Raw genomic sequence first — 55,984 nt, forward strand, 5'->3', positions numbered from 1 at the left:
GTGCGGCGACCCCAACCAGCACCGCGCGCCGACCCGCCCGGAGCGAGCGGCCAGGGCATTCCCCGTTTCGCCCGCGACGCAACTACGTCCGTCGCGGGTCGAAGAGTCCCGGAAGCCTCCGGAAGTCCGGGACCGAAACGGGAGAAGCGCTGGCGCGAGGGCACATTCACTTTAGCCCGGCAGCCCGCCCGCTACTGCAGGCAGGCAGCCCGGAATGGTCGGTCGCGAGCGACGCGGAGGGCGGCAGCGGCGAGCGGGGCGGGCCGTGGCGTACACACTGTCCAGCCGGCCGCGACACTCGACGATCCAGCCACCGTCCTGGCGGACTCAGAAAGGGCGAGGCCGCCTCGGCCGTCCCCCGACTCCGCAAGCACCGCAGGGTCGAGGAGCGCAGCGGTGGTCGCGGGATGCCGAGCGGCCGAGGGCTTTCAGGAGTCGTCTCTGTCGACGAATCCGTGCGCGTTACTGGTTCGGTGAGCCGACTGGCTCGTCGAGAGGGATGTCGACGCCGTCCTTCGTGACGACGACCTCGATCCCCTCGACGATGAATCGAATCTCGACATCGCCGGAGGACGATGCGAGGAGTCGTTCGAGTGCCTCGACGTCGACGACATCGTGGAGCTGGTACGAATCGCTCGGCAGGCCGTGGACTTCCAGGGTTTCGACGATCTCGACGAGAAGATTCGAAGACCGGTCCGTATCACTCGGGGGTGAGGAATCCATCCTGATCTCAACCAATCCAAGGACGAACAGCAGTTAAAAGCGGGGGTTCGACGGCTTGGGAGGTCGCTTCAGAAGAACGACGAGGTCCTCTTTAGCACTGCTCCGCCGACTCGACGCAGTGGTCTGCTAAGTCTCGCGTCCAGTACGTCGCCGGCCCATCAGGACAGCAGTGCGCACAGAATTGGAGCGCCCCCTCGAGATGGCCGAGTTCCACGCGGAATCGGGTGAGCGCCGCGAGCGCGTCGACGACGAGCCCGCAGCCATCACAGGCGTAGTGGTCGCGCTGCTCGGGGTCCGGGGTGACTTGCGTTGCACAGTCGACACAGATCGGGTGACTCACCCGTTCGTCCTTCCCCCAGGTGTACGCGGTGCCGGTGTCCGTGCCGGGCGGCGCCGCACAGAAGGCACACCCGACGAGCGTTTGTTGGGTCACGGCTCCGTCTCGCCGGTGTCCCCGGCTGCCGTCCAGCCCTGGTGGAAGACGGCGAGCTGCCACAGCGATTCGAATGCTGCCCCGCTGGGCTCGTGTACGAGGACCCGCTCGTCGACGACCGGCGTGACCGTCCCGGCATCGAGCAGGTCTCGGACGAGGTCCTGTGCCGTCTCGTCGTCGAGATCCGCTGTCGATGGCTGGCGAGCATCCCGATCCTGCGCGAGGAGTTCCCGCTCGAGGCGTTCGTGATCGTCTGCCGTATCGTCGTGGATATCTGGCCCAGACATACGTATCAGGGGGCAGGACACGACCTGCCCGCACCCATCCTGGGGCGCGACAAACAGCTCTCTTGAGCCCCGCTCGTCCGTTCTGCTACGACGACTGCTCGACCCTCCACGCCTCACGCCATCGTCTGGGTGGCAGCTCTCCACCCTGGCCCGCGGCCTGGCACCTCGGCCCTGTTGGCCGCGAACGCAACTTTAGGCGGCCACCCCCACCACATATCGGTTGATTTTCCTGCTGTCTAGTAGCCGAATTCGGCCCCAAATCGCAAGACAGCGATACCTGACACCAGATTTTGGGAGCTGTCCAGGGACTCACTCGTTAGTGAGTCTGGTGTCTAGTGCTGCCGTCCTGCGATTTGCGGACTCAGAACGATCCCTATAATATCTGGTGTCTAGAACAAGTCAGGGCTGGTGTCAGCCGGTCCAGCCGGGCGATTGGAGAGGAAGCGTCTATTGGTCAAACGAAACGAACTGTTTCGCCCTGTCCAGAGGGGACTGGTTCTCGTCCCGATCTTCTTGCTTCGGCTCTTGCTCGAACTCACGTTCTTCGAGAGCAGTTTCCAGCCGATTGCGTTCGGAGCGTACGGTAGCGAGTTCTGATCGGAGCTGGTTGACCTCCGCTTCAAGTTCCTTGATTCGCTCCGATTTCTCCTCCAGTTCGGACTCGAGACGCTCGACCTTCGCTGTCAACAGCCGGTTCTTTTCGCGGAGGTGTGCCCGGTCCAAGTCACCAGGTCGCTCGTCGCTCGGGAGAGCATCAGGGATCGACTCCGACTCGTCGTCAGCTGTGTCCTCCTCGGGCGTGACTTGCTCTCGCCCGTGGTTCAGGCCCGCGTCTTCGATGGCTTCTAGCGTCTCGTTGTAGGTTTCGTAGCCGGGGAACCCCTCGTAGGTTCCATCCTCTCCCTCGCGATCGACGAACGCGTCCTCGGGACAGACTTCAAGCGCGACAGCCGCTTTCCGAACGGCCCAGAAGGGCATCTGGTCATAGGTTCCGCCGTCGACGCGGTCTGACCCGGCCTCTGGAATCCACACTGGAATGTCGTAGCCGGCGTTCCGCAGTTCGTCGACGGCCGCCCAGTAGTCGTCCCCATCGAGGTCCGCATCGGCGTCGGAGATAATCCCCGTCGCGAGCGCCATCAGTTTCGCTGGCCCGCCGCCGGCGTTCACCTTCGAATCGCCGAAGGTGTTGGCCTGTTCGTCGACGAAACAGGACTGCCCGCTCTCGCTGTGGCGCCAGCACGGGTCGAACTGCGGCCGCGGCTGGTTCGGATCCGTATCGTAGGCATCACTCGCGTAGTGGCGGGCGATCTCAGTGATATCGATGTTCTCGACGGCCTCATAGACGTCCTCTTTGAACGGCGTAATGGGGCGACCTTCGAGGGCACCATCTAGTTCCTTCAGTCGCTCTTCACGTCGCTGGAGCGCCGCCTCACGCTGGCGCTGTCGCTCCCGTTCCCGCTCGCGCTCCGCTTCGACCCAGGCCTCCAGCGTTGCCCGCCACTCGTCGTGGTCCTCGTAGAGATCCGGCCAGAGCGTCGCGACCAGCGAGTCGACGCAGTCCGTGTGCTGGACCCGCGTGAGGTCGTCGGCCCAGTTGACCGCCTGCTCGATGAGGGCGTTGTCGACGGTCTCGAACGGACGGAGCTCGTAGCGGACGTCGTCGGTCGCGATGGGCGTGACGACGGCATCGTGGTCGGCGTGAACCGACAGCGGCGGCTTGTACTGCCGGTTCTTGTTGTTCACCCAGTCGGGCTGGATGATGTCGCCGGCGCCGGCGACGCGCTCGTTCACACGGGTTTCTGCCTTCTGGAGCCACGCGTTCGAGCGGTCGAGAAACTCGTCGAAAACCCGTTCGAGCGCATCCGGATCGTCGCTGAAATGATCCGCAATCGGGAGCGTAGCCTCCGGGGCCCCGAAGACGTACGCACCCCCGACGGAGTCCAACGCATACACCGCGTCCCGCGTGCCGTAGAGCGTCGCGTACTCCTCGATGTAGGCGTCGAGCGTTCGCTCGACGAGCGCCTGTATCTCGGCATCGAGGTCACCACGCTGCGGCTTGATATCGTCAGCGAGGTCGATATCGCCCCAGGCGGGAACCGCCCGGAGGTCGGCATATCCGGGGGTCGGGGGCTCATCCTGCCAGACAGTCGTCCCCTCGGACTCGTCGTAGCGACAGGGTTCCCATTGCTGGAAGGCAGACGGTGTCTTGTAGGTGGTGACGGCGTAGAGCGTCCGTTCGAGGCGGTCGTGGATCTCGTCGTAGTCACGATCGAGGCGGGCGACCCGCCCGCGCTGGTAATACCCGGCCTTGATCGCCTCGACGTCGTCGTGGTCGCGTTTGATGTACCACCCGACGAAGTCGTTCAGCCCGATAGTCGGGTAGTCACTGACGGTCGCCAGCGCCTCGTAGACGGGTTTGGCGCGACGGTAGTGCTCACTGATGGCTGCTTCGGAGAGCGTCATCTGGTGTGCTCCTGCACCTCCTGAGCGGGGGCGAAACGACTACGCACTGGCATCGCTCGATTCCTCCTGGTCGCCGACGTCGGCCAGCTCGATTCCGACGTAACAGCGTCGCGTCTGGCCGTCCAACCACTTCTTGTCACGCTCGAACTGAGCGTAGTCGCGAAGCGTCCGTGTGAATCGGTTTTTCGGCTTCACCTCGTACTCCCCGGCCTCAGCATACTGCTCGTACGCATCGTAGACCTCAGCGACCGCGACGACCCCGTCGTCGGATTCGGTGAGACGGTCCCTGACGAATGCCCGAATCCCGTACGGGTCCGCCTCATCGTCTTCTTGCGCGTCGGAATCGGTCGAGTCACTCGGGGGCTCCCCTGCCGGATGGAGCGTCCCGTCTTGGATCGCGTCCACGAGTGGCGGAACGCCGGTAGCCGTCTCCGTGTCTGGCGTGTGGATGTCCAGCGTCTGGTCGTCCCCGACAGTCGCAATAGCATACGAGCGCTCCGTATAGTCCGGAACGGGCAGGTCGGTACTGGGCACGAACGGGCGCTTGACGAGCACCCAGTCCGATTCGAACGCCTCACGTGACTCGTAGGACTCGGGCAGTTCCCCCGGCCTGAAGACGGTGTAGGTCTCGCTCTCGGCGTCGTAGCTGTACGTCGCCGGGAACTGGTCTTTCGACACGGCGTCGAAGGAGTCGATCCGGGCGTGTTGGTCCCCGGCACTATCCTCCAAGACGAACGCACCGTCCCGCTCGAACCAGCGGGTGTGGCGACTACCACCGGTGGCCGGTCGGACGGCCGTCACCCCATCCGCGGCTCGCGCACCGCCGTTGAATGTGACGTTGTGGTTCATCGTATACAGCCGCGTCTCACCGGAGGAGAGCTGATTTCGCGGCTCATCGAGAATTTTCGCAAGCCGGTCGGCGATCTCGGCGGCTGGTTGATCGTCGTGGTCTGCGACGACAAACAGCGGAATTCGCTTCTGTTCTTGGGCCTTCCGAAGATTCGAGAGGACCTTCGACGGACGGACGTGGGTAGTGGTTTCGACTTCGACCTGGAGCTCCCAGTCGAGGTCCGCATGCGTCGCGATAGCGTCGGGACGGGACTCCCCGTTCTGATCGAGGACCTCCACAGAGAATCCCGCCGCTGCGAGCGCACGCTCGACCGTTTCGAGGACTGCATCGTGGTGGTCGCCCCCGCCGGTCGGTGACGTCGACGTATCGGGCGTGGCTGCCTGTTCACCCTCGTCTGTGAGCCGACACTGCACCGACGATGCCCCATCCGGGAGATCGACCTCGATGAGCGAGGACGCCTCCCGCACTTCCGGCAGCGTCTCGTAGCCCTGCGCCTCGATGGTGCCTTCCTCGATGCGCGAGAGCAGTTCCTCGTCGACGTCCTCGACGGACACCCAGCCGTTCGTCTCGCGGACGTCGTTCGACAGCTGGACGGCGCGGATCGCCCGGGCCATCGCGACCTCCAACGGCAGGTCGTCGGCGTTCTCCAGAGCGACGTCAGTCGCCGCGTCACGGCTCTCAACGGTCGTGCCGCCGGCCACTCCGTACTCCTCGCGGGTATGCTCGTGAACAGCCTCCAGGGCGTCTTGGAACCGCTCTTCCTGCGTCCCGGTCAGAGGTTGCTCGCTATCGGGATGACCGGGTGGAATCGGGAGGGGTTCGATACTGAACGGGTCGGGGCCGGTTTCGCCGAACTCAGGACTCGGGAGCTGGGCGATCCACTCGCCACGCGGGAGCGAACTGATCCGATTCTTGAACTCGACGGGATCCATCGCCTCGTGTGAGAGTGCTTCGGCGATGTCGGCGTCGACGGCGATCTTCCCGACGAGCGGACTGCCGATGTTGTTCAGGACGTTCAGGTAGACCTCGCGGTTGCCGGCCTCCTTCATCTGTTCGGGGAACTGCGTCACGAGTTCGATGGACAGCCGGAACTCCCGCCCCTTTTCGAGCAGCGTCGTCAGCGTATCCGAGACGACGACAGACGACGCTTCGTCGATGAGCAGGTTCGCTACGTAGTCGTCCGGCTTGCGGGCCAGCTCGTCGCCGTCGCGACGCTTGACAGCGTCATAGAGCTGCGTCAGGATGACGCCGGTCATCACGCGGGCGGCCTCGTCGCGGAGATCGCCCAGATCGAAGATGACCACCTTGTCCTCGTCGAGGAGGTCGCGGAAGTCGAACTGTGACTCGGTGTTGTTGAAGATTCGCCGGAGGTGAGCGTCCTGCGTGATGTAATCCATCCGGTTGCTGATGCCGCTCACGACGTTCGAGAACGTCGCCGGGTTCGAGCGCAGGTGTCGCTCCAGTTTCTCGGCCACCTGCGGGTCGCTCGCCCGGGGCGCGTCCTCCGGCGTCGGGTCCGGGGGGCCGGCGGCGTGGAACTGCGTGACTGCGTGTTCGAGCTGGTCGTGCGTGAAGTAGTCGACGTCCTGCCGGAAGTGCCCGTTTTCGAGGCCGTACTCCTCGTCGTACATCGCCTTGATGAGGTACTTGATGAGCGTCGGCGAGGCGATGGCGTCCTCGTAGCGCTCCGGCCCCATCACGAGTTTGATGAGCTCCTCGTAGTGGTCGGCCTTGTCCTGGATCGCGTCAACCCGACGGACCCCATCCTCCAGCGCCGGCGTGATGTCGAAGAACGCGAAGCCAGGCAGGATGTCAGGCACCGAGAAGTGGAGGACGTTCTCCTCGAGGTCGTCGGTGCCGAAGCGCTTCGCGTGAGCCCGCATATAGTTCTCGGGGAGGTTCCCGCCCTTGGAGTCGATCAAGAACACGGGGCCCGTGGTCTGGTCGTACAGGGAGAGCGCGTCGTTGATCAGGGCGACCGATTTGCCGGCGCCGCTCTTCGCGAACCGGCCGACGTGGAACGGAAGGAGATGCGGGGGAATCCGCATCGGCTCCGGCGTCGGCGTGCCGTCCTCCCCGAGCCCGCGGCCGATCGCCATCCCGGCGTCTGTGAACGCATCCATGTGGTCCTGCGCGGGGAGCGGCAGGGGTGTCCGGCTCTCGGGTTCGGCGTCGGAGCCTCGCCCGCCCTCGGTCGTGAGCTCGGTCGCCGGCGGGACGACCACGAAGTTCGCCAACTCATCCGGCCCGAGGACGAGATCGGGGCGGGTCTTCCGCCAGTCGCTCTTGGTCGTCAGGCTGGCGTTGAAGACGCGGTCGGCGTGCTTCGTAGCCCGCCGCCCCTTTCGGAGCCCGCGGCGGACGCGCTTCGGTCGGAGCCGATAGTGGGCCCCGTTCAGGTGGTCGAACACGGACCCGATATCGTCGAGACGGTGGTCGACGCGCTCGCGCTGCCGGTCAGAGGCTACGAGCGAGAGCGCTCGCATATTCACCGTGAACGTGTGCTGTGGCTCTTTCTCGTCGATGGCCTCGACGCGCTCCCGACCGCCGATGTCGAGGTATCGGCGCTGGCGGCCGGTATTCGAGGGACTCTGTGGTTCGTTCTCCGTGTTTCCGAGGAGCTCCCCGAGGAACCAGTCGACGATCCGGTCCTCGCCCTCGCGGAGTTTCCGCTGGCGTTCCCGTGCCTCGTGTGTCCAGTCCGGCTTCCGCTGGAAGAGCACCTGAAACGCGATCGGGTGTTCGGCGCGGGTCAGTTGGTCGATGAGTGATGCGAGCGGCGCCCGTGCGTTGTCATCGTCCTCGCCTTCAGTCTCCGTGAACTGCGGCAGCGTCGTCATCCAGTCTTCGCGTCGGGCCGCCTTCCCACACCAGGTGATTCCCAGCGGTGTCGTCTCCTCGACGCTCGGGGGCGTGTGATTCGGTTGCTGCCGGACCTCAGGCTCGGAATCGGACGGTGGGCTCGTCCTCAGATCGTCACTCGACTCGGTCCCGAACAATAACTCAGCGTCGTCGTCTGCCGATGTAGTGCTCTCAGAAACCACGCTCCCACCGTCGCCGACTGGCTCTTGGCTTGTAGCATCGAAGGCCTCCTCAGACGCCTCAGTATTCATCTCGGGACGGTCATCGCCCCCGGCACCGCTATCGTGAGCTGGCTCTGCTGTCGACGGGAGCAGCTTCGCTTCCAGGTCCAGGGTAACCCGCTCGAACGTCACAGTCGGTGGATACAGCGTCCGGAGGCGCTCCTCGAAGGCATCCATCCGCCGGTCGGCGCCGTAGTAGAACTCGACCGGCTCGTCCGCGCCCTCGCTCACTGCGAGGAATTCGAACACCGGCGGCGGATCGCCGAAGGGTCCGATACCGTTGAGAAGCCCATCGTTGCCGGTATCAAGGCCGTGGAGGCCGGCGAGCTGGCGAACCACAGTCTCCGGTGCAAGATCACTCCGGGACGGCGTGATTCGGATGTACTCGTCACCGCTGTTCGCAGCCGTGGGGTCTGACGGACGCTGCTCAGTCATCCTCCTGAGAGGCAGTGCTGGTTGGGTCACCGCCGTCGGCCCGAGCGCCGGCGGGGCGACTGTCCGGGCTCGTTACGCTCGCACTCGACTCGGGCTCGAGTTCGGCGACGTCCGCAGCGCCGCCGTCGATGACGTGCGCCTCGTAGTCGCTGGCTCGAATCCGAAGCGGGAACCAGCCCTCCTGGTCGATGCCGACGAGCGCCTCCGAGTACCCGTCCTCGTCCTCCCCCGCCTTCGCAGAGGTGACCCAATTTACCTGCCGCTCGCTGAGGTCGAACCACTTGGCAATCTTCTCTTTCTCCTCGTTGACACGGTGGAGGACAGTCAGTGAACAGAGGTTCGCGATGGTGCGTGCCTCCGGCGTCAGCGCGAATTCACCCCCCGTTTGCGTGATGAATTCGAGGCTCAGATCGAAGTGACGGCTGTGCCGGACCGCCGTCTCCAGGAAGTCCAGCGAGACGGCGTCGTTCATCAGGTAGTGCGCCTCGTCGATGCAGAAGACGACGCGCTTGTCGGTCTGCTTGACCCGCTCGTACACGCTGTTGAACAGCACCTGCATCATCAGGCTGGTTTCCGCCCGGCCACGGGTACCCTCCTCCTGGTGGAGATCGAGGTAGATGACCTTCGAATCGAGGTCGAACTCGGAGGGGCGAGCAAGGTTCTCGAGTTCACCGCCCTCGCGGAACGACGGCCGGAGGTCCTTGAGCAGCGACTGGGCATCCGACTGGACGGCTTCCTGCTCGCCCTCAGTGACGTATCCGTACTCCTCGGGGTCTTCGACCATCTCCTCGAGGACCGTGATGACGTCGTGAATTGTGGGCGAGTCCCGGGTGTGCGTCTCCGGGTCGCGGGTGATCCCGCGCTTCTCGTAGGCTTCCTGGACGGCCCGCCGAAGCGTCTGGTTGCGCTCGCCGAGTGGGTGGTCCGCGACGTGCTCGAAGAACGTCGCGAAGAAGGTCATCACCCAGTTGATTTGCTCACCCCACGGGTCGATGTCGTCGACCTCCTGTAGGACGTGGTCGGGTGTCGGCTTGATCTCCAGTGGATTCAGCCCCCGCCGGCCACCGACCGTGATGCGCTCGCCATCGAGCGCCTCGTTGACGCCGGCGAACCCCCGCATCGGGTCGAGCATAATGACGACCGTATCCTCGTCGAACATCGCCCGCCGCACCAACCGAAGCTTCGTCGCGAATGATTTGCCCGCGCCGAGCCGGCCGATAACCATCATACAGTAGCCGGTTTGCCGCTTGAAGCGGTCGAGGATGAGCGGGCTCGAATTCAGCGCGTACGTTCCGTACTCGATGCCGGGTTCGGCGAACGCCCCGGCCACGAAGGGGAACATCGCGCCGACCGCCCCACCGAGCATCGGCGTCTTGCTGTCGAGCGTCTCGTTGAACTGATCGAGAGCGATGGGGCTCGCTGAGGTGAAGGTCTTCAGCTGTGACCACCGTGGCGTCACCGGCGTCAGATTCGCGGGGGCCTGCCGGGCCGTCGTCGACACCGACTCGGCGTCGATATTCTCGCGGTCGTCGCCCCGGACCGTGAAATACATCGAGACGTCGAACGCCTGCATCGTCGTGTTCCGGAGGACGTCATACATCTCCTGGTGGTCCTCGAGGTCTTTCTCGACGCCCCGGGCGCTCGCACGGTGTTTCTCGGTCAGGTACTCGTGGTCGGCTTCGAGGTCCTCGATCTTATTCTCCAGCGAATCCAGCGTCTCTCGCGTGTCACGAGGGTCGATGTGGATGCTGACATCCGTCTGCTGGGTCTCGGCGGCTGCGTACAGCTTTTCAAGGAAGCCGTCCATCGGCGCATCGGGGTACTCGCCGACCCACAGGCTCTGCGCCCACTGGGTGTCAGTCCTGAGAGCGCTGGGTGTTCGCTCGATACTCGATGGCGAGACGACTGTCTGGTGGATTTCGGGGATGCCGTCGACGGCCTCACCGTCGGCTTCGTAATCAACAGTGAGCTGGGGCTCGTCATCTTCTGGCTCCTGTTCGTCGGAGACCTCGTCTGCGGTCGCCTCGTCGTCAGTTTCCGAACTGTCCGAGCCGGTGAAGGGCAGTAGGTTTCCAATCATGATTTGGTGATGACGGGGGACGTGCGGAGCGCCTGTTCGGGGTCGCCGTACTCGATTTCCGTACCGCTCCAGTATTCCGCGATTAGGCGGGTGAGTTCGGCCGCATCGACGGGGCGCGTGTCACACCCCTCGATGCCACGCAGGCCGCGCTCGACCCGCCGGCGCCGCTCGTCCAGTTCCTCGAGCATCGCGGCTCGCTCCTCCTCTTCCGGCGGCGCCGTGACAATCTGGACGAGGATGCCCAGTACGGGGATCCCAGCGAGCTTTTCGAGGAGGCTGGCCCGTTCGTACCGGACCTCCTCGGGCCGCACCGGGATCAGGACGTAGTGGTCGCGGATGGTCATCTGGCGCTGCGCCAGCTCTCGGTCGTACCAGTCGACGTAGTGCTCGATGAGCGCCTGGAGTTTCTCGTTAGATTTGACGTCGGGGTCGCTCAACCGGTCTTCGTACCGCCCGACGTACTCGTCGGCGGGGAACGCCTGCGTCGTCGAGTAAATCTGGATCGGGAACTCGACGGTCGTATTGACGAAGTCCTGGAAGGCCTCTGCCTTCTGGGCCCACTCCTCGTCGGTCGCGAGCGCCATGGTCGGTGGCGACACCTGCACCGCGCCGACGAGGGCCCGATCCGTCCGCTCGATGGCGTCGTGTCGCGGGTAGACGCGCTCGACGTGGGTGTACTCCTTCGCCTCCTCGTGGGCGATCTCCGTCTCGCTGCGGTGGAAGTTCACGAACAGACCGAGCCAGTCGAGACTGTTGGTGTAGCCCGGTGTGAGGTAGACGAACAGCCCACCGAAGGCGATCGCAATCGCTGCGAGGGGGATTGTGAGGGCAGACACCGGGATGCCGCGGACCGTGAGCGACGGTGGGATAACGACCTGCGTCACCAGGACTACCAGGACACCGGGAAGGCCCGCAACGGCGAGGTCCGTCAGGGAGTACTTCCCGAGGAACTGGGTGTCGGTACCGAGCGACTTCGGAATTCGTTTTGCGGGGTCAGTTGCGGAGCTCATGGTTTACTGGATGTATCGGGGCGGGTCGTCTCTCGACTCGCGATTCCGGTTCCGCGGCTGCGGGTCGCGGAGAGCCTCGTCCCGCTCGAACTCTCCGCTCCCGTCGTTGTCACCGCCATCCCCGCCAGAGCCGGTACTGGCGGTCGAGCCACCGCCGCCGCCACCGGAGCCGCCTTGCCCGCCGTCTCCGCCGCCGTCCGTAATCGCCTCGCGAAGACGGGAGCCGGTCGTGTTGAGGCGCTGGCCGGTCGCGTGCGCTCTGGAGTCACCGGAGTTCAGCACGTACTGCCCTCCGCTCTTGACCGCCGGCTCGTCGCGCACTCCACGGACGAAGTTCTTCCCGCCCTGCTTCGCCGACTGTAGCCGTTCCCGGCCTCTGGACAGTCGCCCACGAGCCTTCTGCGCCGAGACGTGCCGGGCGGCCCGATCGGCGATGAAGAACAGAGCCCCCGCCTGCCAGAAGAGGATGAACGGCGACGCCACGGCAACCAGCGGGATGATGAGCGCAGTCAGCCACGCTCCGAACTCGCCGGCAGATGGGCCAATGCTGGTCCCGAGGATATCGCCAAGCCGGAACAGAAGGGCGACTGGAACCGTCATAAACAGGAACGGCACGTAGAAGCCCGCGAGCTTCTTCATAAACTTCGAAGCCAAGGCGAAGGGACCGACTCCCGGAATCCAGAAGACGATGAGCAACGGCATCAGGAAGACGAACAGGTAGAGCGCGAGGTGACGAGCCAGGTAAATCAGACCGATGAGAACGAACAGGATGAAGTTCGTCGACAGGGCGACGACTGTGCCGAGGACTCCCATCGTCGAGAACGACAGGGTCTGGAAGAGGGTAATATCGGAGACGGAGGGCACAAGGAACCCCGCCAAAGCGTCCATAAACCGGAGCGAGAGGGCTGCGATCCACCACCACGACAGGATGCCGAGCAGCCCCGAGAAGGCTCGTTTCTTCAGCTTCGAACGATGGTAGCCATTGAACAGGTGGCTCGTCGACTCGAGGAAAATCACAATCCCGAGAGAGAGTCCATACAGCGTGAGGGTCAGCGGGATCATCGTCTCCCAATAGAAGTCGTAGATTCGAGGCCAGGCACCGTTCGAGGGAGCACTGAAGACAGAATCGGGATGTGGGGTTCCCACGACAGTTCGCAGAACAGCATCGCCGTGATTCTCGATAACCGTCCGAATAGGGCTGAACAGAATCCGGAGTAGTTCCTGAATCGCCCCAATGATGATATCACCGAGGGCACCACCGTCGCCGCCCCCGTCGCTTTGTGCAGCCACTGGAGCTGGTCCGAGAAGAAGTAATCCGACGAGACCCGCGACAGCCGAGACCACTCGTCGACGAACCCTACGCATCGTCACCACCACCAGGTAGTAGTTCGATGTCGACGTTCTTGCAGGGATGCTGGACGGCGGCCTGGTCATCGATATGGTAGCCGCCGGTTAGATCAGCGCGAATCGGCTGTTCAACATCACCGTGCGGGGTTTGGACGACTACGGTCAACTCGACAGAACCCCCCTCGCACGAAACCGAATCGTCGTCACTGATGATCAGCACTCCACGTCCCTTCAGGAATCTCTGCTCGGTGTTGGGCTGAAGGAACTCCTCTTGTGGATCCTGTGGACGTTCAAACCTCGTATCGGCGATCCCATCTCCTTCGATAACCTCCGGCGCATTCGAGTACGGGGCGTTTCGGAACCCAATATTGTAGACCCACGTCGGCCCGGAACCGGTGTTTTCCACCGTGATGAAGAGCCGACCAGTACTGTTCTGGTCACTTTCGTCGACCTCCGGCTCAACATCTACGACGCTAAGCTCCGGACGAAGCTCAATCGACATCGTATCCGAAGATTCGCCCCTAACAGCGACCAGTTCGTATTCACCGGTATCGTAGGAGCCGCCGGATTTGTAGAGGATCTGGAGATCTGCAGTCGTCGCCCCTTCCGCGACGGTGGTCTGTTCAAACGTGCTTCCGTCCGGGGCGATCAGATTGAGACGGTCGACATCGTGATCCTCAGCCAGCGTCACGACGAGGTTGGGGCCCGTGAATTCGACCTCCTCGAAGACGGAATCAGCGGGTGGGGACGACGTTCCTGTCGGCGATTCCGTCCCATTACCGGGGTTGTTTGTCCCCGAACACCCGGCGACGCCGGCGAGGAGAGCAGTACCTGACCAGGCTAAGAGACGGCGTCGGCTAATGGACCGCTCAACCTCTCGACCGTTGGATGCAGGATTGTCTCTGGTCATCATAGGGACCTCCATGGGGGCCAAATCCGCCACCCGGTGATTCGGTCGACGAAGAACACCGCAAGGAGGAACAGCGAGACCGGCACGCCAATCCGGAACAGCGTCGACACTATCTGGAGCACTGAGCCTTGCAGCAGCACGGTGTCCGAGTCACCGGTATAGCCGGGGGGATTGAGCCACCAGTGACCCGGTTCGTATCGGGCCGACACACCGCCTAGGGGCCGTTCAATCGTCGTCGTAACGGTTCCGTTGCCGGTTGTGTTCAACCGCTGTCCGTTGACGACGACGTAGCCGTCCCGTTCGTTGGTATTGATTGGTGCGCCGGTATTCGCGTTCTGGAGGATAACCCGGACGGTGACGGTGTCTTCGGTCTGGTTCACCACCTCCAGGGTGAGGTTGCTCTCGTAGATTTGGATTCGAGCGAACTCATCGGCGGGCCGTTCCGCCTCGACACCTCTGACGAGGCCCCACGCACGGACGGTCTCGGGCTGTTCGTCAGCCGTGGCCCGCGTCGCGATGCCGTAGCTGGCCGTGTACGGCTCCGTGAGGACATCCAAGTGAACGTTCGACGGGAGCGTCGGCGGCGACGTCGACGTTCCGTACACGTCCAGTATCGTCACGTTCTGACGGGGCGACGGCGTCGGCCCCGTCTCAATGGGATACGCGTTCACTTGGAGTGGATGGAGCGGCGAGTGAGCAGTCCGCTGTCCATCGTCCGAGCTGTAGACCAGCGTATCCCAGTCCTTGTCTCGGGCCGAGTAGAACCGCCAGACACCCCGGACGTCACCGTTTGGCAACTGGTAGCCGAGCCACGGCTGGTTCTTGTAGACGACGAGGCCGAGGTCGCCGTTCGGATACTCGGCGATGAAGCCGGCGACCGCGAGGTCGTACTTCGTGACCTCGATGGAATCGGTCACCGTGACGTTCTCGGTCGGGTATGATACGGAACTCTCCCAGTTGGTGCAGTCGCCCTCGTCGTTGTGGGCAGTACAGGTCTCAACCTCCTTCCGAAGCCGAACCGAGATGTTCGCCTGGAGCGTGAGTTGGTGCTCCTCACCGGCGTACCCATCCAAGGAGTACGATAGCGCCGGCGTGTGAGACCCACTAGCCGTCGTCTCTTCGTCACCGTCGACGAGGAGTTTCGTCTCCTCGATCTGGTGGCTCTCGAGACTCCAGTAGACGCGCCGGTCGCCGGAAGTGTCGTCTGGCGGCACCGCAACCCGGTAGTCGACGGTCCCGCGGAGCGTTCCATCTGGGGCGACGTAGAGCGGCTGTCGCGACGGCGACAGGCGTGCTCGTGTGGACGGCTGGACGGCGAACACCTCGGTATAGGCTTCCTTGATGAACTGGCCGCTGGAGAGGTCGGCATCGGGCGGATGGATCGACACGGAGCTGTTCGTCGCCGGGAACTCCTGGTGGTCACCCCGGTTCCATTGCTCGACCGCCCGCGGGGGCGAATCAAACGGGACATCGGTCCCCTCGCCGAGCTGCTTGACTGCCGACCCGTTACTCAGGTTCGCGCCGTCGGTTGCGCCGTCCTGATCCCCCGACCACAGTTTGTGAAAGGTCTCCTCCGGGACGCCGTGGTCGGTACTGTTCGGGGGATGGGCGACCGCTGGAACGGCGGCTGTCGATGCGACGAGGACGGCGGACATGACGAGTGCGAATCCTGGTGCGTGGTTAGAATCCACAACTCGTGCCACCGACCACGATGTTGTTCAGGATGAACTGGACAATCTCCGTCCCGAGCGGCGCGACGATCACGCCCCACAGCAGACCCTGATTCCGGACCGACTTCATCTCCTTCTTCCAGTCCGACCGGCGGGTGAACGGGATCGCCACCGTCGCGCCGAGCGCGAGGACACCGCCGATGAGCGGGCCGCCGAACTGGATGATGGTGAAGATGTTCTGGATGGTGTCGGCCATATTGGAATCACAGAAGGCGCTGCCGGGATCCGACTGCGCGGCCGCCGTTCCCACGAACAGGATCAGCGGAAGGAGCGCCAGCAGAATCGGGCCGATGGACCTGTGGATGATCCGAATGACGGACGTCGATTCCTCAGTACTGGCCGGCGTCTCGCCGGAGGGGACCTTGGCACACATCGTTTGTGGGAAAGGATAGCACGACCAAAAGAGGTCAGAAATTTTGGATGAATTTGGAGTGGTTCAAAGTTCTCCAAGTTCTCTAGAGAAGTTCCCATTCTACGGGGATATATGCGACCACATAGCCTGAGTCGAACTAATGTCAGACGCCGATACAGCGCCCAGCACTGGTAGCACCGGCTCAGACGTCGACGACGATGTGACCCGAATCAATATGCGAATCCCTCAGGGGAAATACGAGTGGCTACAGAAGGAACTCGACTCCTTCACGAGCGATACGGCTCGATTTCAGTATCTCATCCAGTTTTACTCCGATCACAAGGAGGATGACGCCGACTGCTGATCTACGACCGACAGAGCGACTTAGACCTGCAGTGGAGCAACGATGAGGAGCGGGCAGTCCTCGCCCTCGAAATAGTACTGCTTTACCGTCGTCGCATCCTCGAACTCGTCCGCATCTTCGGGGAGGGTGATCGTGCGGGCGCTGCTGTGTTCGTGGATCGAGTAGATGCCGAGTTCGGAGAGGCCCTCACACTCGGCGGGATCCAGTTCTCTACTGACCGCCTCTAACCACGCTTCGACTGACACGGAGGGCCGGTCATCCGGGTCAGCTTCAGAGTGGTTACTGCGGGGACTCGCTTGTGCCATGATACATTTGCACATACTTGCGCCATATCTACTAAATATTGACGGCCAACGTATTTCTTCAATTCAGGTTATGTAACTAATGAAGAGTGTGTCTGACGCAATCCCAATACGTGTCAAGAACGGCTAGTGCGCCGCTTCGAGACAGGCCTGGATATCTCCACCTGTCGGGAAAATCAGGATGATGAGAGGAACGGCCACCAACGACCATCCAACGGGATCCAGCTGGGGGAGTGGATACGCTGAGAGATAACCGGCGATACCAACCACGACAAGGGGAGTATAGAGAAGAGTCGGAGCAACTGAACCGATCCGAATCGCGAGCGTGGGGGCGCTCGCTTCGTAGACCGCGTCGACGTATGGGCCTCGTCGATTCAGGCCGAATGAGACAGACTCCGCATAGAGACTGTGGACTGCGTAGTGAGCCGACTCGTGGAGTACCCAGGCGACGCCACAGGCCACCAGATAGACACCGAAGACCCAGACCGTCTCGTGTAGCATCGTAGCTCAGACCCGCACGTTTCGAAATGGACGAACCTCGTAGTTAAGCCTGCAGGCTGGCTCGGGGCGGACACAATCTTAACCAACAGCACAGCAGGCTACCGGTGAAGTGTTGGTTAAGGCTCTGGCGATTTGTCGACGCCACCGGCGGTCACTCGATCTCGATGACCTCGCCGTCCCCGTCTTGGAGCTGTTCCCGGATTTCAGCTAGCAGTTCCTGGCCCTCGTCGTAGAGTTCACGCCCGTCCTCGAGCGACACCTCGTCCGCATCGAGCTGGTCGATGATCTCCTCGACGCGGTCCATCCGGCGTTTGATGTCGGGGTCCTTCGCCATCTCAGATCACTCCTAACCAGAGAGCGGTGATGAGCAACAGCAGCAGGAGGAGGACGGCGATTGCGGCCTTGTAGTAGACCGGCGGAAGGCCCTCGGGGGCCGTCGCCTCCTCGACTGCCTCGGCCAGTTCCTGTTCGTGTTCGTGCTCCTGCTCGAAGGTCTCGTAGGCGGCCTCCAGTTGTTGCTCCAGCGGCTCGATCTCACTGGCGAGGAAGTCATTTCGGGACTTCGCGATGTACTCGCCGGCGGCAGTCGGCGTGATCGCGGCCATATCCGCAACCCGATCCGCGATCAGTCGGTCGTCAGTATGACCGATGGCAGTCACGATCGGCGTGTTCGTCGTGAAGATCGCTTCCGCGACCCGCTCGGTGTTGAACGCCTGGAGGTTCGAATCGCTCCCACCGCCCCGACCGACAATGATGGCGTCGACGTCCTCCGAGCGGTCGAGATGGTGAATGCCGTTCGCGATAGACGTCGGCGCGTTCGACCCCTGGACGGTTGCGTCCTTCACCAGGATGTCGACGGTGGGGTCCTGTCCGTGAATCGCGTTCTGGATGTCGTACCGGGCGTCTCCTCGAAGGGACGTGACGACGCCGACCCGCTCCGGGAACGCCGGCGGTTGCTGTTTCTGCTCGTCGTCGAACCAGCCACGCTCTTCGAGTTCGCTTCGCAGTCGCTCGACGGCAGCCGCCTGGTCGCCGTCGCCGACGACGATCACTTCCCACGGTTTGAGGTCGATTTTCCCACCTTCGACCCAGTAGTCGATATCGCCCTCGAGGATGACTTCGGTCCCGTCCTCGAGGTCAGCGTCCATCTCCCGGTAACGGTTCGCCCAGATCATGCAGGGGAGCTCGGCCTCGCCGTCGGTGAGCGTGAAGTAGAGCGCCGTACTGTTCTTGTGGAGGTCAGTGACCTCGCCGATACAGCGGACACCGTTGAGGGCAGGCGTGTCCTGGACGACCGACGCGATCCGGTCGTTCAGCTGTGACACGCTAAGGACCTCTCTCGCATCGGGTTCGACCGCCTGCCGTTCGGTATCCGGTGCGTCCGCCATCTCCGTTTCCTAACTTCTGAACAGGAACCTCAAAAAGCTACGTTCGAGTGCCGGGGTTGGCTGCGTTACGCAGGCCTACAGGTCGCGGGGCTGAACCGTCTTCCGGTCGTTGGCCTCGGCACGCTCTGCGGCGTCGTCGAGCAGTTCGGCGACCTCTTCGTTGAGGGCGTCGTAGAAATCTGGCGAGACGTTGTGGTCCGAAAGTGCGTCCTTCACGGCTGCTTTGACGATTAGGTCAGACATTCCATCGCGGATTTCTCCTGTCCACCATATAAAGGTTCGAAGTTCTCACGTAGTCTTCCTGACCAGTTACGCCGAATTCGCCTCTGAGTACCAGAGAGAACATATGCCACCCCTCAAAAATAGGGAACAGGCAGATGCACGATCTAACTGGGTTCCAGCGGGATATCTTGTACGTAACCACCGGGCTCGAGGAACCACATGGGCTCGCAATCAAGGACGAACTCGACGACTACTACGAGCAGGAGATCAATCATGGCCGCCTCTATCCGAATCTCGACGATCTCGTCAATAAAGGACTGCTGGAGAAGGGTGAACTCGACAAGCGGACGAACGTGTATACGGTCACGCAACGGGGATTACGGGAAATCGAGGCGCGACGTGAGTGGGAAAGTCAGTATTTAGAAGATGTGAACGCACCCACTCCGTCGTAGAATCATTATAAAAACGGGACTGCTTTACCCACTTCCCACGAATCCACAGTAAGATGGCTCGGCTCGTCTTCTATCACCACCCCCAGGCCGAGAATTTCTCACTCAAATATAGCTCGGCATCGGTGGCAGAAATCCTGTCTCAGCGAGAGCAATCCGACGAGTCGACAAAGCTCATCGGGTACCCCTTTGACACACCGGTCTATGTGCTCTACGAAGGCGAGTCAGAGATCGAATCTGCCCAAGAGGTCGACTTCGATCAGGAATGGCTGAGCGACCGTATTCGTGACCTCCCCCGTGCTGGGCAGGTTGTCGCATTCCGATTAGTAGAGTTGCTCGAAGCCGCGGTCGATGTTCGCGATGAGGATGAGTTCCGGCTCTACAAGGAGTTCGAACCGCAAAAGATCCAGCAGGCACTCGATCACGTCTCTTGGGGAGATCCACTTCCGATTGTCGCTGGAGAGGTGATGTCGAATTTGATCCTCCGACATTCCCTCCCAAATGCGAATCACCGAACTGGCATCGCGATGCTGCAGTTCTGTATTGAGAGTGTGGACCCGGATTTTGAGATGCCACGAACGCACGTCGACGACGATACCTGGCGAGAGTGGGTCAATCCCTATATTGTTGATTCTAAGCGTCTCATCACGGTCCGCCGGAACAACCTCCGTTTCAAGCAACTCGAAGAGCTGGACGTCGACCTCGTCGAACGGAAAGATGGGATCCAAATCCGGTTAGCCGAGTTCGAGCTGGATATGCACTGGCGAGAAGCCCTCACAGAGTATGCTGGGCAGCACGAATCCCACTGTACGGACTTCGCGCAGGCAGTTCTCGAACGAGCAGGACGGGACGATCTACTTGACCGTCAAGGACCAACGAAACAAGAGTTCATCACGTATCTGGAGAACGGACTGGTCGAACGAGACTTCAGAGAAATGTTTTGATCAGTCGCGAAGCTCGGCGACCGACTGACCAACCTCACGGACGTGTTCACTTCGCTCGAGGTCGAGTTCCTCGGCGAGGTAGTCAACCGTCTCTTCGAGGCTCATATCGGAATGAAGTCCGTCTAACGGTATAAACCTAGTGCTGGCGCAACAATGTCGCCCATCAGAGGAAGCGTCTGTGTATACCAAACTTCGCACCCCTCGGGATAACTGTGGAATCGGTGACCGCATAGCGATACCCACCGAAATCACGCAGTGTCGCCATTTGCTGTCCATTAACCGAACTCAATTGAAAGAAGCTCCGAAGCGATCGGGAGCGTTTCAGTCTGCAGGTTGTGCGTCAGTCGCTGGTGTCCCGCTTGGAAGCTCGGGGATGGACAGGTCCACGCGGCGGAGCAGCTGAGCGTTGATCGCGACGATTACTGTACTCAACGACATCAGAAGTGCACCCACAGCGGGGGACAGCAGAATCCCAATCGGTGCCAACACGCCTGCTGCGAGCGGAATCGCGAAGACGTTGTAGCCGGCGGCCCAGACGATGTTCTCCTGCATCTTCCGGTAGCTCGCCTTACTGAGCTTCACCAGCCGAACGACGTCCATCGGGTTGTTCTGCACGAGAATAACGTCGGCCGACTGGACCGCGACGTCGGTGCCACTCCCGATCGCAATGCCGACGTCGGCTCGCGTCAGCGCCGGCGCGTCGTTGACGCCGTCGCCGACCATCCCCACGAGTTTGCCCTGGTCCTGGAGTTCCTGGACTTTCTCGTCCTTGTCTTGGGGTAGGACCTCCGCGAACACCGTGTCGATGCCCAGTTCGTCGGCGACAGCGTTGGCGACGTCCTGGGAGTCCCCAGTCAGCATCGCCACCTCGATGCCCAGATCGTGGAGGGCGTCGACGACGCGGAAACTCTCCTCGCGGATCACGTCGGCCATCGCGAAGGCGGCGATCAGCTCTCCGTCACGAACGAGATACACCACAGTCTGGGCGTTCTGACCGGCCTCGTCAGCGAAGTGCTGGAGATGGTCGGGAATTTCGCTATCGAGTTGGGCCAACAGGTTCGGGCCACCGACGTACACCTCGTTTCCGTCGACATTCGCCCGGACACCCTTGCCTTTAATCGCCTCGAAGGCTGTCGCGTCAGGAGTAGTTACATCTCGCTCGTCGGCGGCCTCACGGATCGCTCGGGCGATCATGTGTTCGGAGTCACTCTCGACGGCTGCCGCCAGCCCGAGCGCGTCGTCCTCGTCAACGCCGTCGACGGTCGCCATATCCACGACGCCGTGTTCACCCTCAGTAAGCGTCCCTGTCTTGTCGAAGATGATGGCATCCAAGTTCCGCGCGTCCTCCATCGCAATTCGGTCGCGGACGAGCATCCCGTTGCGCGCTGCAAGTGAGGTGTTGATCGCGACGACCAGCGGGATGGCGAGCCCGAGGGCGTGTGGGCAGGCGATGACGAGCACCGTCACGACTCGCTCGATGACCGTCGCGTCGAACGAGACTGCGACCGTCCACGCAATCGCGGTCACGACTGCCGCCCCGAGCGCGACGTAGAACAGCCAGCCGGCCGCCCGGTCGGCCAACACTTGCGTCTTGGACTTGCTCTGTTGAGCTTCCTCGACGAGGCGCATGATGCCCGCGAGTGTTGTCTCCTCGCCCGTCGCACCGACGCGAACACGGAGACTCCCGTCGCCGTTGATGGTGCCGCCGATGACCTCGTCGCCAGGCTCTTTCGAGACGGGCTTGGACTCGCCGGTGATCATCGACTCGTTGACGTCGGAGTCACCCTCCTCGACGGTGCCGTCAGCAGGGACACTCGCGCCCGGCCGGACGAGCACGAGATCGCCTTCCGAGAGCTCACTGACGGGAACTTCTTCGGTCTCCCCGTCGTCGGTGATACGCTCGGCGGTGTCTGGCATCAGTTTCGCCAGTTCGTCGAGCGCGCTGGAGGCCCGCCGGACCGACCGCATCTCGATCCAGTGGCCCAGCAGCATGATGTCGATCAGCGTGACGAGCTCCCAGAAGAACGCCGACTGCGTCGGGAACACCACGCTCGCGAGGCTGTAGACGAACGCGACGGTGATCGCCATCGAGATGAGCGTCATCATCCCCGGCGACCGATCTTTCAGCTCCGGTACCGCCATCTGGAGGAACGGCATCCCACCGTACGCGAAGACGATGACCGCGAAGACGGGGTTGATCCACTCGCTGCCCGGGAACGCGGGGACGGAGAACCCGAGCCACTCCTGCAGCATTTCGCTGTATAGCAGGACTGGGATCGACAGGAGCGTCGAGACGAAGAAGCGCCGGCGGAACATCTGCTCGTGGCCCTTGTGCATCCCGCCATGCCCCTCACCGTGGCCCTCATGGGAACCGTGGTCGTGTCCTTCGCCCTCGTGTCCAGCGTGCTCGTGCTGCTCGTCGAGCACTGTCTCACTCTCCGCAGCAGGGTGTGCCTCTTCTTCCAGTAGGTCCTGTTCTACCCGCTGCTCGTCCGACTCGGCGTCCGATTCATCCTGCTCGCCGTGTTCGTGCTGGTGACTGCTGTCGTCCTGCTGGTGTTCCCCTCCAGGGAGATTCTCATTTGTATCTTTGTGGTCGTCCATAGCCCATATTCTCTGTAGAGGTGGATCCGCTGGCCCCCTGAATCTTCCCCACTGAACTGTACAGCAGGACCAGCGTAGCGAAGCTTCAAAGACAACGGTTGGCCGTTGTCTCGGAGTGGTCCGCGCGATTCTCAGGCGTAAGCGGTGTACCCGGCGTCTTCGACGGCCTCCACGAGAGCTGTGACATTTGCCTCACCATCGACGCTCGCCTGTTCGCTCTCCCTGTCGACGGTCACGTCAGTCACGCCGGATACCTCTTCGAGGGCCTCTTCGACCGTCTGCTCACAGTGACCGCACGTCATGCCTTCCACGATGATCGTCGTCGTCATACAGGGATACACACGGCCTCCTCTCTTTAGCGGATTTCCCCTTCGATCATACTGATATCGTGGGGCTCAAACTTTAGATTCAAAGCGATACCTGCGGCCGTAACGAACTAGACATCGGATGCGCCAGGTGTCAATAGCGAGAAGGCTCAAGTATCGTTGTGACGCTCCCTGTACGTCTTCGCCGCTAAAAAGACATAGAGTGCGCCGATAGCCCGAATGCCCAAGCGGAATCGCTCGTTCCATTCTATCGACTCTGGACGCTCGTACAGGAACGCGGTGGCAAATCTCTGATACAGGTCGGGAAATAAGAGGACTATCGCGCCGAACACGCCGGTAAGATTCATCAGCAACGCGTATGCTCGCCCGTTAAAGAGTGAAAGCGCAGCTATCAGAACACCCTCCGACCGGACTGCTGGACGTATCCACCCTCTCACTGTTCCCTCGTCTGGATTCGAAATCGCGAGTTTCTCGAAGAGCTCGACGATTTCGTCCGGGAACAGCGCTGAGATAGCGCCGAGGACACCGACGAGTGTTCGAATCATACGATATGGTACGACCGATATGGATATAACTCCCACTGCGACGCTACACTATCGAGAACGAGGGGAGTCCGAACAGTAGCGGCTTCGAACCGGGCACGACGCGCAGAGGCCGCTTGTCGAATGGGCGTCCTGAATCCTTATGGATTCGGGGCATACAGGGCGTAGAGGATAGACAGCATCCCGGCTGCGGTGACGAGTGCTGCGACGAATCCTGCTTCGAAGATCGACACCTGGAGGAGTTCGAAGAGGACGCCTTCAAGGAGGCCGCCAAGCCCGACCAATGCGAAGCCGGCGGCGACGTACAGGAGTAACTGCGTGTGATGCCGTTGGTATCCGCGATAGGCCTGGTAGGCGATCACCAGCGCCAGGGCGGTCGTGAACAGCTTGCCGATGACGAATAACGTGTGTTCCATGAGTCAGTCTCCCCGCATTTCCTCGAAGATGGACGTAATCCGGTCGGCGGGGTCCGGCCGAACATCGATCTGCACGTCGAAGCCCTCTGCTTGGAGGAGTACTTCGACACGCTCGAGTCGCGCCTCGTACTCGCTGTAGTGCCGTCCGCCGGGGTCGACGTGCGTGTACTCCTCGAGGAGGCCCTGCTCGACGAGGCGGGTGACACGCCGCGAGACGGTCGGGCGTGACATATCGCATTCCTCGCTGAGCTCCTTCGCGGAGAGTCGGTCGGTCTTCGTCGCCACGAGGATGTTGCGGGCGTACTCGTCGTCGAGTGTGGCGAAGATGTCCGACGGGTCGGCCTCCTCAGTCACACGTCCGTACTCGCTACAGGAGGGTAATATAGCCCGCCGGTTTTCTGACTCAGAACGCCGGCTCGCTATTATATCGTCTCTACCCGCCTACTGATAGTTGAAGGTGCAATAATTATGTCCACACTCGACTCCGGCATGAACCAGCTTGAGAGCAGAGTCGGCGGCCTGACCGTCGGCGGGAAAGTCCACAGCCTCAGCGCGTGGTTCGTGCTGGCGCTCCGTCTCATGATGGGCTACGCGTTCGCGTACTCCGGCTTCACGAAGATCACCGGCGAGTTCGCGGCCGGCGGCTACCTCTCGAACGTTGCGGCGACGAACGGCAACCCGCTGGCGGGCCTGTTCGCGTGGATGGGTTCGACGCCGTGGTTTGTCGAGTTCGCGAACGTCGCCGTGCCGTACGGCGAGCTGTTCATCGGCCTCGGCCTCCTCGTCGGCGCGTTCGTCCGCCTCGCGGCGTTCTTCGGCGCGCTGATGATGCTCATGTTCTACTTCGGCAACTGGGACATGGGTCACGGGTTCATCAACGGGGACTTCGCGTACATGCTCGTGTTCCTCGCGGTCGCCGCGTTCGCCGCGGGCCGCATCCTGGGCCTCGACCAGTACATCGAGAACTACGACGTCGGCGGCGAGACGCTCGTCGAGCGCTACCCCGCCCTCGAATACATCCTCGGCTAACCACGCCGAGACCGTTGGGAGTACAACAATGCAAAATCCAATTCAAGCACGCGGGATTCGTTCTCTGGGATTCATCGTCGTTGGGGCACTGACTCTGGCCGTCGTCGCCGGAATGGCGCTAACGCACGCGACCGTCCCAGAATCAATGATGTGGAGCTGGCACGACGGCATGTGGAACAGCGGCCACATGGCCGGCTGGGGTGGCTGGGGCTGGGGGATGATACTGTTCGGGCTCCTGTGGATGGCACTTCTGATCGCCCTCCCAGTCTACGCCGTTTACTGGCTGACAACGCGGTCCCCTACGGACGGCCATACTGATGACAGCGCACTCGCTGTTCTCCAAGAACGGTACGCTCGTGGCGAAATCGACGACGAGGAGTTTGATCGCCGTCGCGCCCGCCTGGTGTCCGACGACGATCGTTTCTGACCGCGTTGGTGTTACTGTCTGAGGAGGCGTCTGAGGACGTAGTGGAGGATTCCGCCGTGTTCGATATAGGTTACGGCGGCCGGCGTGCCGACCTGTGCTGTGACCGGGAACTCGACAGTCGACCCGTCCGCACGCTCGGCGATAACGGTCAGTTCGTCCATCACGTCGAGCCCGTCATCGAGGCCGTGGATCGTGAAGACCTCCGACCCATCCAGACCGAGAGATTCCCACGAGTCGCCATCATCGAACTGCAGGGGAAGCACACCCATGCCGACGAGGTTGTCGCGGTAGATGCGCTCGTAACTCTCGGCGATGGTTGCGCGGACACCGAGCAGGTCCGTTCCTTTCGCCGCCCAGTCCCGGCTAGACCCAGTTCCGAACTCCTCGCCAGCCATCACGACGAGCGGTATCCCCTCGTCCCGATAGCGGCGACTGGCTTCGAACACCGTGGTTTGTTCGTCGGTCGGGTGGTGGATCGTGTAGCCACCCTCGACGTCGTCGAGCATCTCGTTCTCGATTCGGACGTTGGCGAACGTCCCCCGCATCATCACCTCGTGATTGCCCCGACGTGCGCCGTAGGTGTTGAACTCGTGTGGCTCGACACCGTGATCGAGCAGCCACTGACCTGCGGGGAGGTCGGGACCGAACGGGCCGGCTGGACTGATGTGGTCGGTCGTAACGGTATCGCCGAGCGTCAGTAGACAGCGTGCGTCCTCGATATCGGCGACGCCGGGTTTCTCTACCGGGAAGTCCTTGAAGAACGGCGGTTCACGGATGTATGTCGAGTCCTCATCCCACTCGTAGACGTCACCCGTGGGCGCGTCGAGAGCAGCCCATCGCTCATCGCCCTCGAACACGGAGGCGTACTTCTCCTCGAACATCTCCGGAGAGACGTTCTCGTGGATTGCGGCCTGCACGTCCGCTGCGTCCGGCCAGATGTCCGCCAGATAGACTGGGTTACCCTCATCGTCAGTGCCCAGCGGCTCGTGTTCGAGATCGATGTCCATCCGCCCTGCGAGCCCGTAGGCGACGACGAGCGGCGGGCTCGCGAGGTAGTTCGCGCGGATCTTCGGGTGGATACGCGCCTCGAAGTTCCGGTTCCCGGAGAGAACGCTCGTCGTCCAGAGGTCGTGGTCGTCGATTGCCTGCTCGATGGGATCGGGAAGCGGCCCAGCGTTACCGATACAGGTGGTACAGCCGTAGCCGACGACGGCGTACCCGAGCTCTTCGAGATACGGAAGCAGCCCCGATTCTTCGAGATACTGCGTGACGACACGGCTACCCGGTGCGAGACTCGTCTTGACGTACGGCGGGACGTCTAGGCCTTTCTCGACGGCGTTCTGGGCGAGCAGTCCAGCAGCGATCATCACCGACGGGTTCGACGTGTTCGTACAGCTCGTGATGGCGCTGACGAGGACGTCTCCGTGTCCGATTTCGACCGTCTCACCGTCGAGGTCGACCTCGACACGTTTGGTTAACGGGTGCAGTTCCGATTCGGGTTCGACCTGAACGCCACCGTCGGTCTCCGCATCAGCTGCACCACCCTCACCGAGCCACCGCTGCAAGGCGTCCTCGTCGACATCATCGAGGTCGTCCTCGAACTCCCCGTGGAGAAGTCCCCGGAAGCTCTGTTTCACGTCCCCCATCGGAATCCGGTCCTGTGGCCGCTTGTGTCCGGCCAGACTCGGTTCGACTGTCGAGAGGTCGAACTCGACGACCTCAGTATATTCTGGTTCCTGTTCCCCGAACAGCCCTTGGGCTTCGAGGTACTCGCGAACGAGGTCGACGTGGTCGGGATCACGCCCGGTGAGTTCGAGATACTCGAGCGTCTGCTCGTCGACCGGGAACATACTGATCGTCGAGCCCTGTTCGGGCGCCATATTGGCGATCGTGGCCCGGTCGGGGACTGTGAGATTCTCCACACCGGGACCGAAGAACTCCACGAACCGGTCGACGACGCCGACCTCGCGGAGTCGTTCGGTGATGTGGAGCACGAGATCCGTAGCCGTCGCGCCCTCGGGTAATTCGCCTTCGAGACGGACGCCGACGACCTCGGGGAGTTTCATCGTGACCGGTTGACCGAGCATCGCCGCTTCCGCTTCGATGCCGCCGACGCCCCAACCGACCACACCGATGCCACCGATCATCGGGGTGTGGCTGTCCGTGCCGACGAGCGTGTCCGGCAGGAGCCAGTTCTCGCCGTCTTGCTCGCGGGCGTGGACGACCCGACCCAGATGTTCGAGATTCACCTGGTGGACGATACCGGTCCCCGGCGGGACGACGTTGAAGTTCTCGAAGGCGTTCTGCGCCCACTTGATCGCGCGATACCGTTCGGCGTTTCGCTCGTACTCCAGTTCGACGTTCTTCTCGTAGGCGTCCTCGGAGTCGAAGTAGTCGACCTGGACGCTGTGGTCGATCACGAGATCAATAGGAATCTCCGGTTCGACCAGGGTGGGATCTCGGTCTTTGCGGTCGACCTCGGATCGAAGGGCCGCCAGGTCGACGACTGCGGGTACACCGGTGAGATCTTGCAGGACGACTCGTGATGGAGAGAACGGAACCTCTGCGTCCGGTACGTCTGGCTTCCAGCCAGCAGCATTCTTGACATCCGCTGCAGTAACAGTTTCGCCGTCGGCGTTCCGGAGCACCGACTCAAGCAGAATACGGATGCTCACAGGGAGCGTGTCGAGGTCACAGAGCCCCTGCTCTTCGAGTGCTCGAAGATCGGCCATCTTGTACGTCGTCCCGTCGACGTCGAGCTCGCGGACGGCATCGAACGGAAGTGTATCAGTCATAGTATCTACACCTGGGATTGGCAGTCGTATCAATCCCTCTCCGAATCCGATTCGACGAGAATCGGGATTTGTTACGCAGAGGCATCGTATCCAGCGTCTTCGACCACAGTCACAAGCTCATCCCGTTCAGCGGACCCCTCGACCGTCGCGGATTCTGAGTCACGATCCGCAGTAGCGGACGTAACCCCCTCAACTTCTTCGAGTGCCTCTTCGACGGTCTGCTCGCAATGTTCACAGGTCATTCCTTCGACGGTGATTGTCTGAGTCATATCCATTCGTAGATAGGGGCGAGTATTCTATGTGGTTTTCTGCTTAGAATCCAATGTTGTCGCAGCCCTAGATCACCGATTTCGAAGGTGTGTTGTGGGCAACAATAATGTATCCTGCGAGACGAAGCGGTCGTATGCGCGATTTGGATGAAACCGACTTAGAAATCCTCTCGTTACTCGCTGATGACGCCCGCCGCCCGTTCAGCGATATTGGCGAGGAGGTCGACTTGTCGGGGCCAGCCGTTTCTGACCGGGTAAAGCGATTACAGGAAGCTGGCATCATTAACAACTTCACGATTGACGTCAACCGGGCTCATCTCCGAGCTGGTGTACCGGTATTTATTCAGGCCGAAATCGGCTCAGCGTCGTTGGAGGCCGCCCGCGAGCGGGCTCGAGAGTCAGATGGCGTTGAACACGTCTTCACGACCTCCGAAGGAGATCTTTGGTTCTATGCCCGTGTTGAAGCCCAGAACGTACGTCAGTGGGTAGATGGACTCTTTAACGAGATCGATGTAGCAGATTACACCGTCACACTAATTGACGAGCTTGAATGGACGCCGTCCGTTGATGGCGTCGAATTTGCACTCACCTGTGCTGAATGTAACAATACCGTTGATAATCAAGGTGAAACGACGAGAATCGACGGAGAGATCTATCACTTCTGTTGTCCGTCCTGTCTCACACGGTTCGACGATCGGTATCAGCGACTCGAAGAGGGAGCGTAACGCTGTCTTTGGAATCCAAATTTTCCTGCAGTCGAAACCCCGCCTCTCGAAGCAGTAAATCGCCTAAACCTAGACCCCGTATAGTAGAACAAGCATGACAAGCCAAACAATCCATCTTGATATCACGGGAATGTCCTGCGCCAACTGTTCGGCGACGATCCAGGACACTCTCGAATCGCTCGACGGGGTATCGGAGGCGGATGCGAACTTCGCCACCGACGAGGGTTCCGTCACCTACGACCCTGAAGAGGTATCGCTCAAAGAAATCTACGACGCGATCGACGAGGCCGGGTACGGCGCAGTCTCTGAGACGGTAACGATTGCCATCTCCGATATGACCTGTGCCAACTGCGCCGAGACCAACCAAACCGCTCTTGAAAATATTCCGGGCGTCGTTAATGCGGAGGTCAATTACGCAACCGACGAAGCACAGGTCACCTACAATCCTGCGGAAGTATCTATTGGTGCGCTGTACGATGCTATCGAGGAGGCTGGCTACTCGCCCGTCCGCGAAGATGGTGCCGACGAAGAGTCGGGCCAGGACGCACGAGATGCCGCCCGTCAAGCCGAAACTCGGAAACAACTCAGGTTGACCCTCTTTGGGGCAGTGTTATCGGCACCGTTGCTCTTCTTCCTCATCGACAATTATCTGCTCGGTGGCGCGATCGTCCCTGAAGCCGTCTTCGGTGTGGAACTTGGCTGGGTTGAGTTCCTCCTCGCCACGCCGGTACAGGCGATCCTCGGCTGGCCGTTCTATAAGAACTCGTACAAGGCGATCGTGAAGAACGGCCGCGCCAATATGGACGTGCTGATTGCGATCGGTTCAACAACGGCCTATCTATACTCTGTGGCAGTCCTTGCTGAACTCATTGCAGGTGGACTTTATTTCGACACGGCAGCCCTCATCCTCGTGTTCATCACGTTGGGTAACTATCTCGAAGCTCGGTCGAAGGGCCAAGCGGGTGAGGCCCTCCGAAAGCTCCTCGAAATGGAAGCCGAAACGGCGACCATTGTCCGCGAGGACGGCAGTGAAGAAGAAGTTCCACTCGAAGAGGTCACAACTGGTGACCGGATGAAAATTCGTCCAGGTGAGAAGATTCCCACAGACGGTGTCGTTGTCGACGGTCAGTCTGCCGTCGACGAGTCAATGGTCACTGGCGAATCTGTGCCTGTCGAGAAAGAGGAGGGCGATGAGGTCGTCGGCTCGACGATTAACGAGAACGGCGTCCTTGTCGTGGAGGCGACGAAGGTTGGAGAAGACACGGCCCTCCAACAGATCGTCCAGACAGTCAAGGAGGCCCAGTCGCGCCAGCCCGACATCCAGAATCTCGCCGACCGCATCTCCGCGTACTTCGTGCCTGCGGTCATCGCGAACGCCCTTCTCTGGGGTGTCGTCTGGTTCCTGTTCCCCGAGGCTCTCGCTGGCTTCGTCGACTGGCTCCCGCTGTGGGGTCAGGTTGCTGGCGGCCCGGCCCCGGTCGGTGGGACCGTTTCAGTCTTCGAGTTCGCGATAATTGTCTTCGCGTCCTCGATCCTCATCGCCTGTCCCTGTGCGCTGGGGCTGGCGACGCCCGCAGCGACGATGGTCGGGACGACGATTGGTGCCCAGAACGGCGTCCTGTTCAAGGGCGGTGACATCCTCGAACGCGCAAAAGACGTCGACACGGTCGTCTTCGACAAGACGGGCACCCTCACGGAGGGTGAAATGGAACTCACCGACGTGGTCGTCTTTGATAGCGATGGAAATGTGGTGACTGACGGTGGCGAGCCGACCCCAGATGGTGGACAGCTCAGCACCCGTGAGCGCCTCTCAGAGGATGATGTGCTTCGACTGGCGGCGATAGCTGAAAGCGGCAGCGAACACCCGCTCGCCCGTGCAATCGTCGAAGGGGCCGAAGAACGCGGCCTGGACGTGACTGAGCCTGACGACTTCGAGAACGTTCCGGGCCACGGGATCAAAGCAGTCATTGGTGACAGCGAGGTGCTGGTCGGCAACCGCAAGCTGCTGCGGGACAACGGGATCGACCCCTCTCCCGCTGAGGAGACGATGGAACGCCTCGAGAACGAGGGGAAGACGGCGATGCTGGTCGCCTACGAGGGGGAGCTCGTGGGTGTGGTCGCCGACGCCGACACAGTGAAGGAAAGCTCCAAGCAGGCTGTCACAGCACTCCAAGAGCGGGGAGTTGACGTGATGATGATTACGGGCGACAACGAGCGAACTGCCCGTGCGGTCGCTAAACAGGTGGGTATCGACCCGAAGAACGTCCGCGCAGGAGTCCTTCCTGAGGACAAGTCCAACGCGGTCGACAGTATTCAAGACGAGGGCCGGCAGGCGATGATGGTCGGTGACGGCGTCAACGACGCTCCGGCACTCGCGGTCGCACACGTCGGGACAGCAATCGGCTCCGGCACCGACGTCGCCATCGAAGCTGCAGACGTCACGCTGATGCGAGACGACCCGCTCGACGTGGTAAAGGCGATCCGAATCTCAGACGCGACACTCCAGAAGATCAAACAGAACCTCGTGTGGGCGCTCGGTTACAACACGGCGATGATTCCGTTAGCGTCGCTCGGCCTCCTCCAGCCCGTGCTCGCTGCAGCAGCAATGGCGTTCTCGTCGGTGTCGGTGCTGACGAACAGTCTCCTGTTCCGGCGGTACACCCCCGATCACGACTACAAGCTCTTCGGATTTCTTCGCTAACCGTCACCTCTAGATCAATGTCGAATATTTCCCGGCACACGGTTCGAAGGTACCTCGTCGAGACAGCCAGTAGCGAACCGACATACCTCCGGGCTCGCGAGATTGCCAGCGACCTCGACGGATCTCCCAAGGCAGTCGCGCAGTATCTCAGCCAGCTCCAGGACGAACTCACAATCGTTTCACTCGAACAGTGGGGGCGCTCGAAAAGCACGACGTGGCGATTGGAGGTGAACGGGTCGTGAGTACTGTCACCCGCCGCGTCGAGACTGTCCTTCCGGAGACCGGCTCACGCGAGTGGTGGGCGCTGTACCTGCTGGCCCCGCTCGTCCTCCTCGGTGGGGGCATCCTCGTGTTTCCGACGTTGGTCTACGACCGGTTCATCTGGCAGTATCTCTGGGGACCAGTCGTCGCCGATGCGGCCGGTCAGCCAGTCACGCACGAGGGGGTTCGTGCTGTCCAGGGCTACAACGCGGTGAACACGGTAATCTACCTCGCGGCAGTCGTATACAGCCTCCCCGGACTACGTGCGTATCTCGACCAACTCGACGTCACGTTCGACGCACGACTGGCCTACGGGTTCGCTCCGATCATCATCGCAGGTGGGGCGATGCGCGCCCTCGAGGATCTCGGGCTGCTCGGGGACTACGCGGTGTGGTTCATCACGCCATCGATTTACATCGTCGTCACCGCTGTCACCATCCTCGCGCTCGGTGTCGGTGCACTCTTGCGTGACCAAAATATCGGATCTATCCCGCTAACAGTCGGGCTCGTCGGGTCGGTGTGGGCTGTCGGGGCCGTCTGGTGGGCTGTTTGGCACGGCCTCTCGACATCGACCCCACTCCGCCTATGGGTTCCTGTCGCGACGACGGGGATAGCGCTCGGCGTAACCGCACTCTACTACTGGGGCGCGAGTTTCGTCAATATCACACACCTTCGACACCCGCTAATTCTGCTGGCCGTTTTCGGCCAGTTGTGGGACGCTGCGCAGAATCTCATCGGTGTGACGTTCCTCGGCTACTCCCCAAAGCTGGTCGTGACGAATCTCGTGTACCAGGCGACTGGATTCTCCGGATCGACGTTCGTGCTGAAACTCGTCGTGACTGTCGGCATCGTGTGGTATCTCGCCGATGCGAAAGAGGAGATGAATCACACGTGGTGGTGGCTTATGACGTTCTTCATCGGAGCGATCGGACTCCCGATGGGCGTTCGTGGGTCACTTCGGATGCTGTTGGGAGCTTAACGATGGCCTCAAAGATTGGCAAAAACCGATGACACGAACGTCCAAAATTGCGGTAATAGGTGGAGGGATGGCCGGGCTTGCAGCAGCTGCTGGATTCGACGACGCTGGATTCGTCGTCGAACTATATGAGCGGCAGTCCTACGATAGCAAACGCGTTAATTGCGGAGAAGCGATGACAGCGGTATCGAAGATCCCACTCGAGCCGACTGTAGAGAACGGCTTTCTCAATCCGCTGCCAGCGATGGAAGTGGAGGTGTATGACGGAATCGACGCCGATCGCCACCGCACTGGAGCCGGCACCTTTCCTGCTGCGGATACATATATAACGGACCGAAATGTCGTTGAGCAGTCCTGGGCAGAACAACTCTCAGAGAAGGGTGTTGACATCCACGAAAACCAGTCTATCACACGGACAGATTTCCACGAGTTCACCGATGAGTATGATCTCGTCGTTGATGCAACCGGTCAGCCATCACTCTCTAGTAAAGCGCTCGGAACAACCAACGAGTATTCAGGATATATGGTAGCGCTTAACAGTGATGTCGAAGGGGACTTCACCGAGTTGTACCCGAACAGCCGGATAATTCTGGAGAACTATACAGGGTACTCGTGGGCATTCCCGAAGACATCGCAACGAGCCAACGTTGGTATCGGCTGGACGGTCAGTGACCGGCCTAGTGATTATATGAAGGCATTGAGGGAAGCCTGTAAGCGGAATGGGTGGCCAGTCCCGTCGCAGGAACGGACGAACGTCGCAATCATTCCCGAGGGACCCAGTCTCGATCCCGACAGAACCTATCTACCGGAGCATTCCGTCGTACGGGTTGGTGATGCTGCGGGGATCGCAAACCGACTCACTGGAAAAGGAATTTCACAGGCCGTTGAATCGGGATTCTTGGCCGCAGAGTTGGCTAACAGCGGCCAATTACACAATTTTCCTGACAGTTTATATCAGAGGATGAAAACGGAGTACATTTTCGCCACAGTTGTGAGATACTTTCTTGAAACTCGTAATCCCAAGGTTCTGGGAGCAGCAATTCGTGCCGCTGCCGGGATCGATATTGAAGACGTTGACCGGTCTCCGAGTACAGTTCTACTGCGTCTCCTCCGCCACCCTGTTTTGTTTGCCCGTATTTTCTCGAGACGACGAGTTTTAAACCGTGTCTATGGAGGAATGACTAACCAATGGGAGTTGATTAATTGACATCCGCTCGAGTTAAATTCTCAGAATCTGTTAGCTACTGGGAGGATCGGTAAGTACAGAGGATTAAATCAGCAAATGGAGTCCCTCAAGCGAATTTTCCGAGATCCAGAATTCGGTGGGCTCGGCTTCATCAGTGTTCCCGCTTACACGCCCCAGCACACAATCAGTCCGTAGAGGGTGACCGAATTCCTTCTTGAGAATCATCCAACTCACCTCGGATATCCGCGTTCCTGAAATGAGCCCCGACTCTTAGAAATCACGAACACCATCAATCTTTTTTACTACATCTGACAAAATCAGCCGTGAGGTGAAGTATGCCATGTCAACTCAATCCATCCGTACGAATTTTCTCGGAACCGAGACGTCGTTCTCGGTCTCGGGAGCCTGGTTGTCGTATTGGATCCTGCTGCTCCGGCTGACCGCCGGGTGGTGGATGCTCCACGCTGGCCTTGACAAAATCTGGGCGTGGCCCTTCGACGCCAGCTGGTTCGTCGGCGGAGCCGCTCAGGGCACGATTCTCGCCCCCTTCGTCACGCCGTTCAGCGACGGCATCCTGTTGGCGTTCGTCAACGTGGCGGTACCGCTTGGGCAAACCGCCATCGGTCTCGGGCTGATACTCGGTGTCCTCACGAGGACCGCCGCCTTCTTTGGTGCCTTCATGATGCTGTTCTTCTACTTCATCAACGGCTACGGTGGCGGCTGGGCCAACGGTATGGTCACGGGTGAACTCCTTGGGATCATGGTCTTCGGAACCATTGTGGCACTTGGAGCGGGCGGCGTCCTGGCAGTCGATAACCGCCTGCGTGAGATGGAACTGTTCGAGAACACGCGATTACGGAAACTCCTCGGGTGACTACCAATGAGTGACTTATCAACGGCAGACCAAATCGCCATGTACGTCGGCGGTGGCCTGGTTGTCTTGGGCGTCGTCGTGATCGGCCTGCTCGACATGCTACTGGGAGCCGGGCACCCAGTCGATAGCGAGGGAGCAATCGAACACGCTGCAGTGGTCCCCATCGACATTAGGGCGGGCATCATCCTGCTCGGCTTGGTGATTTGGGGACTCGTCGCCGTTTACAAGTTTGCCGCAGGGTCGGCACCGTCGGGATCGACTACGGGCCAAACCCCATCCGGCATGGACGACTAGTTCAACAACTCAGTCCGTGGAGCCATTTGCCAGTTAACTTTTCGCGTTGCTCGCACTAACGTCCATCTGATGCACCTAAACGTGAAGACAAACACGATTTTTAGGAGTAGCCCTGTCGTTTCTTGGTTTTCCTTCTGGTCAGTACGCGCGCTTTATTCAGCAGAACGAACTTAACACTCTTTGGTTTGGTAGAAGAAACGGGGATTAATACGCAATTAGAATTTCCGAATTTAAGACTGAAATTAGTATATTACAAATAATATTTCAATATAGCCTTGACTTCCGATTCTGGTTTGTCTTTCGAAGAAAGGTGTACGGGTGTTTTTTCAATTCAGCTGTCCTTCGGTTAATCGTTAGAACGGGGTAATCTGCTTCCTCGATCACTTGAGCTGCGACGCTTCCCTGTAATAGCCGACGAATGCCAGTCAATCCTCGTGTCCCCATTGTAACAAGGTCGATGTCAGTCACCTCAGTGTATTTGAGAATCTCCTGCTGAGGTTGACCAAAGCTCAACGTAGTTCGGACAGGAACGTCCAAGGTCGCTGCCTTCTCCGTAATGTCCTCCAAGAGCCGAGTTCCCCGCTGTTCCCAAGAGTCAGTGACCTCTTCCCACGTGAATCCAGGCCGACTCGAATAGGACTGTTCGGAAATGATAAAAAGTCCATGTAGGGTTGCATCATACCGTTTAGCAATTTGTAGCCCATGTTTGAAGGCCACAGATGCCTCGTCGTATCCATCCGTAGGCACGAGAATATCTGTGAACTGACTAGTAGATATAGTAGGCACTAGAAGTAATTGCTCACTTTAGGAACAGAGAGTTTGTCGAGAGCGGTGTCGATCGCTGTTGTTAGCTCGTCGAGCGAGTCAAAGAAGCGGTTGCTCAGAGCCTTTTGCAACTGTCTCCAGCATTCTTCGACCGGATTCAACTCCGGTGAATACGAGGGTAACGTCACGAAGGCGAGGTCGTCACGGGCCGCCAGGTCCGTGACGGCCGACGCCTGGAAATACGGCGCTCCGTCCAACACGACGATCAAGTTATCTTCGAATTCTTCACATAATGCTAAAATAAAATGTTTTGCGTGGTCGGCGGTGACGTACTCCTCAAATCGGGAGAAGAAGCGATCACCGTCCTCGGTGATCGCGCCCAGCAGACACGTCCAGTCGCGTTGGCCAGAAAGTTTGACGGATGGCCGTGTGCCGCGCGGAAACCACGCGGCACGCGGCTCAACTTGCACGGATTTCTTGGTTTGATCGATACAGACTACGGTGGCGTCCATCTCCCGCCGCTTTTTTTGAGTTCTTCGTGGAACGTTTCTTGCTCGTCCTCGTCGGCTTCGGCGGCTTTTCGGCGCGGTTTTTGATAACTCAATCCCGCTTCTTTCAGCAACCGCCGGCAACTCGGGATTGAGTACTCGACGCCGTAGGTTTCTTCGAGATATTCCTGAGCAAGCGCCGGCGTCCACGCCGGCGCGTGAAGCCCGACTGCTTCAGGTGGTTCGTGAACAGTTGCTTCGAATTCTCTTTGCTGTGATTCTGATAGCTTTCGTTTTCTCCCAGTTCGTTTATCATCAGATACAGCCTGCTCAAGCGACTCGTCAGTGTCGAGTCGCTTGAGCCAGCTATAGATTGTGCGCCGCTGAACGTCGTACCACTCGGCTAGCTCGGTCTGCGTAACACCGTTCTTGTACGCAATAGCCGCTAAGAGTCGCTGTGTCGGCTTCTTCTCGTCCACGTTGTCAAGGGCATCTTGCAATTCCTCGACGGAGATCTCGTCGAGATGATCCATTATCTCCTACAACACTCTGCGGGCAGAAAGTTCTAACGGTTACTATAACTCTCCTACCGGATCAGAGGGATCCATATCAGGTATCGTCAAGACAGGAAGGGTCTTCACTGCTCGTGATTGTCGTGTGGTGGATCGTGACCCATAGGTTTAGAATTGGTTCAGACTCCAGTATTTATATAGGACACAGATAGGAATCCGTTGGTATACTCGAACGATAGTTCGGGATTGTGAGGTACTAACCGTTGATTGTGGAGTCAGAAAAGCCAAACCGTGCAGCACGGCTCAAATCGCTATGTATCCCGACTTTGGATTGCTAAGAACAAATTGCTTGATTCAGGCCCTCGTACCATTGATGTGGGGTGAAACCGAATGGCAACTGATCCAGTCTGTGGAATGGACGTCGATGAAAGTGATCCGGCGGCCACAGCTGAGTACGACGGTCAGACGTACTACTTCTGTGCCGAGGGCTGCAAGGAGACGTTCACCTCGACACCGGAGGAGTACGTCTAACCGTCACACCCCACACCTGCGTCGTAGCTCCCCCACACCCACCCCCATTCCGCCTTTCGATGACCCAACCAGAACTTGACGACACGGATCGCGAAATCCTCCGTCTTTTAGCGGAGAACGCGAGACGACCCTACAGCACTATTGCTGAGGCTGTAAATCTTTCACCCCCGTCCGTTTCAGCACGCGTCCGTCAGTTGGAGCAAGAAGATGTCATTCGTCGATTCACCGTTGATCTCGACCTCACACAGTACGAAAACCGGATACACGTCATGGTACGCCTCCAGCCTGAGCTCGGAAAGACGGATTCTCTTCGAGAATCGATCCTCGAGACCCCAGCCGTAGAACACGTATTCACAACTGCGGAGGGCGAAATCGTAGCTGTTGCGACGCCGCCGCGGAATACAGTCGGAAACTGGGCGCAGCAATATCTACCACTGACTGACGTGCGGCGATACGACGTACAACTGCTGTCGAACGCTGCTCAATCAGCGTATGCCGAGGGGACTGAATCCGCACTCAAATGTGCAAATTGCGGAACCACTGTCGGTGAAGACGGACTAGCCACCCGTGTCGGTGGTTCACTCCAGCAGTTTTGCAGTGAGAACTGTGAAACAACGTATAGGGAACAGTATACAGAAAGTCAAGAGAAATCTGATGCTTAGAGTCTAGCATTAGCTGTATACTCAATTCCTGATTGCTTACGAGTTTGCTGCAAATAGTTTTGATTTGAAACAGTAATCGCAGTGAATTAGAAGCGTGTGTATACACCTATGGAAGCGTCCACAACCACCAAAGGAGAAGCTACAAGCAACAAGGTACTCGTCCGTGCTAATGAGATTGAAAAAACGTACGGATCGAGTTTTCCATTTACGCGGTCAGTGACCGTCCTCACCGATGCCGATCTCGAAATTCGGACGGGGGAAATCGTCGGGATCGTCGGCGCGAACGGGTCGGGCAAATCCACGCTCATGAACATCCTCGTCGGTGTCCTCGAACAGGATTCCGGAACAGTCGAACGGACGGGAACCGTTGGCTGGTGTCCACAGGAACCACTGCTTTACGACCGCTTGACGGTCGGAGAGACGTTCCGACTGTTCGGTTCCGGATACGGAATGACCGCCGAAGAAATCGACGAGGCCAAACACCGCTTGGCGTCGAAACTCGATTTCGAGCAGTACCTTGACTACCGAATCGACCAACTCAGTGGTGGAAACCGGCAGAAAATCAATCTCAGTATCGCCCTGATGCACGATCCGGACGTCCTCATGCTGGACGAGCCCTACACTGGATTCGACTGGGAAACGTATCTCACGTTCTGGGATCTCGCCGAGGAACTCGCTGCCGACGGAACAGCTGTCACGATGATTTCACACCTGATCGAAGAGCAAAGTCGTCTCGACCGCATCTATGAGGTTCGTGACGGACAGGTCTACGACGTGACTGACCAGGAAGGCGAGACTGATGCAACGGCCAGTGAACGGGGGGAAGAGACCGATGAATAGGGTTTGGACGGGGATTCGGGCGAACGTCTCCACCTTCCTCAGAACCCCCCTGAATGTTGTCCTAGCACTTCTCCTTCCGATTGTCGTTATCGAAGGCTGGGGACAAGCAATGGCTGGGTTACCAAGTATGCCGACGGTCGAGGCGATTCCGATCGAGCTAGGTCGCCTTCTCGGAGCGATATTCGGGGTCGCCATCATTGCCGGCCTGATGGGACTCGCGCAGATGATTAGTGCGCGTGCAGCCGATCGGCGACTCGTTCAGACAGGCTATCCACCCCGAACACTGCTTGCGACTCGATTAGCGGCGCTCGGAGGAGTGACCGTTGTCGTGGCTGCCGTAAACTACGGCGTTCTCTGGCTGACGATTTCACCGGGAGCCCCTGTCCTGACGTTCGTATTCCTCGTACTTGCCGGCCTCGTCTATGCGTTTCTTGGCGCACTCGTCGGGGCGCTCCTTCCACGACTGTTCGAAGGCTCGCTCGTCGTGGTGTTCCTTGCAATGATGGATGCGTTCCTCAGTGGCGACAGTCCGCTGGCCGCCGACGTTCCCGAGTTCGTGGAATACTTCCCGCTCTATCATCCAAAGGAACTCCTTCAGGAGGCGATGTTCCAAGGCACATATACGACGGGTGATCTCGGCTTCGTCGCCGGATACCTGCTAGTCCTGCTTGTACTCGTCACCGCAGTGTTCGGAGTGACGATGCGCACCAGTGGTGGGTGGTCCGCATGAGTCGTACGACAACGGCGTTCACAATCGGCATCAAAGAACAGGCGCGAAACTACGTCCTCGTCGCTCTACTGGTCGTCCTACCGGTCTCGTTCATCACGTTGGCGTTCGCAGTCACCCAGGACGTCGAGATGCCGGTTCGGACGCTCGTCGACGGTGAGACGGTGACGGTCATGCGAGGGATGCCTGAGGTCCACGGCGTGATTATGACGCCGATTACGAGCGCCCTCATCGCGGGACTCGCCGGGTTGTTCCTGATGCGAGAAGCCAAAGACACAGACGGTCGTCTGGCAGTCGCCGGCTATCGTGCACGACAGGTAATCACTGCCCGGTTTGGGGTCCTCGCAGCAATCACTCTCATCGTTACCGGCGTCTCAGTCGGCGTGATGCTCGTCGATTTCCAGCCTGAGCATCTCTGGTGGTTCGTCGCAGCGATGCTCGTCGTCTCGGTCACGTATGGTCTCATCGGGATGCTCGTCGGGGCCGTTTTCGACCGCCTAGCCGGGATGTGGCTAATGCTGATTCTCCCGATGCTCGATATCGGACTCTTCCAGGATCCGCTGTTCATCCAGTCCGAGCCCGAATGGTGGATGAAACTACTCCCCGGCTATTGGCCCGTCCGTGTGATGGTCGATACCGGACTCACAACGGACGTAGATACGACTCTCTCATTGGTGTGGGCTACTGGATACCTCCTCCTCGTAGCTGTCCTCACAATCGGCGTCTACTACCGAATTACACAGGAGAAGTAAGATCAGGCCAGTAGACTACTTACTCCGGTAACTGTAGGGGAGAAGACCCAAACAGCACTATATCCAGCTTCGCTCAATTGGATAGTTTGACTCGGATTTCACTACGACCGTCTGATCGGGCAAACGGTTCGGTGGACTCTGGTTGCTGCTGTGTCCCTCGTTCTCTGGGCACCGATGAGTGCGGCTTACGTTCCGCGGAGAAGTGCCGCGGCGTAGGAACAGGTCTTCGAAGGACTCCTGAGCGAGGGACCTCAGGCGTGTAGAAATGGCGACGACACCGCGCCTTACCGAGATGGGTCTTCACTCCCAGTCTCCAACCGTTCACGACGCTTCTGGAACTCTTCTTCGTCGATCTCGCCTCGTGCGTAACGACGTTGGAGGGTTTCCATAGCGGAATCGTCACTCTCTGGAGGTGCATCGCCTCGACCCATTGCCCAGTAGAGGAAGCCGCCGACCAGCCCCAGCATCCCGAGTGCCCCGCCGACGAACGGCAGCCCACCGAACCATCCACCGTTCCGGCCGTGCATCATCCCTGGACCCATCATTCCGCCATCGGTACTCCCACTGCCGTCGACGTCCGAGCCGACGGCAACGGCGCCGTTCTGGACGATCGTTTCGCTGTCTGGGACCTCGCCGTCCGGGATCGGGCTGTCTTCAGCTGGACCGCCAGGGCTACCAACGACGATGCGACCGACCATGCCGACCGTCTTGTGAGGGATGCAGTAGTAGTCGTACGTTCCGGGCACCTCGAACGTGTGCTCGAAGCTCCCCTGCGAGATGGTCCCGCTGTCGAAGGCGGTGGCGTCGGCGGGAACGCGGTCCGGATAGGCCGTCGCCGAGTGAGCTCCGGCTGCTATCTCGAAGCGGACGGTCGTGCCAGGTTCGACGTGGAGCCCGATCGGGTCGAAGTAGTTGTTGCCCATCTTCACGACGGGCGTCTCCTGTGCGGCGACTGGTTGGGTGAATCCCGCACTCGCGACTGTGCCAGCACCGAGCGCTCCCAGGAACTGGCGTCTACTGTAGTCTGTCATTGTAGCTGGTTGGCTTCTGTTATCCACGGATGATGCTGGCGAGCCGGTTCGTGAGTCCGGGCGATTGCTGGCCGGCGCTCTCGATGGCAGCCTCCAATTCGTCCCGGTCGACGATGCCGATGAACTCGGCCGTCTGTTCCCCGTTTGCATACACGAGCGTCGTTGGCGTCTTTCGGACACCGTACTCCTCGGCCGTCTCCAGATCGGTCTGGATGTCGACCTCCCGGAACTCGACATCCGGATACGCATCTTCGATACCCTCGTTTTTCTCTCGCTGCGTTGCGCACGCTCCACAAGTCTCCTGTGTGAACAGGATAACTTCCGTCATAGTAGCTAGTATGGTCTTATGCTTTTAGCACACTTCTATTCACATCCGAAATCTGTGAGGGTCACAGATTTCGGATTCCAAGGGGCCGGACGTGAGTAACGCCGGAGGTTGGTGGTCGGACCGTCACTCCGAGCGTTCGAGCTTGTTCCGACGCGCCTCGAACTCTTCCTCGGTGAGATCTCCGCGGGCGTATGCCATACGCAGCTCCTCCATTGCGGGATTCCGCGACGACTGCGATGCCGTCACGCGACGGAAGACGAGATATCCGCCACCGAGCAGGAGGAGGAGGAAGACCAGCTGGACGAGCATCCCGACGAGTGGCCACCAGCCGCTGGTCGTCCCGTATCCACCCATCATTCCACCGTATCCCATCATCCCGCCGAATCCCATCCCCATCGTGAGCAAGGGGAGGACGATGATCGCCCCGAGGATGAGGAGGACGATGGTTGTGGTGTCGAGTTGGTTTGATGATGTCATGGTTCAGATCTCGGTCGATGATTCGAGTTCGTCCGCGACGCTGGCGAGAACGCGTTCGAACCGGTCGTGGACCTCGTTCGCGATCGAGTCGAGTGCCTCGTTGTCGGCGATGCCGACGAGCTGTTGTGGGTCGACGGCACTCACCATGACCTCGCCGCCGTCGGTTTCGTAGACAATGACGTTACACGGGAGGAGTGCGCCGAGTTCGATCTCTTCGTTCAGGCCCTCGTGTGCCAGCCCCGGGTTGCACGCACCGAGGATGCAGTACTGTCGAAACTCCTCGCCGAGTTTCTCCTCGAGCGTCGCTTGGACGTCGATGTCACAGAGGACGCCGAATCCTTCGTCTTTGAGCGCCGCAATCGTCGTGTCGACGACGTCGTCGAACTCACCGGTGACTGAAGTCTGTATTGTGTATTCCATGAAGTATCATACCCCGTCTACGGGGTTAACGGTTGGGTGCCGCAACGGCGGCCGTTGGGAATATGATGTATCGGCTGGAACAGCAGCTGCTCCAGTCATCCGGTGCGTTCGAGCTGTTCTCGCCGCCGATCGAATTCGTCATCCGAGAGCTCTCCGCGGGCGTAGCGCTCACGGAGAACCGACAGCGACTGCTCTTCGTTCCCACCGGAGCCTCGATTGAGGAGCGCATAGACAATGTAGAGCGGAACGGCGATGAGGAGCCCCATCCAGAGGAACCCCCAGAGCCCCATCGCTCCACCGAAGAGGCCCCAGCCGCCCCCCATCATGCCGCCGCCGTAGCTCCCACTACCGTGGGCAACAGCCGGTCCAGTCGCCGCAACTAGCAGCGGGACGGCGAGGATCGCGAGTCGCCGAGCAGTGCGTCCGATGTGAGTGGTGAGTTGCGTCATTATCTTGCGTTGGTGAGTTGTGGTGTTCGATTGGAGCGATCGAAACGGCCAGAGCCGTCAGCAGTGGCCCTGCCCGTACATCCCGCCGTTGTAGCCGTCGTCAGCCCCGTCGTGGTATTCCCCGTCAGCCATGTCCTGGGCCATCTCGTCGACGGTCACACCCATGTGCGACTCCATCCACTCGACGCTACCCGGGCCCATGTGTTCGGTCATCTGTGCCTCCATCCAAGTGGCCCATTCATCTGCGGTGGCATTGTCCGTAGGCGCGTCGTCAGCGGTCGTTGCGTTGTCGTGTGCGCTGACTGCCGGTGCGGCGAACGCGAGTCCGACAATCGCGAGCGCCACGAGCAGCCACCGGCCGAGTTTGAAGTTGGTCATTGTCTCTCTCCTCGGTTACTCGTAGGCCTGCTCGGGAGTTATCGACATGGGTGTGAATCCATACAGGAGAACGTTCGAGAACGTCTATAACATCTTCTAACCGTTTTGCTCGAGGGAGACCGTTCATACCTACGGAATTCGAGAGGGAGAGCGCCCGATAGATAGCGACTATTTTCCCGGTTGTTGCTGCCGAAGGTCATCACTCGGATACACACGATAGGTCCGACCCTGTCGTTCCCGATACAGCAGACCTCGCTCCTCGAGTGAACTCACGGTCTGGCTTACTTTACTCTTCGAGAACTCAGATCGATCCCGAAGTTCAATCTGCGTGATTCCGGGGGAGTTCAGGACGGGTTCGAGGACGCGTCGTTCATCATCCGGTAAGAGATCGAGAACGCGTGCTTGGGGGTCCGATTCAGGATTGATAGACGTCGCCGGTGCAGCGTCATCATCCATCGACGTAGCTGTTGCCGCCGATGTCTGTGCAGGATCGACAGGCGCCGTTGTGTCGGCCACTTCTGGATCGGTGAGTTCTCCCCGGACCACGTAATAGACGCCACCGATAACGCCAGCAACCAGCAGGGTTCCAACCACGTACCAGAGGGGGTCTGGGCCGTGCATCGTTCCCATAGATGAACCCATCATTGACCCCATCGATTGCTCGATAGCCCGACGCTGTTGATAGGCCCGCCAACTGAGTACCCCGCCGGCCAGGAGAACGAACCCGAGAAGCACACCGACGACAGTATCTGCTCGACGGCGATTCATATGACAGCCCCGAGTTGCGGGATTTGACTATTCATACCGTCTATTTGAGCGCAGTAGGTGTGACAATTGCGGATTGAAACTGTGATGATGAACCCCATCACAGCGGATGAACCACAGTGCGATCATCAGTGGTCATGATCGTGATCGTGGCTCGATATTTGCGGGCTTTGATTAGTAAATTCCGTTGGTTCTTCTTCGAACGTACGCTTGCATTTCTTTGAGCAAAAATAGTACGTCGTCCCATCGTGGGACGCACTCGGGCCCTCATCGTCGGTTCGCATCCCGCACACCGGATCTCGATACTGACCTGGTGCGCCGAGTCCCCGCCGGTAGACATACAGAAGGAACCCGGAGAGCGCAAAGGCGATAATATTGAGGTAGAACGTGTAGTTGAGCTCGAAGTACGTCTGTTCAGTCGCCGTCTCGCCGCCCGCCAGATCTGGAACGATACCCAGCGCGTCGAACAGCAGCTCCATGAGGAAGCCGGTGAACGCCATCGTGACGAAGAAGACGCCGAGGATGTACAGCATCACCTTCCAGCCGTAGTACTTCCGGTAGACGTTCAGGACGGGCACGGTGATGAGGTCGGCGTAGACGAACGCGATGATCCCGGCGAAGCTGACGCCACCACCCCAGAGCGCGACGGCGAACGGGACGTTGCCCATACTGCCGACGAAACTGAGGACGGCGATGATGACGCCCATGACGGCGTTCTCGGCAGTCACGAGCAGGCCGTCGCCCTGAATGAACAGCGTGTTCCACACCCACTGCGGGACGAAGACGATGACGAACCCAGAAATAAGGAAGCCGGCGACGATGTCTTTCCAGATCATCGACCACTCCTTGCGGTACTGATTCCCGACCTTGTACCAGCCACCCCACGACAGCAACTCGTCACGCCACCCGCCGCTACTCGACGTCTCCTGGCGATAGGTCTCCATACAGCCCTCCGAGCAGAATTTGAGCGTCTCACCGCCGTCGGTCGTGAGCGTGTACTCGTCTTTCCCCTCCATCCCGCAGGTGGGATCTTCCGTGACGCCCGCCTGGTGGTCGCGCTCGTTGAGCTTCTCGCGGACTTCGTTAAACAGGTTTTCGGGAAGCGTGAGGTGGACGATGGCGGCCATGACGGCGATGAGAATCAGGCCGCCGAGCAGTTCCGCGACGAGGAACTCCCAGCCAAGCAGGATGAGAATCATCAGCCCTAGTTCGACGATGAGGTTCGTCGACGCGAACATGAACGCGAGGAAGTTCACCGCGTGCGCCCCCTTCTTGAACAGGCCCTTCCCGATGGCGACGGCGCCGAAACTACAGCCACTGCTTGCTGCTCCGAACACAGTCGCCTTGGTAAGTCCAGTTAGATCGCCCTCACCCAGCACCTGTGCCATCCGCTCCTTCGAGACGTAGACCTGGACGAGACTCGTAATCGTGAGGCCCATGATGATCGCCCACGCCGCCGTCCAGAGAAATCCGACACCGATACGAAGGGATTCAAGAACTCCGTCGATTATCGTCGCCTGCATAGGTGTATCATTGTAGGGATCATCTATTGCGGTTTTGATTAGAATATACTGCCTATGAGGGTATCAGTACTATGGCATCGTAACCGTCGGCCATAGATGATCTATCGTGAAGAGGGGAAAACATTGCAAACCTCCACAAGCTCCACGGAATCCGACTTCAGATTCAAAAGGGGAATCTGATTAAATCACGCCGACGTATTAGAGGCTAATGGGACCAGTAGAGACCGATGATATCCCAAATGAGGGGAACACCACCTGGAAGAACAGCCTTCGCCGGCCTGCTCGGTTGTCCAGTACGGTAACTGTCACATCCACTTCCTAATTTACGATGGCTGTCGATCTGGCAATCCATGATGCACTCGTTCTCACAGCCGACGAGCGGAACCGCCTGTACGAGCGCGGCACAGTATGCATCACCGATGGCTGTATCGAAGAAGTCCGACCATCACGTGCAGGAGACGGAGAATTAGAAGCGTCCACCGTTATCGACGGGAACGGGAAACTGGTGATGCCGGGGTTGGTGAACGCCCACACGCACTTGGAGATGACACCGCTCATCGGTGCGTTTAGCGAACTCGAGCTGACGGAGATGCTTGGGAGTGGGACGGCCTTGTTTAACAGATTAGGGAACGGCGAATTCGAGTACCTCGTCGAGGCAGGCGTCGAGCTCGCAGCGCTCAATTTCCTCTTGGGCGGTGTCACAACCGTGAACTCGATGGACGCACGGCCTGCCGCAGGTGCAGAGGCGTTCGGGGAAGCAGGGCTCCGCGGATTTTTCGGCCCGGCGATCTCGGACCTCTTCTGGGACCAACCAGTCGATCAGCAGTTCTCCCGTGCTCGCGAGTTCGTCGAAACGTACCACGACACGTACGACGGCCGAATCAGGGCGACGATCTGCCCGCACGACGACTGGTCGTGTACCCGGCAGCTGTGGGAACGGACCGCATCCCTCGCCGCAGAGTATCCGGACCTGCTCGTCCACACGCACTTGCTCGAACTCGAGGAGAGTAACACGATGGCACGAGCGAACGGTGGCGAGGACTCGGTAGGATTGCTCGACGACGTTGGACTCCTGGACGACCGACTGGTCGCTGCTCACTTCCGCCTCGGCGACGAAGAGGACATCCAGCGAACCGCCGAGGCGGACGCGGCTGTTGCGCACTGCCCGTCCGTCTTCTGTTACTGGAATCCGGACGGGGAGACGCAGTGGACGCCCGTTCCCGAGCTTCGAGCCGCCGGCGTCGACGTCGGAGTAGGGATTGACGACCACTACTGGCACGACTCGTACAGCATGTTCGGTGAAGCGCGGCAAGCTCGGCTGGCGGCAAATCTCAAGCGTTCAGCCGGGCAGTTCGACTCGATGGAACTGATACGAATGCTCACTATCGAGGGCGCACGCGCGCTGGGGATGGGCGACGAGATCGGCAGTATCGAAGCGGGAAAGCGCGCGGATATTATCCTCCTCGACGTCGACAAACCGAAGTTCACGCCACTGACCAACGTTCCCGCACACGTCGTGAACAACGCGGTCCCGGCCGACGTCGAGACAGTGATCGTTGACGGCGACGTCGTCCTCCGGAATGGTGTGCCCGAGACAATGGACTCGGACGACGTGCGACAGCGAGTAAATCAGGCTGTCGAACGCTTCATGGACGAGACAGGCTGGGAGTTAGACATTGGTGGTAGTGAACCGCCGACCAGCATCGAGACTGTACGGGACCTCCCAAAGCGTGGCCCTGCGCGACTCCTGACTCGCCTCGCGATGCAATCCGCGCGTGATCGGTTCTCCTTCTAAGACCCTGCCAGCGTAGGGGTGGTTCCCCCTCAGGAATTTCTGTGGGCGCGAACGAACGCACGTCGCAGGACGGTCAGAAGAACGTACGTCTCGTACTTCTGGGTCTGGCAGTGCTCGCAGGGCTGCATATCCTCGACGATCTCCTCAATAGCGTCGTCGTACTCGTCGGTGAGCGTAGTGAGCGCGTCCGTGATCTGGGGCTGGGCAGCGTCGATCATCTCCTCGACGGCGGCGTCGGCCGAATCTGGTAGTGAGTACGAGAGGACGATCGTGTTCGCGTGGTAGTACTTCGTCGTCCCACCACGCCCCTCCTCGAAGCGAACGACGTCGACGAGGCCCGCATCCCGGAGCTCGTTGATGTGATGGCGGACCGTGTTCTCCGTCCGGTCGATGCCGCGATCGTCGAGGCGTTCGTGGACCTCGGTCGCAGTTAGGGCTTCCTCGGACAGAATGTCGAGGACCATCGCCCGCATCGGCTCGTCGATGGCGTCCGAAATCCGAGTGTCTCGTACCGCGATGTCGTCGAGACGGTGGTCGGTATCGGAATCACTCATACGAGGACTGAGCGCGAGCACGCGGGAAAAGGTAGCGGGGCAGGAGTCGGGTAGGTGTCTGTCGAGGTATCCAGTACAGGATGGACCCGCGATAGCGAAAGCCCTAGACGACCCGTTTGACTGTTCCAACGACTCGTATCCGAATTCAAACATATCATATAAAAAATACTTATTGAGGTACGGGCACTATCTCAAACTGTAATGAGCGACACAACCCAATTCCGCGTCCTCGACTTCGACTGCCCGACCTGCGCGAGTACCGTCGAACGCGCCCTGTCGAACGTCGACGGCGTCCAGCACGTCGAAGTCCACTACGCGACCGGCCGCGTCGAGATCGAGTACGACGACAGCGTCGCTGACCCCGACGCCTTCGCAGAGACCATCGAAAACCAGGGGTACACTCCCCAGCCCGCCTAACACTATGAACAAACAATCGATCACGCAGTACTACCGGAACCACCGGAAGGCCATCGTCACGGCGACAAGCGGCCTGCTGTACGGCGGTGGCTGGAGTCTCGGCTACCTCACGAGTTTCGAGATGGCAAGCGCCGCCATCCTCGTCCTCGCGACGGTCGTGGGTGGCTACGACATCGCCAAGACCGCTTACCACGAGGTCACCAACCGGACGCTCGGCATCAAGACGCTGGTGACGCTGGCCGCCATCGGTGCTATCGTCATCGGGGAGTACTGGGAAGCCGCCGCCGTCGTCTTCCTGTTCAGCCTTGGCAGCTACCTCGAAGGCCGGACGATGCGGAAGACCCGGACGGCACTTCAGGAGCTACTGGAGATGACGCCCGACACGGCGACCGTCCGTCGCGACGGGACACTCCAAAAGGTCTCCGCCCGCGATGTCGAAGAGGGCGAAGTCGTCGTCGTAAAGCCGGGCGGGAAGATCCCGGTCGACGGAACCGTCGTCGACGGCGAGAGCGCAGTCAACCAGGCGCCGGTCACCGGCGAGAGCGCGCCCGTCCACAAGGCCGACAGCGACGAGGTGTACGCCGGGACGGTCAACCAGGAGGGCGCGCTAGAAATCCGGACGACGGGAGCGGGATCGGATACGACTCTCGAACGGATCATCCGTCGCGTCGAGGAGGCCCAGGAGGCTCAGTCGCCCACGGAGAGTCTCATCGACCGGTTCGCGAAGTACTACACGCCGGCCGTCATTGCCCTGGCTATCGGCGCGTACGCGGTCACGCAGAACGCGATCCTGTCGCTGACGCTGCTGGTCATCGGCTGTCCGGGCGCGCTGGTCATCGGGCCACCGGTCAGCATCGTCTCGGCCATCGGTAACGCCGCCCGGTCGGGCGTGCTGATGAAGGGCGGCGAACACCTCGAACGCGCCGGCAAGATCGATCTCGTCGCCTTCGACAAGACGGGGACGCTCACGAAGGGCGAGACCACCGTCTCCGGTATCGAGGGGTTCGGCGTCGCCGCCGCCGACGTCCTCTCGCTCGCAGCGACCGCCGAGAAGAAGAGCGAACACCACCTCGCGGACGCCATCGTCGACATGGCCCGCGAACGCCAGACGGCTGCGACGGACGGTGGAGCGACGGTCGCCCAAGCGGACGATACGGACGTGGGGCGCAGGTCGGTCCCCGATCCCGACGACTTCGACGTGGTCGCCGGCAAGGGCGTCATCGCCCATGCCGATGGCCAGGAAGTCGTCGTCGGCAACCGCGCGCTGCTGGACGACCGCGACGTCGATGTCCCCGATCGGGTCGCCGACTACGTCCGCGAGCGTGAGGGGCGCGGCGAGACAGTCGTCCACGTCGTTCGGGACGGGGACATCATCGGCGCGATTGCGATGCGGGACGAGCTCCGGGAGGCCGCTCCTGGGGTCGTCGCGGCGCTCCAAGACGCTGGCATCGAGACGGTGATGCTCACCGGCGACAACGAGCGGACGGCCGCTGCCGTTGCCGAGGAGGTCGGTATCGACGAGTACCGTGCCGAACTCCTCCCCGAGGACAAGCAGTCCGTCATCGAGGGCTACCAGGCCGACGGCCACGTCGTCGCGATGGTCGGCGACGGCATCAACGACGCGCCATCGCTGGCCACTGCCGATGTCGGCATCGCGATGGGTGCTGCGGGAACGGACACCGCTATCGAAACGGCTGACATGGCGTTGATGGCCGACGACCTCGAACGCATCCCGTACGCGGTCAAACTCAGCAAGGCGACGCGCTGGAACGTCCTCGAGAACGTCGGGCTCGCGGTGCTGACCGTGACCGTCCTCCTCGCGGGCGTGCTCACCAGCTACGTCACCCTCGCGTCGGGAATGCTGGTCCACGAGGCCAGCGTCCTCCTCGTCATCCTCAACGGGATGCGACTGCTCCGCTACTGACCACGAGACACGATCACAACCACAACTCATGACATCGAATTCGACTGCGACTGACACGACCCAGACGAGAACCAATTGGCAGGTCGACTACGACGCCGACCCGATCGAAATCCGCGACCCCGTCGCGGAGGCCCTCGGCGTCCTCGAACCGGGCGAGCCGTTCGTCGTCACCTACCGGGACGCGGTGAAAGAAGCCGGACACTCCTGTCCGACAGCCTCGGGTGCCTATCGGATCGTCCAGCTCGGGCTCGACGCCCTGTATCCCGACGACTATCCAGTCCGGAGCGAAATCGAGGTCCAGACGGCCGGCCCGCAGGACGATGCCGCGTACGGCGTGATGAGCCGCATCATCTCGTACGTGACTGGCGCGACCGGCGATGACGGATTCAGCGGGCTCGCCGGCGGCTATGGCGGCCGCCGCGACCTCCTGCGCTTCGACGCGTTCGACCCGGACACGGCGGACCCGACGTTCCGGTTCCGGCGAACCGACACGGACGAGACCGTCGAAGTGACCTACCACGTCAGCGACGTTCCTGACGGTGGACCCGCAATCGGGAACCTCCAAGGGATTCTCGACGAATCGGCAACTGACCAGCAACGAGAGGCTTTCGCTGACGCCTGGCACCGCCGGGTACAGGTCGTCCTCAGCGACGACTCGCTGTTCACCGTCGACGCGGTGTGAACGCGACGGTCTACCCCTCTCACTCGAAATAAGTTACTGCGGTACACTATCGATCTCCTCAAGGGCCTCAGTAGCGACATCACCTAACTCACCAGCCTCGATATGCGAGTACCGCTCACGAACCATCTCCTCAGAATTATCGAGATATCGGGCCGCCACAGTATATCCGAATGCCCGGACCAGAACCTCGCCCATGCCACGACGGCCACCGTGCGGAGCAAGATAATCGTGTTTCGGATGGTCGATGTCGATCTCCGCGGCCTCCGAGAGTCGTTGGAGAATCGACCGTGCGCCGTCCGTCGTGATCGACGGCGGCCGAATGTCCACATCGAGCGCCAGCAGCAGGTCGCGAGCGTACTCCGCACGGCGTTCAATGATTGCTTCTGGGCGTTCCCCTCGTTCGGCGAGGTTTTCCCGGACGAGCCCTGCGAGCGTCCGTTGGTCGAACGTCGGAAACACCGGCCAGCGCTCCGTTGGTGGGTCCATCAACTGGCGATAGCTTCGCAACGGCGAGATCACCGGATCGGGAAGGCTCGCGGCATCCCATTGCTGTTTCTTCCGGTAGACGTCCATACTCCCGTCGTCGACGGAGAGGTCCTCCCAGCGGACGCCGCGCCGGCGCGGGTCGTTCGGATCGCGGAGGAGTTCGCCAACGCGGACGGCGGTGTACGCGAGGACAAACACCAGCGCCCGGTCACGAGCCGCCTTCAACGCCGCGTAGCGTGCTCGCTGCTTGTCGAGGGGATCAGTATCCTCCGGGAGTGTCGTGTACGCCTCGACGGCGTCGCGGGCCCGTTCGTCGACGTGACGGGTGAGGGCGTGGCGCTGTTCGGACGTCCAGGCCTGCTGGTCGCCGGGCTTGCGACCGTCGTCCTCCGGCAGCGGCGCCATCGCACTCGCTCGCTGCGCGTAGTGGGCCTCAAGATATCCCTCGTTGACGCACCAGCCACACCACGCAGAGATATAGCGGTAATAGGTTTGTACCGTGTTCTGCTTGAGTCCCCGATCTCCACCGAGATGCCGGGCATACTCCCGGAACACGCGTTCGTCGAGATCGTCGAAGGTCGGCTCCCGGTCGACGTCGTCGGGGACGATCCCGGTCCAGTCGTCGGCGCCGCGGTCGCCGGCGGCCCACTCGGCGAACCGTTCGAGCTCGCGTGCAGCGTTACGTCGATAGTTCCCACCGTCGCCGCCGCGGCCTTTCCCCTTGTCTTGGAGGTAGCGCTCGTAGCTGTCGTCGAGCGGCGTCGAAAGCGCTCGGTCAGGCATTCACCGGCCCTCCACCGTCCTGCGGGCCCGGTCTCGGTGCCTCTACCCCGGGGGAAGCGCCGTCGTGAGGCGGTTGCAGCATTCGTGCTTCACCGACGGCGGCGGGGTACTTCAAAGTGGTCGTGATTACCAGAATAATCAGGACCATCGAGTACAGAAATCTCATAACCATTTTTCCGATGATAGAAGGGTTCTATCCCCTGAAATTCGGATTTGACCAACGGTATAAACCATATACCGATATACTAAAACCGCGACCGAACAGTTGAGACTACAGGGGGTTTAGCAGGGCTGTGATGCGTGAATTTGACCGATTCGGCCAGCGAAAACTGCTCCAGATGGCTTTCCAAGCGGCTATTCCTGTCACATACTCAATCACATGGGCAAATTTTCGAGACTTCCAGCAGCGTAGCCACTTAGCGGCACGCTAACCCGAACAGAGTTGCTCACTACCCGATTCCAGTCTCTTTCTTCAACAGTGTCAGCGTGTTGTCAGCCGTCACCATCGGGGAGTGTTCGTACTCACCAGTCAACTCGACCTGTACAAGCAGATCAACGGCACGCCAGATTGAGTACAGGAGACACGCGAATGCGAAGTAGAAGAACCGTAGCCCGAAATCTTTCGACGTCGTCGCCGCCATGAACCGCTTGATCGACCGGTACCCGCTCTCGATCTCCCAGCGATCGCCGTACTCCGTGAGGTGACCACTCCCGCAATTCGTCATGAACACTGAATACTGTCGATGGTCGTCGTGCTCTGAGTCCTCTTTTCGACGATAGATCAGCGTCGTCTGGTGCCACTCGTTCTTTCCGAGATGGAGTTTCCGGTCGGTTTCATACCGATCCTTGTCACGCTGGAGCAACCGCTTGGCCTGGGCTTTCTCGCTGGTCTGCATCCGCTTCGGAACGACGTAAGAGAGCCCGCGCTGGCTGATCCTCTCCAAGACGTGCTGACTGTCGAACTCTCGGTCCATCAGCAAGTTATCGACGTGGACGAGCTCTTCAGCCGAATCCAGCAGGTCCTCGACGATCTCCTTTCGTGACTCGCCTTTCCGTACCGGGCGCGCGTCCAGCACGATTGGGACGGCGTTCCCGACCAGCTGGACCGTTGCCCACTGATAGGCATACTCGTCGGTCTGCTCTTTCGTCCCGATAATCTCGTCTTCGTGGCCGGTTCGGTCGCCCGTGAACGGATCGGCTTCGGTGATGTCGATGGCGACGACCCCTGCTCGGAAGAACTCCTCCGTCGCTGCTACCTCACCCAACAATTGGCCGATAGCCTGCCGATACATTTCCCGAATCTGTTCGATCGAGAGATCTCGAATGTGCTCGCGATGGGTGTGACCGAGTGGTGTTCTCTTCCGGGTCGACTCGTAGACGAAGCTGCGAGCGCCTTCATTTGCGGCTAAGTTCTCTCGGAGCCCCAGATACGTTTGTAAGTCCCAGTACGCGTTCTCGTGGATCTCACAGCCCCCACCACGGTCCAACGAGAACGCTGGGAAGACGACGCGGCTGACGTGGTCAGTGAGCTTCTCCGCCTGGTCCAAGACAGTCTGGTCGTCCGGTTCCGGCTCGTCAGAATCGTCGAGGCGGTGTTGCAGCTTTCGCTCTGGTTCATGGGGAACATCGACGCCCGCATTCTGAGCCTTAATCAGAATCGTTCGAGCAGCGGTCTCGACGGTTTCGCGAAGGTCTGTGGTGAAGCGTTGGTTCCAGCTGCGCCACAGCGTCGACTGATCAGGAACCGTGTCCAACCCGATTCCCTCACTGAGTTTTGGGTGAGAACCGAGATACTCGACCAGGGGTGTTTCGTGGTCCCATCCGTGAAGTTCCTTCAGGACGAACACGCGAAAGAGCGTGTCCATCTCGTAGCGTGTTAGCCCTCCATAGCAGTCATGCGTGTTGAACCGAAAGTAGGCTAGCGGGAGTTCACAGACGAACTCCTCGACTGAGACGTGGCTATCGTGTCTGAACCACGTCGCCGAGACAACGCGAATATCCGATTCCAATCCTGCAAGTGAGGTTCTATCGTACAGTGGTGTCGAATCATACACCGGATAATCAACGTGTGACTGCCGTGCAATCCGACGAAACACGGTTCGGTTAGACTTTGGGGATTGGGACATTACCAAGTGTTGAGCCAAAACAGGGTCAAGAGTGCCTCATATCTGCGTCTAAGATAGAACAACGAGATCAACACCGCAGGTACCGATCGGTGTGACGAGGGTTGCTACGTCGATCCGAGTTCATCGAAGAGGTCGTTTACCCGTCGTTCGATTTCGTCGCGGATGCGACCGACCTCAGCAGCCGACTTCCCGTCCGGGTCGTCGAGATTCCAGTCACGGTTCTCGCCCGCCCATCCCGCGGGACAGACGTCGTCGGCCGAACAACCCATCGTGATGACGTAATCGCTCCCCTGTGTTTCCTCGAACGCGATCTCCCGAGGTGTCCGTCCCGAGATATCGATGCCAACTGCGTGCATCGCCCGAACCACCTCGTCGTGGACATGGTCAGCAGGGCGTGTTCCACCAGTTATGATTTCGATTTCGTCCTGGAGTCCTCGCTGTTCAACTTCTCGCTGTGCGAGCGCGTAGGCCATCTGCGAGCGACCTGCGTTCTGCACGCAGACGAAGGCAATTCTCAGCGGTTCGGATTCTGTGTTCTCATTCATGTGTTACGTAGTTCGCGCGACGCTCCGCCTGTGTCGGCAGCTCGTCGAAAAGTTCGATCACCTGCTGTTCGATTTCGGTACTGATCGCCCAGACAGACTCCCGATCGGAGTCTACTGGGTCGACAAACCCCCAGTCTCGAACGACGACTCCGGGTGGAAGGTCCTCGATTGACAGTGCACAGCCCATCAATACGATAAAATCGCACGCCTCGAGCGACTCACGGGTGATCTTCGTCGGTGACCGGTCAGATAAGTCGTAGCCTTTCTCAGACATCACCTCTATGACGGTCGGATGTATCGCGACAGCGGGATCGGTCCCACCAGAAACGATCTCGATGTCACTTCGCATCTGAACCTGAACTTGGGTTTCGGCGAGCGCGGCGGCGATCTGGCTCCGGCCTGCGTTCTGCACGCAGACGAACCCGAGGCGAAGCGGACCGAGGGTGTCTGTGTGTGATACCATCAGTGGCTCCCCCATCAGTCGTCTTCAGCGGGCGGTGGGGAGGAAGAGGTGCTGAGCTGTCCGGTTGTGGCACCACTCCAGTCGAACTTGCGCTGGAAGTACAGCGCCACGTTGACCAACGCTAATAGGACCGGGACCTCGATGAGCGGGCCGACGACGGTGGTGAAGGCGACGCCGGAGCCGACACCGAACACCGCGACCGCCACCGCAATCGCGAGTTCGAAGTTGTTCGAGGCGGCGGTGAACCCAATGGCCGTCGTCGT

60 protein-coding genes (1 of these 60 cut by a window edge) are annotated in these 55,984 nt (G+C 60.2%); 21 read left to right on the forward strand and 39 right to left on the reverse strand.

The window, feature by feature from the left end; translation table 11 throughout:
* Positions 1-462: 462 nt before the first annotated feature.
* The 11 genes from E3374_RS12210 to E3374_RS12260 all read right to left on the reverse strand — a co-directional run bounded on the left by E3374_RS12210 (position 463) and on the right by E3374_RS12260 (position 15,724).
* Positions 463-723, reverse strand: a complete 261-nt coding sequence (locus E3374_RS12210; RefSeq protein WP_089649925.1) for a HalOD1 output domain-containing protein — start codon at positions 721-723, stop codon at positions 463-465.
* A 91-nt stretch (positions 724-814) separates the two neighbouring features.
* Positions 815-1,156: a DUF7558 family protein gene (locus E3374_RS12215; protein ID WP_136689346.1), complete on the reverse strand. Its 342-nt coding sequence runs from the start codon at positions 1,154-1,156 to the stop codon at positions 815-817.
* Positions 1,153-1,443 carry a hypothetical protein gene (locus E3374_RS12220; RefSeq protein WP_089649983.1) on the reverse strand — a complete coding sequence of 97 codons (291 nt, stop codon included), beginning with the start codon at positions 1,441-1,443 and terminating at the stop codon, positions 1,153-1,155. The genes E3374_RS12215 and E3374_RS12220 overlap by 4 nt, the downstream gene beginning before the upstream one ends.
* Before the next feature lie 447 nt (positions 1,444-1,890).
* Complete coding sequence (locus tag E3374_RS12225) at positions 1,891-3,906, reverse strand: hypothetical protein (protein WP_089649923.1); 2,016 nt, start codon at positions 3,904-3,906, stop codon at positions 1,891-1,893.
* Positions 3,907-3,945: 39 nt separating this feature from the next.
* The gene (locus E3374_RS12230; RefSeq protein WP_089649922.1) at positions 3,946-8,274 is read right to left on the reverse strand and encodes a type IV secretory system conjugative DNA transfer family protein; all 4,329 of its coding nucleotides are present in this window, start codon (positions 8,272-8,274) and stop codon (positions 3,946-3,948) included.
* Complete coding sequence (locus E3374_RS12235; protein WP_103992918.1) at positions 8,267-10,354, reverse strand: VirB4 family type IV secretion system protein; 2,088 nt, start codon at positions 10,352-10,354, stop codon at positions 8,267-8,269. Before E3374_RS12235 ends, E3374_RS12230 begins: the two co-directional genes overlap by 8 nt.
* The gene (locus E3374_RS12240; protein ID WP_089649920.1) at positions 10,351-11,364 is read right to left on the reverse strand and encodes a hypothetical protein; all 1,014 of its coding nucleotides are present in this window, start codon (positions 11,362-11,364) and stop codon (positions 10,351-10,353) included. Before E3374_RS12240 ends, E3374_RS12235 begins: the two co-directional genes overlap by 4 nt.
* A 3-nt stretch (positions 11,365-11,367) precedes the next feature.
* Positions 11,368-12,654 carry a hypothetical protein gene (locus E3374_RS12245; protein WP_179204619.1) on the reverse strand — a complete coding sequence of 429 codons (1,287 nt, stop codon included), beginning with the start codon at positions 12,652-12,654 and terminating at the stop codon, positions 11,368-11,370.
* A 67-nt stretch (positions 12,655-12,721) separates the two neighbouring features.
* Complete coding sequence (locus tag E3374_RS12250; RefSeq protein ID WP_248299481.1) at positions 12,722-13,621, reverse strand: hypothetical protein; 900 nt, start codon at positions 13,619-13,621, stop codon at positions 12,722-12,724.
* Complete coding sequence (locus tag E3374_RS12255) at positions 13,621-15,276, reverse strand: hypothetical protein (RefSeq protein ID WP_089649917.1); 1,656 nt, start codon at positions 15,274-15,276, stop codon at positions 13,621-13,623. The genes E3374_RS12250 and E3374_RS12255 overlap by 1 nt, the downstream gene beginning before the upstream one ends.
* A 25-nt stretch (positions 15,277-15,301) precedes the next feature.
* Positions 15,302-15,724: a hypothetical protein gene (locus E3374_RS12260; protein ID WP_004594540.1), complete on the reverse strand. Its 423-nt coding sequence runs from the start codon at positions 15,722-15,724 to the stop codon at positions 15,302-15,304.
* A 139-nt stretch (positions 15,725-15,863) separates the two neighbouring features.
* Here E3374_RS12260 and E3374_RS12265 point away from each other — a divergent pair, with 139 nt between their 5' ends.
* On the forward strand, positions 15,864-16,067 hold the full coding sequence (locus E3374_RS12265; RefSeq protein ID WP_089649916.1) for a hypothetical protein: 204 nt from the start codon (positions 15,864-15,866) through the stop codon (positions 16,065-16,067).
* Positions 16,068-16,087: 20 nt separating this feature from the next.
* Here E3374_RS12265 and E3374_RS12270 read toward each other — a convergent pair whose 3' ends face one another.
* The 5 genes from E3374_RS12270 to E3374_RS12290 all read right to left on the reverse strand — a co-directional run bounded on the left by E3374_RS12270 (position 16,088) and on the right by E3374_RS12290 (position 18,501).
* Positions 16,088-16,312: a hypothetical protein gene (locus E3374_RS12270; RefSeq protein WP_200820954.1), complete on the reverse strand. Its 225-nt coding sequence runs from the start codon at positions 16,310-16,312 to the stop codon at positions 16,088-16,090.
* Positions 16,313-16,495: 183 nt separating this feature from the next.
* Positions 16,496-16,870, reverse strand: a complete 375-nt coding sequence (locus E3374_RS12275; protein WP_089649914.1) for a hypothetical protein — start codon at positions 16,868-16,870, stop codon at positions 16,496-16,498.
* A gap of 151 nt (positions 16,871-17,021) precedes the next feature.
* Positions 17,022-17,204 carry an exodeoxyribonuclease VII small subunit gene (xseB, locus tag E3374_RS12280; RefSeq protein WP_089649913.1) on the reverse strand — a complete coding sequence of 61 codons (183 nt, stop codon included), beginning with the start codon at positions 17,202-17,204 and terminating at the stop codon, positions 17,022-17,024.
* 1 nt (position 17,205) lies between these two features.
* Positions 17,206-18,258, reverse strand: a complete 1,053-nt coding sequence (gene xseA / locus E3374_RS12285) for an exodeoxyribonuclease VII large subunit (RefSeq protein ID WP_103992916.1) — start codon at positions 18,256-18,258, stop codon at positions 17,206-17,208.
* A gap of 75 nt (positions 18,259-18,333) precedes the next feature.
* Positions 18,334-18,501, reverse strand: coding sequence for a DUF1931 domain-containing protein (locus E3374_RS12290; RefSeq protein ID WP_136689347.1), 168 nt, complete (start codon positions 18,499-18,501; stop codon positions 18,334-18,336).
* Between the two features lie 134 nt (positions 18,502-18,635).
* Here E3374_RS12290 and E3374_RS12295 point away from each other — a divergent pair, with 134 nt between their 5' ends.
* Both E3374_RS12295 and E3374_RS12300 read left to right on the forward strand, forming a co-directional pair.
* Entirely contained in the window at positions 18,636-18,932 is a 297-nt protein-coding gene (locus E3374_RS12295; protein WP_006183479.1) for a PadR family transcriptional regulator, read from the forward strand.
* 53 nt (positions 18,933-18,985) lie between these two features.
* Positions 18,986-19,873, forward strand: coding sequence for a hypothetical protein (locus tag E3374_RS12300; protein WP_103992914.1), 888 nt, complete (start codon positions 18,986-18,988; stop codon positions 19,871-19,873).
* Between the two features lie 321 nt (positions 19,874-20,194).
* Here the strand turns inward: E3374_RS12300 and E3374_RS12305 are convergent, their stop codons facing one another.
* From E3374_RS12305 to E3374_RS12325, 5 genes are all read right to left on the reverse strand, one after another.
* On the reverse strand, positions 20,195-22,477 hold the full coding sequence (locus E3374_RS12305; protein ID WP_099254158.1) for a copper-translocating P-type ATPase: 2,283 nt from the start codon (positions 22,475-22,477) through the stop codon (positions 20,195-20,197).
* Positions 22,478-22,608: 131 nt separating this feature from the next.
* Positions 22,609-22,806: a heavy-metal-associated domain-containing protein gene (locus E3374_RS12310; protein ID WP_004594582.1), complete on the reverse strand. Its 198-nt coding sequence runs from the start codon at positions 22,804-22,806 to the stop codon at positions 22,609-22,611.
* Between the two features lie 146 nt (positions 22,807-22,952).
* The gene (locus E3374_RS12315; protein ID WP_004594583.1) at positions 22,953-23,348 is read right to left on the reverse strand and encodes a hypothetical protein; all 396 of its coding nucleotides are present in this window, start codon (positions 23,346-23,348) and stop codon (positions 22,953-22,955) included.
* 137 nt (positions 23,349-23,485) lie between these two features.
* Entirely contained in the window at positions 23,486-23,761 is a 276-nt protein-coding gene (locus E3374_RS12320) for a DUF7521 family protein (protein WP_004515576.1), read from the reverse strand.
* A gap of 3 nt (positions 23,762-23,764) precedes the next feature.
* The gene (locus E3374_RS12325) at positions 23,765-24,115 is read right to left on the reverse strand and encodes an ArsR/SmtB family transcription factor (RefSeq protein WP_049938495.1); all 351 of its coding nucleotides are present in this window, start codon (positions 24,113-24,115) and stop codon (positions 23,765-23,767) included.
* Positions 24,116-24,229: 114 nt separating this feature from the next.
* Between E3374_RS12325 and E3374_RS12330 the strand changes: the two genes are divergently transcribed.
* Together E3374_RS12330 and E3374_RS12335 are read left to right on the forward strand one after the other, a co-directional pair.
* A complete protein-coding gene (locus E3374_RS12330) occupies positions 24,230-24,790 on the forward strand; it encodes a DoxX family protein (protein WP_011222420.1) in 561 nt (186 codons plus the stop codon).
* A gap of 28 nt (positions 24,791-24,818) precedes the next feature.
* Positions 24,819-25,217, forward strand: a complete 399-nt coding sequence (locus E3374_RS12335; RefSeq protein ID WP_134671633.1) for an SHOCT domain-containing protein — start codon at positions 24,819-24,821, stop codon at positions 25,215-25,217.
* 11 nt (positions 25,218-25,228) lie between these two features.
* On the opposite strand, the gene acnA is transcribed toward E3374_RS12335, so the two are convergent.
* The gene (gene acnA, locus E3374_RS12340; RefSeq protein ID WP_011222418.1) at positions 25,229-28,012 is read right to left on the reverse strand and encodes an aconitate hydratase AcnA; all 2,784 of its coding nucleotides are present in this window, start codon (positions 28,010-28,012) and stop codon (positions 25,229-25,231) included.
* Between the two features lie 71 nt (positions 28,013-28,083).
* Positions 28,084-28,281, reverse strand: a complete 198-nt coding sequence (locus tag E3374_RS12345; protein ID WP_049938510.1) for a heavy-metal-associated domain-containing protein — start codon at positions 28,279-28,281, stop codon at positions 28,084-28,086.
* Between the two features lie 134 nt (positions 28,282-28,415).
* Between E3374_RS12345 and E3374_RS12350 the strand changes: the two genes are divergently transcribed.
* From E3374_RS12350 to E3374_RS12380, 7 genes are all read left to right on the forward strand, one after another.
* Positions 28,416-29,006, forward strand: a complete 591-nt coding sequence (locus E3374_RS12350) for an AsnC family transcriptional regulator (protein WP_049938493.1) — start codon at positions 28,416-28,418, stop codon at positions 29,004-29,006.
* A 94-nt stretch (positions 29,007-29,100) separates the two neighbouring features.
* Complete coding sequence (locus E3374_RS12355) at positions 29,101-31,707, forward strand: heavy metal translocating P-type ATPase (protein WP_004594598.1); 2,607 nt, start codon at positions 29,101-29,103, stop codon at positions 31,705-31,707.
* 17 nt (positions 31,708-31,724) lie between these two features.
* The gene (locus E3374_RS12360) at positions 31,725-31,949 is read left to right on the forward strand and encodes a DUF7123 family protein (RefSeq protein WP_004594599.1); all 225 of its coding nucleotides are present in this window, start codon (positions 31,725-31,727) and stop codon (positions 31,947-31,949) included.
* Positions 31,946-32,947 carry a DUF63 family protein gene (locus E3374_RS12365; protein WP_004594600.1) on the forward strand — a complete coding sequence of 334 codons (1,002 nt, stop codon included), beginning with the start codon at positions 31,946-31,948 and terminating at the stop codon, positions 32,945-32,947. Before E3374_RS12360 ends, E3374_RS12365 begins: the two co-directional genes overlap by 4 nt.
* A 67-nt stretch (positions 32,948-33,014) precedes the next feature.
* Complete coding sequence (locus tag E3374_RS12370; protein ID WP_004594601.1) at positions 33,015-34,151, forward strand: NAD(P)/FAD-dependent oxidoreductase; 1,137 nt, start codon at positions 33,015-33,017, stop codon at positions 34,149-34,151.
* Positions 34,152-34,470: 319 nt separating this feature from the next.
* Complete coding sequence (locus tag E3374_RS12375; protein WP_004594602.1) at positions 34,471-35,004, forward strand: DoxX family protein; 534 nt, start codon at positions 34,471-34,473, stop codon at positions 35,002-35,004.
* A 6-nt stretch (positions 35,005-35,010) separates the two neighbouring features.
* Entirely contained in the window at positions 35,011-35,298 is a 288-nt protein-coding gene (locus E3374_RS12380) for a hypothetical protein (RefSeq protein WP_004594603.1), read from the forward strand.
* A gap of 264 nt (positions 35,299-35,562) precedes the next feature.
* Here the strand turns inward: E3374_RS12380 and E3374_RS12385 are convergent, their stop codons facing one another.
* Positions 35,563-36,084 carry a universal stress protein gene (locus tag E3374_RS12385; protein WP_345890594.1) on the reverse strand — a complete coding sequence of 174 codons (522 nt, stop codon included), beginning with the start codon at positions 36,082-36,084 and terminating at the stop codon, positions 35,563-35,565.
* Positions 36,084-37,084, reverse strand: a protein-coding gene (locus tag E3374_RS18105; protein WP_136689348.1) for an IS630 family transposase whose coding sequence is annotated in 2 segments (ribosomal slippage) — positions 36,084-36,592 and positions 36,592-37,084 — 1,002 coding nt in all. Because the reading frame shifts where the segments join, the coding sequence is not laid out codon by codon here. The genes E3374_RS12385 and E3374_RS18105 overlap by 1 nt, the downstream gene beginning before the upstream one ends.
* Positions 37,085-37,453: 369 nt before the next feature.
* Between E3374_RS18105 and E3374_RS12395 the strand changes: the two genes are divergently transcribed.
* From E3374_RS12395 to E3374_RS12415, 5 genes are all read left to right on the forward strand, one after another.
* Complete coding sequence (locus tag E3374_RS12395; RefSeq protein ID WP_011222411.1) at positions 37,454-37,594, forward strand: YHS domain-containing protein; 141 nt, start codon at positions 37,454-37,456, stop codon at positions 37,592-37,594.
* Positions 37,595-37,653: 59 nt separating this feature from the next.
* Complete coding sequence (locus tag E3374_RS12400) at positions 37,654-38,256, forward strand: AsnC family transcriptional regulator (protein WP_004594609.1); 603 nt, start codon at positions 37,654-37,656, stop codon at positions 38,254-38,256.
* A 216-nt stretch (positions 38,257-38,472) separates the two neighbouring features.
* Positions 38,473-39,096: an ABC transporter ATP-binding protein gene (locus E3374_RS12405; RefSeq protein ID WP_004594610.1), complete on the forward strand. Its 624-nt coding sequence runs from the start codon at positions 38,473-38,475 to the stop codon at positions 39,094-39,096.
* Positions 39,097-39,205: 109 nt separating this feature from the next.
* Positions 39,206-39,826 (forward strand): ABC transporter permease, encoded by a 621-nt coding sequence (locus tag E3374_RS12410; RefSeq protein WP_204365968.1) that lies wholly within the window; start codon positions 39,206-39,208, stop codon positions 39,824-39,826.
* The gene (locus E3374_RS12415; RefSeq protein ID WP_004594612.1) at positions 39,823-40,575 is read left to right on the forward strand and encodes an ABC transporter permease; all 753 of its coding nucleotides are present in this window, start codon (positions 39,823-39,825) and stop codon (positions 40,573-40,575) included. The genes E3374_RS12410 and E3374_RS12415 overlap by 4 nt, the downstream gene beginning before the upstream one ends.
* Positions 40,576-40,859: 284 nt before the next feature.
* Here the strand turns inward: E3374_RS12415 and E3374_RS12420 are convergent, their stop codons facing one another.
* The 8 genes from E3374_RS12420 to E3374_RS12455 form a co-directional block, all read right to left on the reverse strand.
* Positions 40,860-41,606 (reverse strand): plastocyanin/azurin family copper-binding protein, encoded by a 747-nt coding sequence (locus tag E3374_RS12420; RefSeq protein WP_004594613.1) that lies wholly within the window; start codon positions 41,604-41,606, stop codon positions 40,860-40,862.
* A gap of 19 nt (positions 41,607-41,625) precedes the next feature.
* Positions 41,626-41,934: a thioredoxin family protein gene (locus E3374_RS12425; protein WP_004594614.1), complete on the reverse strand. Its 309-nt coding sequence runs from the start codon at positions 41,932-41,934 to the stop codon at positions 41,626-41,628.
* A gap of 123 nt (positions 41,935-42,057) precedes the next feature.
* Positions 42,058-42,411 carry an SHOCT domain-containing protein gene (locus tag E3374_RS12430; RefSeq protein WP_004594615.1) on the reverse strand — a complete coding sequence of 118 codons (354 nt, stop codon included), beginning with the start codon at positions 42,409-42,411 and terminating at the stop codon, positions 42,058-42,060.
* Between the two features lie 3 nt (positions 42,412-42,414).
* On the reverse strand, positions 42,415-42,831 hold the full coding sequence (locus E3374_RS12435; RefSeq protein WP_004594616.1) for a DUF302 domain-containing protein: 417 nt from the start codon (positions 42,829-42,831) through the stop codon (positions 42,415-42,417).
* A 95-nt stretch (positions 42,832-42,926) separates the two neighbouring features.
* Positions 42,927-43,280, reverse strand: a complete 354-nt coding sequence (locus E3374_RS12440; RefSeq protein WP_004594617.1) for an SHOCT domain-containing protein — start codon at positions 43,278-43,280, stop codon at positions 42,927-42,929.
* A 57-nt stretch (positions 43,281-43,337) separates the two neighbouring features.
* Entirely contained in the window at positions 43,338-43,658 is a 321-nt protein-coding gene (locus E3374_RS12445) for a hypothetical protein (RefSeq protein WP_004594618.1), read from the reverse strand.
* 168 nt (positions 43,659-43,826) lie between these two features.
* The gene (locus E3374_RS12450; protein WP_011222408.1) at positions 43,827-44,426 is read right to left on the reverse strand and encodes a helix-turn-helix transcriptional regulator; all 600 of its coding nucleotides are present in this window, start codon (positions 44,424-44,426) and stop codon (positions 43,827-43,829) included.
* A 125-nt stretch (positions 44,427-44,551) separates the two neighbouring features.
* Complete coding sequence (locus tag E3374_RS12455; RefSeq protein WP_011222407.1) at positions 44,552-45,946, reverse strand: permease; 1,395 nt, start codon at positions 45,944-45,946, stop codon at positions 44,552-44,554.
* A 328-nt stretch (positions 45,947-46,274) separates the two neighbouring features.
* Here E3374_RS12455 and E3374_RS12460 point away from each other — a divergent pair, with 328 nt between their 5' ends.
* On the forward strand, positions 46,275-47,741 hold the full coding sequence (locus E3374_RS12460; RefSeq protein WP_011222406.1) for an amidohydrolase family protein: 1,467 nt from the start codon (positions 46,275-46,277) through the stop codon (positions 47,739-47,741).
* A gap of 29 nt (positions 47,742-47,770) precedes the next feature.
* On the opposite strand, the gene E3374_RS12465 is transcribed toward E3374_RS12460, so the two are convergent.
* Positions 47,771-48,295, reverse strand: coding sequence for an ArsR/SmtB family transcription factor (locus E3374_RS12465; protein WP_004048660.1), 525 nt, complete (start codon positions 48,293-48,295; stop codon positions 47,771-47,773).
* A 201-nt stretch (positions 48,296-48,496) separates the two neighbouring features.
* Here E3374_RS12465 and E3374_RS12470 point away from each other — a divergent pair, with 201 nt between their 5' ends.
* The 3 genes from E3374_RS12470 to E3374_RS12480 are packed head-to-tail and all read left to right on the forward strand — an operon-like array spanning position 48,497 to position 51,318.
* A complete protein-coding gene (locus E3374_RS12470) occupies positions 48,497-48,712 on the forward strand; it encodes a heavy-metal-associated domain-containing protein (protein WP_004594622.1) in 216 nt (71 codons plus the stop codon).
* A gap of 4 nt (positions 48,713-48,716) precedes the next feature.
* The gene (locus E3374_RS12475; RefSeq protein WP_004594624.1) at positions 48,717-50,636 is read left to right on the forward strand and encodes a heavy metal translocating P-type ATPase; all 1,920 of its coding nucleotides are present in this window, start codon (positions 48,717-48,719) and stop codon (positions 50,634-50,636) included.
* A gap of 28 nt (positions 50,637-50,664) precedes the next feature.
* Complete coding sequence (locus E3374_RS12480; RefSeq protein ID WP_004594625.1) at positions 50,665-51,318, forward strand: hypothetical protein; 654 nt, start codon at positions 50,665-50,667, stop codon at positions 51,316-51,318.
* A gap of 33 nt (positions 51,319-51,351) precedes the next feature.
* On the opposite strand, the gene E3374_RS12485 is transcribed toward E3374_RS12480, so the two are convergent.
* The 5 genes from E3374_RS12485 to arsB all read right to left on the reverse strand — a co-directional run.
* The gene (locus E3374_RS12485) at positions 51,352-52,587 is read right to left on the reverse strand and encodes a phage integrase SAM-like domain-containing protein (protein WP_135806937.1); all 1,236 of its coding nucleotides are present in this window, start codon (positions 52,585-52,587) and stop codon (positions 51,352-51,354) included.
* Between the two features lie 449 nt (positions 52,588-53,036).
* A complete protein-coding gene (locus tag E3374_RS12495) occupies positions 53,037-54,713 on the reverse strand; it encodes a transposase (RefSeq protein WP_136689350.1) in 1,677 nt (558 codons plus the stop codon).
* Between the two features lie 104 nt (positions 54,714-54,817).
* Positions 54,818-55,258: an arsenate-mycothiol transferase ArsC gene (locus E3374_RS12500; RefSeq protein ID WP_135306279.1), complete on the reverse strand. Its 441-nt coding sequence runs from the start codon at positions 55,256-55,258 to the stop codon at positions 54,818-54,820.
* Positions 55,251-55,721, reverse strand: coding sequence for an arsenate-mycothiol transferase ArsC (locus E3374_RS12505; RefSeq protein ID WP_167768626.1), 471 nt, complete (start codon positions 55,719-55,721; stop codon positions 55,251-55,253). The genes E3374_RS12500 and E3374_RS12505 overlap by 8 nt, the downstream gene beginning before the upstream one ends.
* Before the next feature lie 14 nt (positions 55,722-55,735).
* Positions 55,736-55,984, reverse strand: partial view of an ACR3 family arsenite efflux transporter gene (arsB, locus tag E3374_RS12510; protein WP_135306281.1) — the 3' end only. The gene runs 918 nt beyond the window's last position; 249 of the gene's 1,167 nt are visible here — the last part of the coding sequence; its start codon lies beyond the right edge, outside the window; it ends in the stop codon at positions 55,736-55,738.

Source organism: Halorhabdus amylolytica (assembly GCF_004944975.1).
Taxonomy (GTDB): domain Archaea; phylum Halobacteriota; class Halobacteria; order Halobacteriales; family Haloarculaceae; genus Halorhabdus; species Halorhabdus amylolytica.

Excerpts from the sequence above, each read along its gene's own strand:
- E3374_RS12210 (WP_089649925.1), bottom strand. The coding sequence starts at position 723 with ATGGATTCCTCACCCCCGAGTGATACGGACCGGTCTTCGAATCTTCTC.
- E3374_RS12220 (WP_089649983.1), bottom strand. The coding sequence starts at position 1,443 with ATGTCTGGGCCAGATATCCACGACGATACGGCAGACGATCACGAACGC.
- E3374_RS12225 (WP_089649923.1), bottom strand. The coding sequence starts at position 3,906 with ATGACGCTCTCCGAAGCAGCCATCAGTGAGCACTACCGTCGCGCCAAA.
- E3374_RS12230 (WP_089649922.1), bottom strand. The coding sequence starts at position 8,274 with ATGACTGAGCAGCGTCCGTCAGACCCCACGGCTGCGAACAGCGGTGAC.
- E3374_RS12235 (WP_103992918.1), bottom strand. The coding sequence starts at position 10,354 with ATGATTGGAAACCTACTGCCCTTCACCGGCTCGGACAGTTCGGAAACT.
- E3374_RS12240 (WP_089649920.1), bottom strand. The coding sequence starts at position 11,364 with ATGAGCTCCGCAACTGACCCCGCAAAACGAATTCCGAAGTCGCTCGGT.
- E3374_RS12250 (WP_248299481.1), bottom strand. The coding sequence starts at position 13,621 with ATGACCAGAGACAATCCTGCATCCAACGGTCGAGAGGTTGAGCGGTCC.
- E3374_RS12255 (WP_089649917.1), bottom strand. The coding sequence starts at position 15,276 with ATGTCCGCCGTCCTCGTCGCATCGACAGCCGCCGTTCCAGCGGTCGCC.
- E3374_RS12260 (WP_004594540.1), bottom strand. The coding sequence starts at position 15,724 with ATGTGTGCCAAGGTCCCCTCCGGCGAGACGCCGGCCAGTACTGAGGAA.
- E3374_RS12265 (WP_089649916.1), top strand. The coding sequence starts at position 15,864 with ATGTCAGACGCCGATACAGCGCCCAGCACTGGTAGCACCGGCTCAGAC.
- E3374_RS12275 (WP_089649914.1), bottom strand. The coding sequence starts at position 16,870 with ATGCTACACGAGACGGTCTGGGTCTTCGGTGTCTATCTGGTGGCCTGT.
- xseB (WP_089649913.1), bottom strand. The coding sequence starts at position 17,204 with ATGGCGAAGGACCCCGACATCAAACGCCGGATGGACCGCGTCGAGGAG.
- xseA (WP_103992916.1), bottom strand. The coding sequence starts at position 18,258 with ATGGCGGACGCACCGGATACCGAACGGCAGGCGGTCGAACCCGATGCG.
- E3374_RS12290 (WP_136689347.1), bottom strand. The coding sequence starts at position 18,501 with ATGTCTGACCTAATCGTCAAAGCAGCCGTGAAGGACGCACTTTCGGAC.
- E3374_RS12295 (WP_006183479.1), top strand. The coding sequence starts at position 18,636 with ATGCACGATCTAACTGGGTTCCAGCGGGATATCTTGTACGTAACCACC.
- E3374_RS12300 (WP_103992914.1), top strand. The coding sequence starts at position 18,986 with ATGGCTCGGCTCGTCTTCTATCACCACCCCCAGGCCGAGAATTTCTCA.
- E3374_RS12305 (WP_099254158.1), bottom strand. The coding sequence starts at position 22,477 with ATGGACGACCACAAAGATACAAATGAGAATCTCCCTGGAGGGGAACAC.
- E3374_RS12310 (WP_004594582.1), bottom strand. The coding sequence starts at position 22,806 with ATGACGACGACGATCATCGTGGAAGGCATGACGTGCGGTCACTGTGAG.
- E3374_RS12315 (WP_004594583.1), bottom strand. The coding sequence starts at position 23,348 with ATGATTCGAACACTCGTCGGTGTCCTCGGCGCTATCTCAGCGCTGTTC.
- E3374_RS12320 (WP_004515576.1), bottom strand. The coding sequence starts at position 23,761 with ATGGAACACACGTTATTCGTCATCGGCAAGCTGTTCACGACCGCCCTG.
- E3374_RS12330 (WP_011222420.1), top strand. The coding sequence starts at position 24,230 with ATGTCCACACTCGACTCCGGCATGAACCAGCTTGAGAGCAGAGTCGGC.
- E3374_RS12335 (WP_134671633.1), top strand. The coding sequence starts at position 24,819 with ATGCAAAATCCAATTCAAGCACGCGGGATTCGTTCTCTGGGATTCATC.
- acnA (WP_011222418.1), bottom strand. The coding sequence starts at position 28,012 with ATGACTGATACACTTCCGTTCGATGCCGTCCGCGAGCTCGACGTCGAC.
- E3374_RS12345 (WP_049938510.1), bottom strand. The coding sequence starts at position 28,281 with ATGACTCAGACAATCACCGTCGAAGGAATGACCTGTGAACATTGCGAG.
- E3374_RS12350 (WP_049938493.1), top strand. The coding sequence starts at position 28,416 with ATGCGCGATTTGGATGAAACCGACTTAGAAATCCTCTCGTTACTCGCT.
- E3374_RS12355 (WP_004594598.1), top strand. The coding sequence starts at position 29,101 with ATGACAAGCCAAACAATCCATCTTGATATCACGGGAATGTCCTGCGCC.
- E3374_RS12360 (WP_004594599.1), top strand. The coding sequence starts at position 31,725 with ATGTCGAATATTTCCCGGCACACGGTTCGAAGGTACCTCGTCGAGACA.
- E3374_RS12370 (WP_004594601.1), top strand. The coding sequence starts at position 33,015 with ATGGCCGGGCTTGCAGCAGCTGCTGGATTCGACGACGCTGGATTCGTC.
- E3374_RS12375 (WP_004594602.1), top strand. The coding sequence starts at position 34,471 with ATGTCAACTCAATCCATCCGTACGAATTTTCTCGGAACCGAGACGTCG.
- E3374_RS12380 (WP_004594603.1), top strand. The coding sequence starts at position 35,011 with ATGAGTGACTTATCAACGGCAGACCAAATCGCCATGTACGTCGGCGGT.
- E3374_RS12395 (WP_011222411.1), top strand. The coding sequence starts at position 37,454 with ATGGCAACTGATCCAGTCTGTGGAATGGACGTCGATGAAAGTGATCCG.
- E3374_RS12400 (WP_004594609.1), top strand. The coding sequence starts at position 37,654 with ATGACCCAACCAGAACTTGACGACACGGATCGCGAAATCCTCCGTCTT.
- E3374_RS12410 (WP_204365968.1), top strand. The coding sequence starts at position 39,206 with ATGGCTGGGTTACCAAGTATGCCGACGGTCGAGGCGATTCCGATCGAG.
- E3374_RS12415 (WP_004594612.1), top strand. The coding sequence starts at position 39,823 with ATGAGTCGTACGACAACGGCGTTCACAATCGGCATCAAAGAACAGGCG.
- E3374_RS12420 (WP_004594613.1), bottom strand. The coding sequence starts at position 41,606 with ATGACAGACTACAGTAGACGCCAGTTCCTGGGAGCGCTCGGTGCTGGC.
- E3374_RS12425 (WP_004594614.1), bottom strand. The coding sequence starts at position 41,934 with ATGACGGAAGTTATCCTGTTCACACAGGAGACTTGTGGAGCGTGCGCA.
- E3374_RS12430 (WP_004594615.1), bottom strand. The coding sequence starts at position 42,411 with ATGACATCATCAAACCAACTCGACACCACAACCATCGTCCTCCTCATC.
- E3374_RS12435 (WP_004594616.1), bottom strand. The coding sequence starts at position 42,831 with ATGGAATACACAATACAGACTTCAGTCACCGGTGAGTTCGACGACGTC.
- E3374_RS12440 (WP_004594617.1), bottom strand. The coding sequence starts at position 43,280 with ATGACGCAACTCACCACTCACATCGGACGCACTGCTCGGCGACTCGCG.
- E3374_RS12445 (WP_004594618.1), bottom strand. The coding sequence starts at position 43,658 with ATGACCAACTTCAAACTCGGCCGGTGGCTGCTCGTGGCGCTCGCGATT.
- E3374_RS12450 (WP_011222408.1), bottom strand. The coding sequence starts at position 44,426 with ATGAATCGCCGTCGAGCAGATACTGTCGTCGGTGTGCTTCTCGGGTTC.
- E3374_RS12455 (WP_011222407.1), bottom strand. The coding sequence starts at position 45,946 with ATGCAGGCGACGATAATCGACGGAGTTCTTGAATCCCTTCGTATCGGT.
- E3374_RS12460 (WP_011222406.1), top strand. The coding sequence starts at position 46,275 with ATGGCTGTCGATCTGGCAATCCATGATGCACTCGTTCTCACAGCCGAC.
- E3374_RS12465 (WP_004048660.1), bottom strand. The coding sequence starts at position 48,295 with ATGAGTGATTCCGATACCGACCACCGTCTCGACGACATCGCGGTACGA.
- E3374_RS12470 (WP_004594622.1), top strand. The coding sequence starts at position 48,497 with ATGAGCGACACAACCCAATTCCGCGTCCTCGACTTCGACTGCCCGACC.
- E3374_RS12475 (WP_004594624.1), top strand. The coding sequence starts at position 48,717 with ATGAACAAACAATCGATCACGCAGTACTACCGGAACCACCGGAAGGCC.
- E3374_RS12480 (WP_004594625.1), top strand. The coding sequence starts at position 50,665 with ATGACATCGAATTCGACTGCGACTGACACGACCCAGACGAGAACCAAT.
- E3374_RS12485 (WP_135806937.1), bottom strand. The coding sequence starts at position 52,587 with ATGCCTGACCGAGCGCTTTCGACGCCGCTCGACGACAGCTACGAGCGC.
- E3374_RS12495 (WP_136689350.1), bottom strand. The coding sequence starts at position 54,713 with ATGTCCCAATCCCCAAAGTCTAACCGAACCGTGTTTCGTCGGATTGCA.
- E3374_RS12500 (WP_135306279.1), bottom strand. The coding sequence starts at position 55,258 with ATGAATGAGAACACAGAATCCGAACCGCTGAGAATTGCCTTCGTCTGC.
- E3374_RS12505 (WP_167768626.1), bottom strand. The coding sequence starts at position 55,721 with ATGGTATCACACACAGACACCCTCGGTCCGCTTCGCCTCGGGTTCGTC.